Below are 56,916 nucleotides of genomic sequence, written 5' to 3' on the forward strand. Positions count from 1 at the left end.
GGGCACTCGTATCGTTGTAGGAGCGAGGCTTGCCCGCGAAGAGGCCCGTCCAGACGCTGAAAATCCAGAAGCCAGTCCCGCATTTGGCCGAACCGCTGCCTTACTGCCGACACAGATGCCTTGTTATAGTTCGGGCCTCATTTTCTGCCCGGTAAAGGATCACTGCCATGTCTCAATACACCGCCTTCAGCGTCGAACTGGCCGATAACATCGCTCATGTGCAGATCAACCGCCCGGAAAAGATCAATTCGATGAACGCCGCGTTCTGGAGCGAGATCATCGAGATTTTCCAGTGGATCGACGACACCGATGAAGTGCGGGTGGTGGTGCTCAGTGGTGCCGGCAAGCATTTTTCTTCCGGCATCGACTTGATGATGCTCGCCGGTGTGGCCAATGAATTGGGCAAGGACGTCGGCCGTAATGCACGCCTGCTGCGGCGCAAGATTCTCGCGCTGCAAGCCTCGTTCAATGCCGTCGACAACTGCCGCAAACCGGTGCTGGCGGCGGTGCAGGGTTATTGTCTGGGCGGCGCCATCGACCTGATTTCGGCCTGCGACATGCGTTACGCGGCCGAGGACGCGCAATTTTCCATCAAGGAAATCGATATCGGCATGGCGGCCGATGTTGGCACTTTGCAACGCTTGCCGCGGATCATCGGTGACGGCATGCTGCGTGAACTGGCTTACACTGGTCGCACCTTTGGCGCCGAAGAAGCGCGTAACATTGGCCTGGTCAATCGCGTCTACAGCGACACCGCCAGCCTGCTTGAAGGCGTGATGGGGATTGCCCGCGAAATCGCCGGCAAGTCGCCGATCGCTATCACCGGCACCAAAGAGATGATCAGCTACATGCGCGACCATCGCATCGACGACGGCCTCGAATACGTCGCCACCTGGAACGCCGCCATGCTGCAATCCACCGATCTGCGCGTGGCCATGGCCGCTCATATGAGCAAACAGAAACCCGAATTTCTGGATTGATTAACCATGATTTCACGCTGGACCACCGCAGTACTGGACACCGATCAACCCGGCGGCTGGGCCGTGGCGCGCAGCCCCGAAGGCTTTTTGTTCGATGACAATGGCGCGCTGTTTCCACGGGAATGGCTCAAGCGTCAGGACTTGTCGATTCTCGCCGAGCACGGCATCGGTCACCTGGATGGAGAACCGGTGTACCTGCTGGAGCTGCGCAGTCACAGCGACGTGCCGGGCTGTAACTGGAAAGGCCTGCGGGCGTTCATGCTCGAGGGCGATCACACCGTCTATAAGGTTCTGGGCTATGCCGCGCAAATCGGTACCTGGGCCCGTGAGCACCGTTTTTGCGGCAACTGCGGACAGGCGATGATCCAGATACCGCGTGAGCGGGCGATGTATTGCGAGCCATGTGATTTACGCCACTATCCGCGCATTTCACCGAGCATGATTGTGCTGGTGACCCGTGGCGATGAGGTTCTGCTGGCTCGTTCGCCGCGTTTTGTCCCTGGGGTCTACAGCACGTTGGCGGGGTTTGCCGAGCCGGGTGAGTCGGCCGAAGATTGCCTGATTCGCGAGGTTCGCGAAGAGGTGCAGATCGAGGTCAAGAACATCCAGTACATGGGCAGTCAGTGCTGGCCGTTCCCGCATTCGATGATGCTCGGTTTTCATGCCGAGTACGCCGGTGGCGAGATTGTCTGTCAGGAAGACGAGATCGAAGACGCCCAGTGGTTCAACGTGCACGAGCTGCCGCCGTTGCCGGCGTCACGCTCGATTGCCCGCTACCTGATCGACGTCTACGTGGCGCGGCGCTTAGGCCACGCTGAACCAGTGCTGCCAGGCTAGGCGCACGGTCAGGCCGAGCACCACCGTAATGAACACCGGACGAATGAATTTCGCACCGCCGCTGATGGCGGTGCGCGCGCCGAAGAAGGCGCCGACCATCACCGACAGGCCCATGCTCAGGCCGATGATCCAGTCCACTTGCCCGGAAAAGATGAACACCGACAGCGCCGCAATGTTGCTGACGAAGTTCATGCTGCGTGCCACGCCGCTGGCCTTGACCAGGTCGATGGGGTAGAGCAGCAGACTGCTGACGGTCCAGAACGCCCCCGTTCCCGGGCCCGCCACGCCGTCATAGAAGCCGAGGCTGAAGCCCTGGCTCGATTGCCACTTTTTCTTGATCGGTGCATCGCTGTCCAGCGGCGCTTTGGGTGTGCCGCCGAACAACAGATACAGACCGCAGGCGAAAACGATCACCGGCAACATCTTGTTCAGCCATTCCGCCGGCAAGTAATGAGCGACGATGGCGCCGCTGAGCGCACCAACCAACGTGCCAACGATGGCGTGCGTCCATTGCCGTGGATGGAACAGCTTGCGCCGGTAGAAGGTGAAACTGGCAGTGGCCGAGCCGAAGGTGGAACTGAGTTTGTTGGTGCCCAGCACCAGATGCGGCGGCAGGCCGGCGGTCAACAGCGCCGGGGTGGTCAACAGGCCACCGCCGCCGGCAATGGCGTCGATGAAACCGGCAATGAAAGCGACGAGAGCCAGAACGGCCAGGGTAGTGAGGTCAACGCTGAGTTCGAAAGGCATGAAAGGGGCTTATTCGGCTGGGTGCAGAAGGGGCTGCACGAAAGGCCGGTATCTTACTCATATCCAACTTTTGCGGCGACCTGTCTGGATGCTTTCGCGAGCAAGTCGGATCGCCTGAACACCCTAAAACCATTGTGGGAGCGGGCTTGCTCGCGAAGACGGACTGACATTCAACAATGATGTCGACTGACACACCGCTTTCGCGAGCAAGCCCGCACACACATTTGAGCCGTGAAGTTACAGACCCAGATCGGAGAGCCCCGGGTGATCATCCGGCCGGCGGCCCAGTGGCCAACGGAACTTGCGTTCGCTTTCCTTGATCGGCATGTCGTTGATGCAGGCGTAACGGTTGAACATCAGGCCGTTCTCGTCGAACTCCCAGTTCTCGTTGCCGTAGGAACGGAACCAGTTGCCCGAATCGTCGTGCCATTCGTAGGCGTAACGCACGGCGATGCGGTTGTCGCCATGGGCCCAGAGTTCCTTGATCAGCCGGTAGTCCAGTTCCTTGGCCCATTTGCGGGTCAGGAAAGCTTTGGCTTCTTCGCGGTTGTGGGCAAACTCGGCGCGGTTACGCCACTGAGTGTCCAGGGTGTAGGCCAGGGACACCCGTTCCGGGTCACGGGAATTCCAGCCGTCTTCGGCCAGGCGAACTTTTTCGATCGCCGATTCACGGGTAAACGGCGGCAATGGCGGACGAACTTCGGCAGTAGACATATTAAGTCTCCCTATCAAATTAACGTTCAAGCAAGTTGTCGGGCTTATTTAAAGTGTTACAGGTCCAATAACTTTCGCGCCATGCATTGCGCATTATCGGCGGCACTGTGATCACCCATCACAAGCGCTACGGTAATGGCGCCATCGATCAGGATCAGCAGCTGTCTGGCCAGCGTCTCCGGGTCTGTTGCGCCATATTCGGTACAGAGCTCGCGCACGTAGTCGAGCAGCTTCTGTTTGTGGTCTTTGGCGACCAGGCGGACCGGGTCTTGCGGGTCGCCGGTTTCGCCGCTGGTATTGATGAATGCGCAGCCGCGGAAGCCTTCGGAGGCGAACCAGGCCTTGAGCACGGTAAACAGGTCGAGCAGCCGCCCGGCCGGGGTTTGGGCCTTGCCGACTTCGCTCCGATACCAGTTCATCCAGCGCACATCGCGGCGTTGCAGGGCCGCGACGACAAGCTCCTCCTTATTGGCGAAGTAGCGGTAAATACTTTTCCTGGAGACGCCGGCGGTTTTCACCAGGAGATCCATGCCGGTGGCGGCGATGCCACTTTTGTAGATCAACTTTTCGGTGACGTCCAGAATGATGTCGCGTGTGTCGTTGCTAATGATTTCGTTCATGTGGCTAACAGTAGAATGATCGTTCTTCATGGTCAAGTAGTTATTTGTAGCACCTATGAAATTGCCTTCGCGGGCAAGCCTTGCTCCTACAGGATTTGTGTTCCAAACGACGAAAAAACGTAGGAGCGAGGCTTGCCCGCGAAGAGGTCTTTACAGACAGTAACAAGACCCAAACCCATCCATGGTGTAAGCTCTCAGGCTCTTCGGATTCGACCCTTTGCGAGCCCTATGCCGTTGCTTTTCAAACGTTCTCTGCTGCCTAAATTGCGCAGTTTTCCGCTGACCGCCGATGCCGTCACCATCCTCTCTGGCGCTGCCGAGTTCCGTCGTTGCCTGCTGGAAAAAATCGCTCAGGCGACCCGGCGCATCTACATCGTTGCGCTGTACCTGCAACAGGATGAGGCCGGCCAGGAAATCCTCGATGCGCTGCACGCGGCCAAACTGGCACGTCCGGAACTGGACGTGGTGGTGGTCGTGGACTGGCTGCGCGCCCAGCGCGGCTTGATCGGTGCCGGCAAGCAACCGGGCAACTCGGCCTGGTATCAGGAAACCACCCGCACCCACGAAAGCGAAGTGCCGGTGTACGGCGTGCCGGTGCAGACCCGCGAACTGTTCGGCGTACTGCATTTGAAAGGCTTCGTGATCGACGATTGCGTGATCTACAGCGGCGCGAGCCTGAACAACGTTTACCTGCACAAATTCGACAAGTACCGCTTCGACCGTTATCACCTGTTGCAGAACCCGGTGCTGGCCGATTCGATGCATCACTTGATTCAGCACGGCCTGATGACCTCCAAAGCGGTGCATCGCCTAGACCTGCCGAACCTGCCGACCACCCGCAGTCTGCGCCACGACATCGGCGACCTGCGCAGCCGTCTCAAGCACGCAGCGTACGACACCACGGCGGGCAGCACGGCAAAGGGCGGTTTATCGGTCAGTCCGTTGCTCGGTGTGGGCAAGAACAACCCGTTGAGTCGGGTGATCTGCGAGCTGATTGCCAGTGCGCAGCATCAACTGACCATCTGCACGCCGTACTTCAACCTGCCGCTGGCGGTGACCCGGGAAATCAATCGGGCCCTGGCTCGCGGCGTGAAGATCGACATCATCGTCGGCGACAAGACCGCCAACGATTTCTACATCCCGCCCAGCGAGCCGTTCAAGGTGATCGCGGCGCTGCCGTACCTTTACGAAATCAGCCTGCGACGTTTCGCCAAGCGTCATCAGCGCAGCATCGACAGCGGCAAGCTGAACCTGCATCTGTGGAAGGATGGCGACAACACCTATCACCTCAAGGGCATGTGGATCGATCAGCGCTATACCTTGCTGACCGGCAACAACCTCAATCCGCGGGCGTTCCGTCTCGACCTGGAAAACGCGTTGCTGATTGATGATCCGAAAGGCGAGTTGCTGGAACCGCGTAGCAAGGAGCTGGCGGAGATTTTCCGGCATACCCGCCGCATCGAGCGCTACCTGGATCTGGAAACGCTGCCGGATTACCCGGCGGGAGTGGCCAAGTTTCTCAAGCGTGTGAGTCGGGTGCGGATCGAGCGGTTGTTGTATCGGATTTTGTAAGGGTTAACACGGCGGGGCGGGTGGGGTGTCAGTGAGGACGCCTTCGCGGGCAAGCCTCGCTCCTACAGTGGAATTATGATCGACACCAAACCCTGTAGGAGCGAGGCTTGCCCGCGAAGAGGCCCGCTCAAACGCTATAAATCTCAGTTCAACCCCAATTTCCCCCGCAACATCGACAAATCCTCAGCCAGTGTATTCACCGGCCCGACCAGCGCTTTACGGTCGCTGTCCTTCACCTTGTCATATGTCTCAAAACCCCCACTGGCGGTTTTGTACTTGGCCAATGTCTTATTCACCGCGGCAAAGTTCTTGTCGACTTTGGCCATGAATGCCGCGTCTTGCTTCTCGATTTGCGGACGGAACAGGTCGACGATTTTCTTCGCGCCGTCGATGTTGCCCTGGAAATCATACAGGTCGGTGTGGCTGTAGCGATCTTCCTCGCCGGAGATCTTGGTGGCGGCCACTTCTTCAAGCAGCGCAGCGGCGCCGCCGACGACTTTTTCCGGTGGGAAGGTCAGGCCGGCGACGCGGGTTTTCAGGTCTTTCACGTCTTTGTTCAAACCGTCAGCCAGCTCGTCCAGGCCCTGGGTGCTGTTCTCTGAAAACAATGAGTATTCGATGCGATGGAAACCGGTGAAGTCTTCGGCCTTCACGCCTTTTTCGTGGTCGTCGACCCGCGAGTCGATGGACGCATCAAGGTCACTGAACAGCTCGGCAATCGGTTCGATCGACTCGTAATAGACGCGGGTCGGTGCGTAGAGCTTTTTCGCGGTGACCAAGTCGCCTTTTTTCACTGCGTCGGTGAACTGCTGAGTGTGGTTGGCCAGTTCGTCCAGTTGTTCGGTGACGTAGATCTTGTAATCAGAGATCGGCCCCACCAACTCCAGCGGCGCCGTCGCCGCGAAAGCCGAAAACGGAATGTTGAGCAAACCAAGGGTCAGCAGTAACGCGAGGGGCGACTTTTTCATGGGACGGTTCCGTAGGGGTTATGCAGTGGCTTTGGGTTGTGTGGCATTCAAAAGCGAGCGACCGATGAAGTCCTTGTCGCCGGTCACACCCGGCAGGGTGAAGAAGTACCCGCCGCCAACCGGTTTCAGGTATTCCTCCAACGGCTCGCCATTGAGTCGGGTCTGCACGGTGATGAAGCCTTTTTGCAAATCCGCCTGGTAACAGATGAACAGCAAACCCATGTCCAGCTGACCGTTTTTGTTCACGCCGTTGGAGTAGTTGAACGGTCGGCGCAGGATCAGGTTGGCCTGGGTTGCGGCGGTGCGCGGGTTGGCCAGGCGGATGTGGGCGTCGAGTTTGGTCAGCTTGCCTTCCGGGTCTTTGGCGTAATCCGGGACTTGGGTTTCATGCGCACCATCCATCGGTGCACCGGTGCTCTTGACCCTGCCGATAATGCTTTGCTGTTCTTGCAGCGGCGTGCGGTCCCAGCGTTCGACGAAGTTGCGGATGATCCGCACCGCCTGATAGCTGCCGTTGACCGCCCAGGCCGGTTCGTCGCTGCCGGGCTGGACCCAGACAATACGGTCCATGGCCTTGTCGTCGTTGGAATCAGGGTTGGCCGAGCCGTCGCGAAAACCCAGGAAGTTGCGTGCGCTTTGCGCCGGCACACCGGGTTTCGCCGGGGCTTGCGGCGGCACGCTGCCTTCCTGTTTCCAGCGCACCAGCAACAGGTCCGGCAGGTTTTTCACGATGTCGCGCAGGGCGTGGATGTTGGTGTCGGCGGTGTTGGAGCAGAACTGCAGGCTAAGGTCGCCGTGGCAGCAGTCGGCCTCCAGTGCGTCGTTGGGGAAACCGACCATGCGGACCAGCCGCTTGGGCTTGGCGCCGGCCAGACCGAAGCGCTCGTCGAACAGCGACTCGCCCACCGATACGGTGATGGTCAGGTTGTCCGGTGTGACCACCGGGCCAAGAATCCCCGAATCCAGCGGCGGCAGTTTGGGGTCGACCTGGGCCACCGGACCGCCTTGCATCAGGAACGCGATACGCTCGTTGAGCGTGCGAAACAGCCGCTCCAGGTCCGCGCGGTCGTTGGCCAGTATGTCGAACGACACCAGCATGCCGGATGTTGGGCGCGGGGTGACGATGCCGGTCTGGTGCTGGCCGTGGAAGGCGTGGCGGTCCTCGGTCTTGTCGCTGCTCGGTGCTTCGGTGACTTGCGCCGGGGTCGCGGCCATGACCGGGCAACTCAGGGCCGAACCGGCTATCGCCACACCGGCGGCTCCCATACCCATCAATACACGACGGCGTTGTGCTGAAAACTGTTCTGAGTCGTTCATCTGTCTGAGGTCTTCTGCTTACAGGCCGGAAAGGCCAAGGGCGGGATCGATTCCATCGAGTGCATCGGCCAGAACCTTGGCCTTGTCGGCGATACGTTTGCGCTGTTCGGCGCTGACAGTGTCGTAGCTGGCGTAGCCATCCTTGACCTTGAAACCGTTGAGTTCGGCGTCGAAGGCCGTGACCGCGCTGTCGATTTTCGCCAGTAGTTCAGCGGCAGATTTGCTCAGCAATGGCCGCAACAGGTCGACGACTTTGCGGGTCGCGTCGAGGTTGGCGGCGAAACCGTTCACGTCGGTGTGGCTGTAGCGTTCCTCTTCGCCGCTGCTGGCGCGTACCTCGGAGAGGCTGTTGAGGTTGCGCACCAGCATGCTCACCAGTTGCTCCGGTGGCAGCGACTGGGCCAGCAGTTGCTGTTTGAGGTTGGCGACATCGATGCTCAGGCGCTGGGCAACGGGTGTCAGGTCATCGAGGTTGCGTTGTTGGAACAGCGCGTATTCGAGGCGGTGGAAGCCGACGAAGCCCGGATCCTGCTCGCGCTTATCGAAGTAATCGGCGCGGGCGTTGATCGCGTTGTCCAGCTCTGCCAGGCGCTGGGCTGCTGGAGCCAAGCGTTGATAGGCTGCGCGAGCCGGCACATACAAGGCTTGCGCCTGGCTCAGGTCGCCGGCCTCGATCGCTTGCTCAAGGGCGGCGACGGCTTTGATCAGTGCAGTGCTCTGGCTGCTCAGGTACACGCGAAATTCCGACAGTGGGCCAATGAACGCCACCATCGATGGACGCGCCTTGGCTGCGGCATCGGAAGCGGCGGTCGGGGTGACATGCAAGGTGCCGCGCGGGTTGCTCAGCAAGCCGCAGGTGATGGCGTAGTCGCCGGGCAACAGGTTGGCGTTGATCACCTGGCTCAGGCCAGGGGCGATGTTCTCGCGCTCTTCGACCACCAGCACGCCGTCAAGAATTTCCCATTCGACGGCACGGTCCGAGCGGTTGACGATACGGAAACTGGTGCGACCGGCCGGAACCGTCAGCGCATTCGGTTCGCAGCTGTGCGGGTGAATGGTGACCAGCACTTGGTCGTGGTTGCTCTGGCGCTTGGCGGCGGCCATTTTCGAGGCGTAGTAGAACAGGCCGCCGGCGGCGATCATCACGATCACCGAACCGGCTACCGCCCAGCGCAAGGCACGCGGAGGGGAAGCCACTGGAGGAACTGGCGTTGACATGAAGGCCCTTACTGGCTGGAAACGGAAGAGGGTGTTTGCGCGGGGGCGGCCGCCGGGAGAAAAAACATCACCAGCGCCACCAACAGATAAGTCAGATATGCCCCGAGTGTGCTCACCGTCGGCGCGTCCTGGTAACCGAACATCCCGGCCAGCACTGAGCCCAGCGGGCCGTCCATCGGCAGCGTGGCGCTGAAGTCGAAGAGCACGGTTTGCAAGTGATTCCACACGCCGGCTTCATGCAGGGCTTGCACTGAGTTGGCGAGAATCCCGGCGGCCACCACCAGGATGAACAAACCGGTCCAGCGCAAGAACGCCGAGAGATTCAGGCGCAGGCTGCCGGTGTAGATCAGGAAGCCGACGATGATCGCCAGGGCCAGGCCGAGCAGGGCGCCGAGCGGTGCGGCCGGGCCTTCGCTTTGCTGGAACACGGCGAGCAGGAAGAACACCGTTTCCAGGCCTTCCCGGGCGACGGCGAAAAACACCATGGCGATCAGCGCGGTCACTTGATGCCTGGAGCCGGTCAGCGCTTGATCGAGGGAAACGTGCAGCGAATGCTTGATCGAACGCGCCACCTTGCGCATCCAGAACACCATGGAGCTGAGAATGCCGACGGCCAGTAAACCGACCACACCTTCAAACAGCTCTTGCTGCTTTTGCGGGAATTCAGCACTGACCAGTTCCAGGCCACCGCCGACCAGCAGGGCCAGCGCGGCGGCGAGGAATACGCCGACCCACACTGCCGGCATCCATTGGCCACGACCGGTCTGCTTGAGGTAACTGGCGATAATGCCAACGATCAACGCGGCTTCGATGCCTTCGCGCAGCATGATCAGAAAAGGAACGAGCATTCAGCACCGGGGAGTCATTAGATAGGGTGCTAATTTGTAACATGATGAAACTCATTCCCATATGGTAGTTATTGCTAATTGCCTGAACCTAAGCTGAACAACCCTGAAGATCCCACCATCCCGTAGGAGCGAGGCTTGCCCGCGAATCAGGCAACTCGGTCTGTCGGTGAAACCGCGTCATCGTTCTTCGTGGGCAAGCCTCGCTCCTACGGAATCGGTTTGGTGTGCGCTAATATGCCCACCACTCAAACACGAACAAGGCTCACCCCGGTCAATGTCGGAAAAAGACACCATCTCCATTCAACTGGTGCGTGAAGCGCTGCTGCAAAGTTGCGCCCCGGGCGCCGCCACCGTAGAGGTGTTGAACAAGGTCGACATCGATCCGGCGCTGCTGGACAGCACCGACGCCCGTGTCCCGGCCACCGCCTATGCGCGCCTGTGGCGTTTGCTGGCCCGGCGCGGGGACGATGAGTTTTTTGGCATGGACCCGCGCAAGCTCAAGTCCGGCAGCCTGGCGTTTCTCTGTCGCTGCTCCATGGTTCAGCCGAGCCTGGCCGCCGGGCTGACTGCGGGGCTGAGTTTTCTGTCGTTGATGCTCGAGCGCATGCCTGCGCAGCTGGTTCGTCAGCAAAGCCTGGCGGAAATCGTCCTGCTGGAGGACGACGAAGAACCGCGCCGCGCCTTCACCTATTTCACTTATTGGATGATCGTGCACGGCGTCGCCTGCTGGCTGGCGGGCCGGCGGATTCCGATCCTGGCCATTGAATTGCGCTGCCCGGAGCCGGATTTTTGCGATGACTATCGGGTGATGTTTTCCGAGAACTTGCGATTCGATCGGCCACGCACGCGGATGATTTTCTCCGCCGATTGCCTGGATTTGCCGATCAAGCGCAGCGCTGAAGAGCTCAAGCGCTTTCTGGCCCATGCGCCGGCGAACATTCTGGTCAAGTACCGCGACCCTGAGAGCCTGGCCAGCCGGATCAAGCACGATCTGCGGCAACTGCCCGCCGAGCGCTGGCCGGAAACCGAAGCGCTGGCGCAGCAACTGTGCATGTCGGCCTCAACCTTGCGCCGCCGCCTGGCCGAAGAAGGGCAGACGTATCAAGGGCTCAAGGACAGCGTGCGCAAGGAACTGGCCATCGTCTGGCTGGCCGAGCCGGCCATCAGCTTCGCTGAAATCGCCACCCGTTTGGGGTTTGCCGATGCCAGCTCGTTCTACAAGGCGTTTCGCAAGTGGTCGGGGTCCAATCCTGGGCATTATCGGAGTTTGATTCTTAACGAGGCCGACTGATCTGGATTGTGTGGTGCCTGATCTGGCGCCATCGCGGGCAAGCCCGCTCCCACAGTGATATGCGGTGACCATAAATGTCGTACACACCGCAAAACCTGTGGGAGCGGGCTTGCCCGCGATGGCGTCCGCCCAGGCGACGCATCCCTTGAACCTTGGCCAAACCAGTCACGCAACTTGATAGCTTTGACCATTGTCCCGCTCCCCGCGCAGAGCGAGTATTTCCCTGTTGATTACGGTTCCCCCAACCTAATAAAAATACAGAGGGATTCTGGCAATGCGCGATTACTTGTCTGCTACGTCAAAGTTCAATTATCAGCACACCGTCGATGCCGCGCTCACAGGGTCGTTGACAGCGCTCAACGCCTGCGTCGAGTGTTGCGACCGGCATGCCTTGCCGGGGCGCATTGCGCTGTTCTGGGAAGGCCGCGACGGTAGCAGCGCGACCTATACTTTCAGCGACTTGCAGGACAAGGCCGCGCGTTTCGCCAACTTTCTGGTGGCCCAGGGCGTGAAGAAGGGCGACAAGGTCGCAGGCCTGCTGCCCCGCAACTTCGAATTGCTGATCACCGTGTTTGCCGCCTGGCGCATCGGTGCGGTCTATCAGCCGCTGTTCACTGCCTTCGGCCCCAAAGCCATCGAACACCGTCTGAACAGCTCCGGCGCCAAAGTGGTGGTCACCGATGCGGTCAATCGCCCGAAACTGGCTGAAGTGGCCGACTGCCCGACCATCGTCACCGTCGGTGGCGCCAAGGGCCAGGGCATCGTACGCGGCGATTTCAGTTTCTGGGCGGAACTGGCCAACTATTCCCCCGAGTGCGAACCGGTATTGTTGACCGGCGAAGACCCGTTCCTGCTGATGTTCACCTCGGGCACCACCGGCCCGTCGAAAGCGCTGTCGGTGCCGCTCAAAGCCATCGTCGCCTTCCAGAGCTACACCCGTGACGCGGTGGACCTGCGCCCCGAAGACGCCTTCTGGAACGTTGCCGATCCGGGTTGGGCCTACGGCATCTATTTCGGCGTCACCGGACCGATGGCGATGGGGCATCCGATCACCTTTTACGATGGCCCGTTCACCCTCGAAAGCACCTGCCGGGTGATCAACAAATACGGGATCACCAACCTCACTGGGTCACCGACCGCCTACCGTTTGCTGATTGCCGGTGGCGATGAATTCGCCCGTTCGATCAAGGGCAAGCTGCGCATCGTCAGCAGCGCCGGCGAGCCGTTGAACCCGGAAGTGATCCGCTGGTTCGCCGACAACCTCGACGTGGTGATTCACGACCATTACGGCCAGACCGAACTGGGCATGGTGCTGTGCAATCACCATGGCCTGGAACATCCGATCCACATGGGCGCCGCCGGTTTTGCCTCGCCGGGCCACCGTATCGTGGTGCTGGATGAGGAATACAAAGAACTCGGCGTCGGCCAGCCAGGAATCCTGGCCATCGACCGCACCCAGTCGCCGATGTGCTGGTTCGGTGGTTACGAAGGCGTACCGACCAAAGCGTTCGTCGGCAATTATTACCTGAGCGGCGACACCGTCGAGTGGAACCCGGACGGCAGCATCAGCTTCGTCGGCCGCAGCGACGACGTGATTACCACCTCGGGTTACCGCGTCGGCCCGTTCGACGTGGAAAGCGCGCTGATCGAACACCCGGCGGTGGTCGAGGCGGCGGTGATCGGCAAGCCCGACCCGGAGCGCACCGAACTGGTGAAAGCCTTCGTCGTGCTCAGCCCGCAATACCGCGCCGAGCCTGCGCTGGCCGAAGAACTGCGGCAACACGTGCGCAAGCGTCTGGCGGCGCACTCGTACCCCCGTGAAATCGAATTTGTCAGCGAATTGCCGAAAACCCCAAGCGGCAAATTGCAGCGCTTTATCTTGCGCAACCAGGAAATCGCCAAGGCTCAAGAGGCCGCCGCGAAGAACGTTTCAGCTTGAATCCAAGGAAACAATGATGCAGATCGAAAACAAGGTTTTTCTCGTCACCGGCGGTGCTTCCGGCCTCGGTGCCGCCACTGCTGAAATGCTGGTGGCGGCCGGCGCCAAGGTGATGTTGGTGGACATGAATGCCGAAGCTGTTGCGGCGCAGGCTGTACGTCTCGGCGCGCAAAGCGTGGTAGCCGACATCAGCAATGAAGCGGCGGCCGAAGCGGCGGTGCAGGCGACGGTCAAAGCGTTTGGCGGCCTTAATGGCCTGGTCAATTGCGCCGGCATCGTGCGTGGCGAGAAGATCCTCGGCAAGACCGGCCCTCATGCCTTGGCCAGTTTCAGCCAGGTGATCAACGTCAACCTGATCGGCAGTTTCAATATGCTGCGCCTGGCTGCTGCGGCGATTGCCGAGACTGAAGCGGATGCAGACGGCGAGCGCGGGGTGATCATCAACACCGCATCGGTGGCGGCCTTCGATGGTCAGATTGGCCAGGCCGCGTATTCGGCGTCCAAAGGCGCGATCGCCAGCCTGACCTTGCCTGCCGCCCGTGAGCTGGCGCGCTTCGGCATCCGCGTGATGACCATCGCACCGGGCATTTTCGAAACGCCGATGATGGCCGGCATGACCCCGGAAGTACGTGATTCGCTGGCCGCTGGCGTGCCGTTTCCGCCACGCCTGGGCAAGCCGAGCGAGTACGCCGCGCTGGCCAGGCATATCATAGAAAACAGCATGCTCAACGGCGAGGTGATCCGTCTCGACGGTGCCTTGCGCATGGCCGCCAAATAAGGAGTATTTGTCATGACATTGTCCAACGATCCGATTGTTATTGTCAGCGCCGTCCGCACCCCAATGGGCGGTTTCCAGGGCGAACTGAAAAGCCTGACCGCGCCGCAACTGGGCGCTGCTGCGATTCGTGCCGCGGTCGAACGCGCCGGTATCGCCCCTGAATCCGTCGAAGAAGTGCTGTTCGGCTGCGTGCTCTCCGCCGGCCTCGGCCAGGCCCCGGCGCGGCAAGCGGCACTGGGCGCCGGGCTGGATAAATCGACCCGCTGCACGACGCTGAACAAAATGTGCGGCTCGGGCATGGAAGCGACGATCCTGGCCCACGACATGCTGATCGCCGGCAGCGCCGACGTGGTGGTCGCTGGCGGCATGGAAAGCATGTCCAACGCGCCGTACCTGCTGGACCGCGCCCGCAGCGGTTACCGCATGGGCCATGGCCAGGTGCTCGATCACATGTTCCTCGATGGTCTCGAAGACGCCTACGACAAGGGCCGCCTGATGGGCACCTTTGCCGAGGATTGCGCCGAGACCAATGGCTTCAGCCGTGAAGATCAGGACGCGTTTGCCATCGCGTCGACCACCCGCGCCCAACAGGCGATCGAGGAAGGTAGTTTTAACGCCGAGATCGTGCCGCTCACCGTGACGGTCGGCAAACAGCAAGTGCTGATCAGCCACGACGAACAACCGCCGAAAGCCAAACTGGACAAGATCGCTTCGCTGAAACCGGCGTTCCGCGAGGGCGGCACGGTGACGGCGGCCAACTCCAGTTCGATTTCCGACGGCGCGGCGGCATTGGTGCTGATGCGCCGTTCCGAAGCCGAGAAACAAGGCTTGAAACCACTGGCAGTGATTCATGGCCACGCGGCGTTCGCCGACACCCCGGGGCTGTTCCCGGTGGCACCGGTGGGCGCGATCAAGAAATTGATGAAGAAAACCGGCTGGTCGCTGGATGAAGTCGAGTTGTTCGAAGTCAACGAAGCCTTCGCCGTGGTGAGCCTGGTGACCATGACCAAGCTGGAAATCTCCCACGAGAAGATCAACGTCCACGGCGGTGCCTGTGCCTTGGGCCACCCGATTGGTGCATCCGGCGCGCGGATCCTCGTGACCTTGCTCTCGGCCCTGCGCCAGAAAGGCCTGAAACGTGGCGTAGCGGCGATCTGCATCGGCGGCGGCGAAGCAACGGCCATGGCTGTGGAATGCCTGTATTAAGGGCTGACGCCAATCCCTGTGGGAGCGGGCTTGCCTGCGATAGCGATCTGTCAGACGACATCGTTGGTGTCTGGAAAACCGCCATCGCGGGCAAGCCCGCTCCCACAGGTCCAGTGTTTCAACTGACAGGCATTTTGTACGAAGGCAAAATTTTAAGGAATTGGCATGATCCCCAACGACGAACAACTTCAGATCAGCGACGCGGCCCGGCAGTTTGCCCAGGAACGGCTGAAACCGTTCGCCGCCGAATGGGACCGCGAACATCGCTTCCCCAAGGAAGCCATCAGCGAGATGGCTGACCTGGGCTTCTTCGGCATGCTGGTGCCGGAACAGTGGGGCGGTTGTGACACCGGATACCTGGCTTACGCCATGGCCCTGGAAGAAATCGCTGCCGGCGACGGCGCCTGCTCGACCATCATGAGCGTGCACAACTCGGTGGGTTGCGTGCCGATCCTCAAGTTCGGCAACGACGACCAGAAAGAACGCTTCCTCAAGCCGCTGGCCGGCGGCGCGATGCTCGGTGCGTTTGCGCTGACCGAACCGCAAGCCGGCTCCGATGCCAGCAGCCTGAAAACTCGTGCCCGGCTGGAAGGCGATCACTACGTGCTCAACGGCTGCAAGCAGTTCATCACTTCCGGGCAAAACGCCGGGGTGGTGATTGTGTTTGCGGTGACTGACCCGAGTGCCGGCAAACGCGGGATCACCGCGCTGATCGTGCCCACCGATTCGCCGGGCTATAAAGTCGCGCGGGTCGAAGACAAGCTTGGTCAACATGCCTCCGATACCTGCCAGATCCTCTTCGAGGATGTGAAAGTGCCGGTGGCCAATCGACTGGGTGAGGAGGGCGAAGGCTACAAGATCGCCCTGGCCAACCTTGAAGGCGGGCGTGTCGGTATCGCCTCGCAATCGGTGGGCATGGCCCGCGCCGCGTTCGAAGCGGCCCGCGACTACGCCCGCGAACGCGAGAGCTTCGGCAAGCCGATCATCGAGCACCAGGCGGTAGCGTTCCGCCTGGCCGACATGGCCACCCAGATCGCCGTGGCCCGGCAGATGGTGCATTACGCGGCGGCATTGCGCGACAGCGGCAAACCGGCGCTGGTCGAAGCGTCGATGGCCAAGCTGTTCGCCTCGGAAATGGCCGAAAAGGTTTGCTCCTCGGCGTTGCAAACCCTTGGCGGTTACGGTTACCTGAACGACTTCCCGCTGGAGCGGATCTACCGCGACGTGCGGGTGTGCCAGATCTATGAAGGCACCAGCGACATTCAGCGCATGGTCATTTCGCGCAATCTTTGAGAAGGAGTCCCGTCTGTGAGCAATAAAGAGCTGAACTACGAAACGATTTTGCTGGAAACCCACGGCCGTGTCGGCCTGATCACCCTCAACCGTCCGCAAGCCTTGAACGCGTTGAATGCCCAAATCGTCAGTGAACTGAACCACGCCCTCGATGGCCTGGAAGCCGATTCGAACATCGGTTGCATCGTGCTGACCGGCTCGAAAAAAGCCTTCGCCGCCGGTGCCGACATCAAGGAAATGGCCGAGCTGACCTACCCGCAGATCTACCTCGACGACCTGTTCAGTGACAGCGATCGCGTGGCCAACCGCCGCAAGCCGATCATTGCCGCGGTCAACGGTTTCGCCTTGGGCGGTGGCTGTGAACTGGCATTGATGTGCGACTTCATCCTGGCCGGCGACAATGCAAAATTCGGCCAACCGGAAATCAACCTCGGCGTATTGCCGGGCATGGGCGGCACCCAGCGCCTGACCCGCGCCGTGGGCAAGGCCAAGGCCATGGAAATGTGCCTGAGCGGGCGCTTGATCGATGCGGTGGAAGCGGAGCGTTGCGGGATCGTGGCGCGTATCGTGCCGGCGGATGAGCTGGTGGAAGAAGCGCTGAAAGTCGCGGCGCTGATTGCGAAGAAGTCGCTGCCGATTGCGATGATGATCAAGGAAAGTGTCAACCGCGCTTTTGAAGTCAGCCTGTCGGAAGGCGTGCGTTTTGAGCGCCGGGTGTTCCATGCAGCGTTTGCCACGCAGGATCAGAAAGAAGGGATGGCGGCGTTTATTGCCAAGCGTGAGGCGGAGTTCGTCGGCAAGTAATGCGGCGTCCTCGCGGACGTCATCGCGGGCAAGCCCGCTCCCACAGGTTTCTCGAGCGTATACAAAATTTGTGAACGCCGGAAACCACTGTGGGAGCGGGCTTGCCCGCGATGCTTTTAAAGGTCACACCAGGTAGTTTTTCAACTCCCGGGCAATCACCATCCGCTGTATTTCGCTCGACCCTTCATAAATCTGCGTGATCCGCGCATCCCGGTAGTAACGCTCCACCGGGTAATCCTCCAGATACCCATACCCGCCATGAATCTGGATCGCCGACGAGCAGACCTTTTCCGCGATCTCCGAAGCAAACAGCTTGGCCTGTGAAGCCTCCGACAGGCACGGCTTGCCGGCACTGCGCAAGCGCGCGGCGTGCAGGATCAACAGGCGTGCGGCGTTCAGCCGGGTCTGCATGTCGGCCAGCATATTGGCGATGCTCTGGTGTTCGATGATCGGCTTGTCGAACTGCACCCGATCCCGCGCGTAAGCCAGCGCCGCTTCGAACGCCGCACGGGCGATGCCCAGGGCTTGCGCAGCGATGCCGATACGGCCGCCTTCGAGGTTGGAGAGGGCGATGGCCAGGCCTTTGCCGCGTTCGCCCAGCAAATTGGCTTCAGGGACGGTGCAGTTGTTCAGGGTGACGGCGCAGGTATCGGAAGCGCGGATGCCCATCTTGTGTTCACTGCGGTCGACGATGAACCCCGCTGTTTCGGTCGGCACCAGGAATGCCGAGATGCCACGCTTGCCCAACTCCGGATCAGTCACCGCGAAAACGATTGCCAGCTTCGCCCGTCTGCCGTTGCTGACGAATTGCTTGGCGCCGTTGATCACCCACTGACCGTCGCGCAGTTCGGCGCGGGTGCGCAGGTTATGGGCTTCGGAACCGGCTTGCGGTTCGGTCAGGCAGAAGCAACCGATGGCCTGGCCGCTGGCGAGGTCCGGCAGCCATTCCTGTTTTTGTTCTTCGGTGCCGTAATTGAGCACCGGTCCGCAGCCGACAGAGTTGTGGATGCTCATCAGCGCGCCGGTGGCGCCGTCACCGGCGGAAATCTCTTCCACTGCCAGCGCATAGGCCACGTAGTCGACATAGGTGCCGCCCCATTCCTCGGGCACCACCATGCCCAGCAGCCCCAGTTCCCCCATCTTCGCCACCAGACCGTCATCGATCCAGCCGGCCTTTTCCCAGGCTTGTGCGTGGGGCGCGATTTCGCCGCGGGCAAAATCCCGGGCCATGTCGCGGATCATCACTTGTTCTTCGCTCAATTCGATATCGTGCATGGCTCAGCTCCCGCTCTGGTCAAACCCGGTGAAAAAACTCGCGACGTGCTCGGCGTCCAGCGCCTGCAAGGTCGGCGGGTTCCAGCGCGGGTTCTTGTCTTTGTCGATCAGCAAGGCGCGCACGCCTTCGATCAGGTCGCCGCGTTCGAACCACTGGCGATCCAGGTGCAGTTCGAGGGCGAAGCACTGTTCCAGGCTCAGGTGCCGACCGCGCCGCAGCATTTCCAGGGTCACGCCCATGGCCAGCGGTGAACGGCTTTCCAGCAAGTCGGCGGTGGCCATGGCCCACTCATGGCTGTCGGCGACTGTCACTGCACGCAGTTGTTCCACCATACTCGGCACATCGGGCAGGGCGAAGAAGTGGTCGATGACCGGCCGCAGCGCCGCCAGCGGCGCTACCGGCAGTTGCTGCACGGCGAGTTTCGCCAGCGCGCCTTGCAGGTCCTTGAGCGGGGTGTCGTGCCATTCCAGATGGTCGAGTCGCTCGTCCAGCTCGCCCAGGCTGGCGCTCTCCAGATACCAGTCGGCCAGGCCGCAATAAAGCGCATCGGCGGCGCGGATCTGCACGCCGCTGACGCCGAGATAGATGCCCAGCTCACCGGGAATGCGCGGCAGGAAGTAACTGCCGCCGACGTCCGGGAAATAACCGATGGCCACTTCCGGCATCGCCAGGCGGCTACGCTCGGTGACCACTCGCAAGTCGGCGCCTTGCACCAGGCCCATGCCGCCGCCCAGGACAAAGCCGTCCATCAAGGCCAGGACCGGTTTGCGGTAGTGATGGATCGTGAGGTCGAGGGCGTATTCCTCGACGAAGAAATCTTCGTGCAGCGTGTCGCCGCTTTTGAAGCTGTCGTACAGCGAGCGGATATCGCCGCCGGCGCAGAAGGCTTTCTCGCCAGCACCGCGCAACACCACCGCATGCACCTGCGGATCCTGTGCCCAGGCATCGAGCTGCTGCTGCAGGCTGCGGACCATGTCCAGGGTAATGGCGTTGAGGCCGGCGGGGCGGTTGAGGGTCAGGTGACCGATGTGATTGCGAACCTCGGCCAACACTTCGTTTTGCGTGGCATCCATGGACGGTGTCCCCGGGGATGAAACCTGAGCAGTCATCACTAACTCCCTGCTTTTATTGTTCTTTATAGAGAAGCTCGCGCGCGAGCGATGCAGGATCGTAACAGTGCAAATTTGTGATGTACAACCGGGATATGTGCAGGTGCTTCCTGCATATTTGCATGGCTGTCAATGAGGAGCGAGCAGGCTCGCCCACGGCATTCTGGCAAGAGCCATCGGCATTCATCGCCTGGTCTGCAGACAAGAGGGTTTGGTCGGCAGAAACAACCGCTGACGATGCTTGGGGATTGTTGACTCAAAAGGTTGTTGATGTTCTGGGGCGCTCAAAAGCTGAAGAAAGCGTGTAAATATACGGCGGTGAGCAACGTGAGGGATAAACCAGGGTTGATTGTTTGCTGCGATAAATGACAAATATTTGGAGCGGCTTGGAATAGGCTGCGCCTTTTATATTTGTATTTTTGATACGGGATTTGTGCTGCCTCACAATCAGGTGACAGATCTAAACAGAATAATAGGTCTGCCACCTGGTTCCTCTCTTTTAGTTATTGATATCCATGCTTGCGCTTATAGTCATTAAACTCCCTTCTGAATTCATCGCCATCTCCTATACTGGCAAGCATATTTTCGGCGCGCGCTATTTCCTGCTCGGTTGTCAATCCTGGAGGGAAATGATATCGCTGGTCGGGATTGCTGTTTCTTTGGCTGCGTATATAGTCAACCGGTGAAAGGGTTGGCAGACTTGTATTTTGTTCTGCTTGACTTGGTTCTTGTGTTGGCCAATCTTCATCGCTATCTGTCAGATCCCAAAAACTGACTCGCTCTAAGTTGAATGGCATATGAGCTTCATCGATAAGTACGATTTTTTTGTCTGTCATGATAGATAACTCCATTTATAAAATGAAACAAATGGTGCGTGTTGTTCTTGTGAAAAAGACAGGCCTGAAGAGGCGCTAATCCAACTCTCCCTTGCTTTTGTTATACAGCAGAGGATAGAGCCATACGAGCAAACGAGCACCTGTTAGAAATAACAGTTTTTCAGAAGAATTAGCGATAGATCCGATAATCCAGGAGAAGGTAGGAAGCAACAACGGAAAGGACCCGAAACGAAGACGTATCAATTTTCTGTCCGTTTTTTGATAGCGCAGTTCGGGTGACAATTAAACGGCGATGTTTAATGGAAATCTCCAGACACTCTCTCAGGCTACACATCCTTGCGTCGTTGCCTACGTCTGCGCCAGAATCCGCCGGCTTGTGCGCCTTGGGCCTGGGTTTTATCGTTTCCCCGTCGCTGAAGAACAGCGATCGGGTTTGGTAGCCCGGTTACCTGTCGCATAATGCAACGTAATGCAGAGATTTTTTTCGTCTTCTGTTTTATGGCGGTCATGCGTAGGGCATCTTCGGATGCGCCGGGTTTTGCACCAGGTAACCGGTCTACCAACCTGCGTATGGCCGCCACCCTTCGTTGGTAGCGAGGGTGATGGCTCCTTAACGTATTACCTGGAGCTCCATCTATGTTCAAACCAACACCAAATCCTCCGAAAACGGACGACGTTTCCCCTTACGAATCCACCGATTCCAAAAAACTCAACGAGGCCGCCGAGCGCCCCCTCGACTTCCATTTCCCATCGAGCGCCGACATCAAAGCCGCCCCGCGAACACGCAGTGCCTTGTTTTCCGTGAACCCCGAGGCCACGACCGAAACCCTGGCGGTTTATCTGGTCGAGACATTGGCCTCGGTCGATGTGATGGTCCACCAGTTGGTGGATCATCTGGAGGGTGAATCGCGTTACGCGCTTTTGGGTATTTCGAACAGCATCATGGTGGCGGAGATCACGGCGAACCGGGTGCTGGATAAAGTAGATGGGTCCAACAAGTAGGTGCGGTTTGCCGGGGTAAGTAGTCACTGATGTCAGGATGTGCAGCGGTCTCTTTTTTGGGGCCGCTTCGCAGTCCGGCGGGAACAAGCACCTATCACTAACTCCCTGCTTTTATTGTTCTTTATAGAGAAGCTCGCGTGCGAGCGATGCAGGATCGTAACAGTGCAAATTTGTGATGTACAACGGGGATACGTGCAGGTTCTGTCTGCATTTTTACCTTAGAGCAAGATCAAAAGATCGCAGCCTGCGGCAGCGCCCCCTAGGGCGCGTAGGAGCTGCCAAAGGCTGCGATCTTTTGCTCTTTCCTTTGATCTTTAACTCCATCGCGCAATCAACGACAGGATCGGCTGTGAAAGCCCTTCGTTCAGCGCAGTTGAGCTGTCTGGACAGGGGCTTACGACACCCGTGCCGTCCTGGCAATTGGCATTCTGACGGTCCATTTCAAGCACTTGCGATCAAGCGCCTGGAATGGACTGCACCCCGACGACTGGCCCAAGCCGGTTGAAAACAACAACAAATACGGCTGCGGTGAATGCCGCATCGACTCTCTGCCCCTGTCAAAAAGTGTGGTGCGGCGCAGGCGCCAATCCGCGATAAATCCAAATAATCCGGGACCTTAGAAGATGAACATCAAATGGCTGACCTTACCGGCACTGGCTTTGCTGTGCTGCTCCACCGGTGCCAGCGCCAAGGAGTGGAAAGAGCTGCGCTTTGGCGTCAACCCCAGTTATCCGCCTTTTGAATCCACCACCGCCGATGGCGGCGTGCAAGGGTTCGGCGTGGACCTGGGCAATGCAATTTGCGCCGAGCTGAAAGTGAAGTGTGTGTGGGTCAGCAATGACTTCGACGGGTTGATTCCGGCGCTCAAGGCGGGCAAGTTCGACGCGATCGAATCGTCGATGACCGTGACCGACGCACGTAAAAAACAGATCGACTTCACTGATCGCCTGTATGCCGGGCCGACCGCCATCGTCACCCGCAAGGATTCCGGTTTGTTGCCCACCGCCGAATCGCTGCAGGGCAAGACCATCGGTTACATGCAGGGCACGATTCAGGAAACCTACGCCAAGGCCAAACTGGCGCCGGGCGGCGTGAAGTTGCGCGCTTATCAGAACCAGGATCAGGTCTACGCCGACCTGGTTTACGGGCGTCTCGATGCCTCGATCCAGGACAAGCTGCAAGCGCAGATGAGCTTCCTGACGTCGCCGCAAGGGGCGGACTTCAAGAACAGCGAAGGCATCAGCGACCCGCTGGTGCCATCGGAAATCGCCATTGGCGTGCGCAAGGACAACGAAGAACTCAAAGGCATGCTCAACGCCGCCATCAAGGCTCTGCGTGAAAAGGGCATCTACGCGCAGATCCAGCAGAAGCATTTCGGCGATCTGGACCTCTACAACAACTGATCCTCGCGCCCCGAACGCTGCGTCCTGGTAACAGGCGCAGCGCTTGCAAGCGGGCGCCTCAAGACAGGTGACTGGCGTGAATTCCTTCCTGAATCTGATCGGGGTCGATCTTTCGGCCCTGCAAGGCTATGGCCCATTGTTGCTGCATGGCACCTGGGTCACCCTAAAACTGTCGGCGCTGTCACTGCTGGTGAGCATGGCGCTGGGGCTGCTCGGCGCGGCGGCCAAGCTGTCGCCGCTGAAGCTGTTGAACCTGCCCGCGACTTTCTACACAACGCTGATTCGCGGCGTGCCGGACCTGGTGCTGATGTTGCTGATTTTCTACAGCCTGCAAGGTGGGCTGAGCAGCCTGACCGAGGCTATGGGCTGGCCATACATGGAGATCGATCCGTTTGTAGCCGGCATTGTCACCCTCGGCTTCATCTACGGCGCGTATTTCACCGAGACCTTTCGCGGGGCGATCCTCAGCGTGCCAAGCGGCCAGCAGGAAGCCGCCGCGTGCTTTGGCTTGAGCCGCTGGCAGCGTTTTCGCTTCGTGGTGTTCCCGCAGATGATGCGGTTCGCCTTGCCGAGCCTGGGCAACAACTGGCTGGTGCTGCTCAAGGCCACGGCGCTGGTGTCGATCATCGGGTTGTCGGACCTGGTCAAGGTGGCTCAGGAAGCCGGTAAAAGCACCTTCAACATGCTCGATTTCCTGCTGCTGGCAGGCGCGCTGTATCTGTTGATTACCAGTGCGTCGAACTACGTTTTGCGCGTGCTTGAGCGACGTTATAACCAGGGCGTGCGGGGGATGGCGCGATGATCGAGTTGATTGCCGAATACTGGAAACCCTTTCTGTTCAGCGACGGCTATAGCCTCACCGGATTGGCGATGACCTTGTGGCTGCTGGTGGCGAGCATCGTGATGGGGTTCTTCCTCTCGCTGCCCCTGGCGATCCTTCGAACCTCGCGCTGGGGCCTGCTGCGGTGGCCGGTTCAGCTGTTCACTTATGTGTTTCGCGGCACGCCGCTGTATATCCAGCTGCTGATTTGCTACAGCGGGATTTACGGCATCGCCGTGGTCCGCTCGCAACCGCTGCTCGAAGCGTTCTTTCGCGATGCGATGAATTGCACGTTGCTGGCGTTCACGTTCAACACCTGCGCCTATACCGTAGAGATCTTCGCCGGAGCGATTCGCAGCATTCCTTACGGCGAAATCGAGGCGGCCCATGCGTACGGCTTGAGCGGCTGGCGCCTGTATCTGCGGCTGATCCTGCCGTCGGCCTTGCGCCGGGCACTGCCGTATTACAGCAACGAAGTGATCCTGATGTTGCACGCCACATCGGTGGCGTTCACCGCAACCATTCCCGACATTCTCAAAATCGCCCGGGACGCCAATGCCGCGACGTTCATGACCTTTCAGGCTTTCGGTATTGCCGGCCTGTTGTACCTCGCGTTGTCGTTCGGTCTGGTTGGCGCGTTCCGTCTGGCGGAGAAGCGCTGGTTGAGCTTCCTCGGGCCGGCGCACTAATTCCTCTTTTCATCCAGAGCAGCGCCGAGGCCGGCGCTGCTGCAGGAGACTTATGCATGTACAAACTCACGGTTGAAAATCTGTACAAACGTTTTGGTGACAATGAAGTGCTCAAGGGCGTCTCGTTGAACGCGCGGGCCGGCGATGTGGTGAGCATGATCGGCGCCAGCGGCTCGGGTAAAAGCACCATGCTGCGCTGCATCAATTTTCTGGAGCGGGCGGACGAAGGCGCCATCGTGCTGGACGGCGAGCACATCATCACCCGCCCGGGTGCGGGTGGCATGCGCGTCGCCAACCCGGCGCAGTTGCAGCGCTTGCGCACACGCCTGGCGATGGTGTTCCAGCATTTCAATCTGTGGAGTCATCTGACCGTACTGGAAAACATCATACTGGCGCCGTGTCGGGTGCTGGGTGTCAGCCGCAAGGCCGCTGAAGACAGTGCGCGGGCGTATCTGGACAAGGTCGGTTTGCCGCAACGAGTGGCCGATCAATACCCGGCGTTTCTGTCCGGCGGCCAGCAACAGCGCGTCGCGATTGCCCGGGCGTTAGCCGTGGAGCCAGAGATTCTGTTGTTCGACGAGCCGACCTCGGCCCTCGATCCGGAACTGGTAGGCGAGGTGTTGAAGGTGATTCAGGCACTGGCCGAAGAGGGCCGGACCATGTTGATGGTGACCCACGAAATGGGTTTTGCCCGGCAAGTGTCCAGCCAGGTGTTGTTCTTGCATCAGGGCCGGGTCGAGGAGCAAGGTGATGCAACCATCCTCGACCAGCCAAAGAGTGAACGGTTACAGCAATTTCTATCGGGTCGTTTGAAGTGAGGCAAGACGTACATGGCGGATATCCGCGATATGTCGATTGTGCTTGATCGTATTGATCAGGCCATCATCGAAGTGCTGCGCCATGAAGGGCGCATCACTTATCAAAAGCTGTCCGAGCGCGTTCACCTGACCCCCAGGCCGTGCCTGGAACGGGTGCGCAAGCTCGAACAGCTCGGGGTTATCCGTGGCTACGGCGCGATTCTCGATGAAAAGAAACTGACACCGGGACTGTCACTGCTGGTGTTGGTGGCGTTGTCAAACCAGAGCGGGCGGGCGGCGCAAAAGGCGTTTGAGGCCAAGGTCCGGAATTGTCCGCAGGTACTGGAATGCCGCTTGATCAGTGGTGCATTCGACTACAGCCTGCGCATGCGTTGCCGGGACATGGAGCATTACCGGGTGCTGACGGAGGTCTGGTTCGACGACCCGGAATTGCACATTGATAAGCTGGTCAGCCATCCGGAACTGGCGATGGTCAAGACCACGATGGAATAACCCCGTAGCCCCGTAGCAGCTGCCGAGCCCGCGAGGCTGCGTTCGGCGGCGGAGCCGTCGTAAATCCGGTATACGCGGTTCTCCTGAAACACCGTATAGCCTGACTTCACGACGGCTCCGCCGCCGAACGCAGCCTCGCGGGCTCGGCAGCTGCTACAGAGACCGTGTTTACCGCCATTTTCAGGTATGACACCGCCCCCCGTAGGCATCGCCGAAGGCTGCGATTTTTTGCTTTCAAGCCCTCGCCGAATCGGCTGACCCAACCCCGTTTTTCAGCCATTTCCATCACATCGCCGGCCCTTAACAACCGGGTTTTTCCGCCGCCGAAACAGACAATGAGTGCCTCTCAACCCTCATTGAATCTGTGCCCATGCAAACCACCAATACCGTTTTGATGATTCGCCCGACACGTTTCTCGTTCAATCAGGACACGGCGGCGAACAACCGTTTCCAGCGCCCGGCCGAGGTGTCCGAGGACGTACAGCTCAAGGCCTTGCAAGAGTTCGATGGCTACGTCGCCGGGCTGCGCAGCCACGGCGTCGAAGTCCTGGTGCATAACGACCGCGATGCCCCGCATACCCCCGATTCGATCTTCCCCAACAACTGGTGGAGCAGTCATCCCGACGGCACGTTGGTGCTGTACCCGATGCAGGGCCACAACCGCCGTCTGGAGCGCGACAAAGGTGTGCTCGACTGGCTGCGGGACGAATACCGGGTCGAGCAGATGCTGGATCTATCCAGCCTGGAACAGCAGGAAGTGTTCCTCGAGGGCACCGGCAGCATGGTGCTGGATCGCGAGCAGCGGATTTGCTATGCCGGCTATTCCACCCGCACCCACGCTCGGGCGCTGGATCAATTGGTCGACCATTTGGGCTATGAGCTGTGCGCCTTCAATGCGCTGGACCGTCAGGGCGTACCGATTTATCACACCAACGTGATGATGAGTGTCGGTACTCGGCTGGCCGTTGCATGCCTGACCTCCGTCACTAACCCGGCAGAACGCCTGGCGCTGCGCTCACGGCTGGAAGACAGCGGTAAAAAAGTGATCGCCCTGGACTGGGCGCAACTGGAGTCGTTCGCCGGCAACATGCTGGAAGTCCACAACACCGCGGGCGAACCCTTGCTGGTGATGTCGCGCACCGCCTGGAAATCGCTGGATGCCGATCAGCGCCGCTTGATCGAAACCCACGTCACGCCGCTGCCGGTGAACATCGACACCATCGAACGCATCGGCGGCGGCAGCGCCCGCTGCATGTTGGCCGAAGTCTTTCTATCTAAACGTCAATCTGAACGTCAGCCGAAAGCTGCCCAGGAGCAAGTGCGATGATCGTCCGTCCCGCAACACCGGCAGATTTGCCGGCACTGTTGGCCCTGGCCCATAGCGCCGGGACCGGTTTGACCACCTTGCCGGCCGATGCGGCGCGCTTGAGTCATCGCCTGGAATGGGCGGCGAAAACCTTCGCCGGCGAAGCCGAGCGTGCGGATGCCGACTACCTGTTTGTGCTGGAGAACGACCAGCAGCAAGCGGTCGGTATTTGCGCATTGGCGGGCGCTGTCGGCCTGCGTGAGCCCTGGTACAACTATCGACTGGGCCTGTTTGTCGCCGCGTCGAAAAACCTCGGGATCAATCAGCAACTGCCGACGCTGTTCCTTGGCAACGACATGACCGGCCACTCGGAATTGTGTTCACTGTTTTTGCACGCCGATCACCGCAACGGCCTGAATGGCCGCTTGCTGTCCAAGGCGCGCTTCCTGTTTCTGGCGGAGTTTCGTCAGCACTTCGGTGACAAGGTGATCGCGGAGATGCGCGGTTATTCGGACGAAGAGGGCGTCTCTCCGTTCTGGGAAGGTCTGGGTCGGCACTTTTTCAAAATGAATTTCGCCGACGCCGACTACCTCACGGGCCTTGGCAACAAAACCTTCATCGCCGAACTGATGCCCAAGTTTCCGCTGCCGACCTGCCTGTTGCCTGAAGCGGCACGCGCGGTCATCGGCCGCGTCCACCCCAACACCGAACCGGCACTGGGGATGCTCAAGGCTGAAGGCTTCGAGCATCGGGACTACATCGATATCTTTGATGGCGGTCCGCTGATCGAATGCGCCACAGGCGACATTCGTGCGGTGCGCGACAGTCAGGTGCTGCAACTGAGCATCGGCACCCCCGGAGAACACGCAGCGACGTACCTGATTCACAACCGCCAGTTTGCCGAATGCCGGATTACTGCAGCCCCGGCGCGGGTCGCCGCTGGCACCTTGATTGTCGATGCGCAGACGGCGAAGACGTTGGGCTTGAGTGTCGATGCATCAGTGCGCGCGGTGAGCCTGGCGGTGCCGGCGCGGCAGCAGTCTGCGGCCTAGTGAATCCTGTGGCGAGATGCGATCTGTAAGTTCCCGAGCCTGCGAGGCTCGGCAACTGCTATGAGGGGCAGAGGCAGCCGGTCAGCACTTCACCGCGAAATTGCGCGTGCAGCGTCTGGGCGCAAAAAAGCAGCGCCTGTTTAGCGTCATCGTAAGCCGCTGGGTAATTTATAAAGCCATGGAGCATGCCCGGGTACTCTTTGTGCTGTACCGGCACACCGGCCTCCTTGAGCCGAGTTGCATAGGCTCGGCCTTCATCGCGCAATACGTCAAACTCTGAGGTGATGATCAACGCCGATGGCAAACCATGCAGTTTTTTGCTGCGTAGCGGGGAAAGCCTCGGATCGGCGCGGGACGTACCTGACGGCACATAGTGTTCGATGTACCACTCGAGCATTTCTGCGGTCAGCCCATACCCTTCAGCAAAATCCATGTGGGAAGGGTTTTGGGCCAGGCAGTCGAGCAAGGGATAAAGCAGCAGTTGGAACATGATCTGCGGCTTACCTTGTTCGCTGGCCCATTGGCAAATGACTGCCGCCAGTCCGCCACCTGAACCGCCGCCGGCCACCGCAATTCGTGAAGTGTCCAGCTCCAGGCTCGCCCGTTGTTCGACAACCCAGTCCGTGGCCGCGCAGCAATCTTCCACTGCGGCCGGGAACACATGTTCCGGAGGCCGGGCGTAGTCCACGGCCACCACGGTGCAGCCCGCCCACTCGCACATATGCCGGCAAAAGCCGTCGTGGGTGTCCAGATCGCCGGTGACCCAGCCGCCGCCGTGGAAAAACATCAATACGGGGAAGGGACCGGGGCCGGCGGGGGTATAGAGCCGTAGAGGCAGCCGCCGCCCATGGCTATTGATCGACAGATCGCGAACGCGGACGACCATCAACTCGCGCAGCGCAGTTCTGGCATTTTCGACGGTGGGGCCTGAATCTTGCTGAAGGGCTGTCATAGCTTGACCTTGCAGGCCGTTGCCTCGGTAGTGAGTTCGACCACATATTCCTCACTGATCAATTCGCTGACCGCCAGGCACATCAACGTCGGCGGGTGCCCCTTGAAAAACTTCTTGTGCGCTCTGGCGATATCCGGCCAGAACTCCATGCTGGTGGTGTAGATGCGAATCCCGATAATACTTCGCCGATCTACGCCTAGCTGTTTAATGGAGTTTTCAATGATCTCCAGGCAACGCCGAGTCTGCTTATACGCGTTACCCGGTTTGAAGGGCTTGCCCTTTTTATCGAACGCTACGGTGCCGCCCATCAAAATCCGTTCACCCACCCGTATTGCCCTGCAGTAGCCGGCAATTTTCTCCCACGGCGCTTGCGAAAAAACACGTTGGATTTTCATTGCTCAACTCCTTTGCCCAGATCGATGGGCAGTGTTTTCAGCCCACGAAATTGCAGATTGTTGGTACGCCAGATGGCCGGCCGGCCTTCAATCAGTTTCAAATCGGGAAAACGCTTGAACAGCGAAGTGAAAACAATCTCGGCTTCCAGGCGGAATAGCGCTGTGCCCATGCAAAAGTGCGGACCCACACCAAACGCCAGGTGATGGTTGGGCTGGCGGTGAATATCGAAGTGGTCGGGGTCAGGAAACCTTGCAGGATCTCGATTGGCGGAGGCGCGCATCAGGTAAACCAAATCGCCTTGCTTCATCGTGACACCGTCGATCGTGACGTCTTCCTTGAGCACCCGATGACTGAATGAGCCAGCCGAATCGAAGCGCAGCATCTCTTCGATAGCCGGTTTCATCAGGTCCAGGTCTTCCCTGAGGCTGTTCAGTTGTCCGGGATGCTGAAGCAAGTGCAGCAAACCGATGCACAGCTGATCTGCGCTGGTGGTGTAGCCTGCCACCAGGATGAAAACGATCTGTGCCAGCACTTGATCTGTACTCGAATCGTTGTCAGCACAGGCCTCAAGCACCCGACTGACCAGATCGTCGTTGGGCTGTTCTCGACGCTGCTTGATGACCTCAGCGAAATAGCCGTACATCTCTTCAACGCCTTTCAGCGCTTGCTCAGGACCAAATTCCGGATCGAGGCTGCCGACCAGGAAAATCAGAATGCAATCTGTCCAGCGCCTGAGCTTCAGCGCGTCCTCGCGAGGGATGCCATAGAGATGGGCGAGGATAAGTGCCGGAACACGGTTGAACAGTTTGTCCATCAAATCCGTTTGTGTTTCGAGTGTGGAAAATTCTCTGTCGGTAATCTCCTGAATAATTTGTCGCAAGGCGTCAATGTTGCGCGGGGTGAACGCTTTGCCCAGCAGATGGCGACTGTCCTTGTGGGGTTGATCATCCTGTGAGTACATCCATTCGGACGCGAGTTTGACGAACCTTGCCAGTTGCGCGCGTTTTTCACGCGGCACTTGGGCATCGACCAGTTGTTGCATGCGGTTTGAGGAATAGCGTTTGGTGTCTGCTTGCGCAGCGAACACGTCGCTATACCGGGTCAAAAACCAGGCGTTGAAGTGAGGGCACCAATACACCGGTTGATTCTCACGCAGCCAGGCATAGGCGGGGTAGGGATCGCGGACAGTCTCGCGATGGGTAAAGTCGAGCAGCGGTTGACTGTCCATATTCATTGCTCCTCATACAAGGCGGCGGTGAATTGCTTGATGTAGTCCGGCTTGTCGATTGGTGCGCTGCGCAGTAGTTCCTCAGGCGGTTCCAGCAACGTGGCCAACTGCGCAAGCCGGTCTTCAGTGGCGTGGCTGTTCAACTTGGCGCTGTCGGTTGTCAGCCCACCTTCGTTCAGCCCCCATACAGACAGTTTGATAAGGTCATCAAGAATGTCCGGCGAAATCAGCTGATTGCGTTCCACTTCACCGATGATCAGGTCGAGAGCCCGGGCGTGAGTCAGGGCCAGCGCTTGGGCATGGGAGACTTCACTTGGCTTGATGCATCGCTCGACAATCGTCTTTTCAACAACCTGAGCTATGTTCCTGGCAGGCCGCGAGGCAAACCGCGGACGGGTCACGGCATCCTTCGCTACTTGATAGGCCATGACACTGTTGTCACCGGCGAAGGTAATACTGATTTCGCAATCTGTGGTTAACGTGACGATCAGGTTGTGATGGTGAAAACCCTGAGACCCGCAAAGCTCCCGGCACATGCGCATGACGTCCAGCCCGATCCAGGTGCCGACGCTTTTGGCAATGGCCGCGAGGATATGCAGCTCTTTGCGCTTGTCAGGCTGCCCCCACAGCGCCTCGAAGTGCGACAGAATCGACTGTTCCAACAATTTCAGTGCGAGGGCCTTCAGTTGTTCGACATACAGTCGTTGCCGGATCAGCGACTTGGCCAGCAGTGGTTCGCTGCCTGCTTCGGTTTTGACCAGTCGATGACAGGCAAAACGGTACGCCAAATGAGCACATAGCCCTGCGCCGCCACGAGCCGCGGACAGCAAAAAAACGCGCTCCTGAATGAACGTTTCCATGGCACAGGTCGCACGCCTTTCTTTGGCAACGTCGCTGGTAAATTGCCCTTGATCGGTGAACCGGGCGTGGCGATGCATCATTGCCTCCAGCGGCAGCTTCATTTCGCAGAAACGAATGCCGGCCACTTGATTGGCGTGGATCCCGCCTTTCGGATCGCAGGCCATGACCTTGACGCCGGTCCGCAGCGGACCATTTTCCTGGTCGCGGATCGGTACTCGGAACCAATGCAATCCCTCATCCTTGCCATCGACAGTCAAGCGCGCCAGCACCATGGCTACCTGTGCTGCGTACAGCGCATTGCCGATCCAGAATTTACTGGCAGCCGGCGAGGGCGTGTGCAGGATCAGGCACTGGTTCACCCGGTCGTGGGTGACGGTGGTTTGCAGATTGCGCACATCGGAGCCGCTGCTGATCTCGGTGCAGCAGAAGGCGTACACCTTGTTCATCTCAATGATTTCCGGCCGATATTGCGCAACTTGCTCTGCACTGCCCTGAGCGAACAACGCGTTGCCGGCAATCATGTGGTCGACGATCGCGGCGTACATCGCGTAGTCAAAGGCGCCGATGATGCCGAGGTAATGACACATCTGTCGGAAGTCTGACTGGCGGGCCTGACCGAGCCATATATCGTTGGAGATCAGGCCTGCCTCGACGATTTGGCGCATGCGATAGATGGTTAAATCCATGTAGTTGCGCAAAGTCAGATGATGCCGGGTCCGAGCGTCGAACTCGGGTTCTAGCAGCATTTTCAGCACTGGGTCGTTCATGAAATATCCCTCTCTCGGATTTCGAAAAAACGGTTTCGAAACCACCAGAGCCAGAGGGCCGGCGGAGCAGAGAACAACAGAATCGCGCGAGTACCCGGAGCATTCGCGAACAGCGATGCTCGCGAAGAGTTACGCGTTGTTTTCCTGCGGAGGTGCGGTTCTGTCAAAGCGCGAAGGCAGCGTCGCCACTCACCAACAGTGAGTGTTTCTCCATAGCCAGACTTCCTGTGTCATCGCTACTGGACTTTACGGCGAGCCAGAATTCGTAGTGAAAGGCAGACATCTCTGTGCGGTACCCGTTTGACTCTAGCCGCAGATGCCCAGCTGGCAAGCTAACGGCTCGACCATTGGTCGCCGTGTCGGGCTATGTGCAACGAGACAAGACCTCGCCGATACTGCGCCGCTTCGCATGCAACTCACTGGCATGAATCAACTGCTCGAGGTCTTCAGGAGTGACATCGTAGAAGGCCTCCATGTCGGCGAGTGCCCGTCGCAGATCTTCGGCGGTGATCGCCTGGCTGTCGGGCGCGGGCATGAGGGGGGCCGGTTCGGCGGGACGCTTGGGGTAACGAATGCGCGTCAGGTTGTTGTACGCCAACGCGCTGAGCAGCATCGTCGAGCCGCTGAGCATCACCGGGCCGAGGGCTTTCCAGTCCAGGGCGATGGTCGCCGGGTCGGCCAGTACCAACAGCAGTGCCAGTGCCCCCGCCGGTGGGTGCAGGCAACGCAGCCAGCACATCAGAATCAGCGCCATGCCCGCGGCGAGGCACGCGCTGCCAAGCGTTCGGCCCAGCACGTGAGCGACCAGCAGCGCGACCACCCCGGCGCTCAAGTAACCGCCGAGTATCGACCAGGGTTGCGCCAGCGCGCCGGAAGACACCGCAAACAGCAGCACCGCCGAGGCACCCAGCGGTCCGATCAGGTGCTGCGCGACTTCGATGCCGAATACCTGGGAGCAGACCCAGACGCTGAACATCGTCCCCATGGCCATGCCGATGGCGGCACGGCTCCATTCGGAGGGGCGGGTGTTGACGGCGGCGGGGAACCAGCGAGCGAGCATGACGAACATCGATCCTTTGATAAAAACCAGGGCAAAAAAAAGGCTTGTCCGGATACCCGGAAAGCCCTTGAAGTGGTTCCAACTATTGGGGGAGGAACGGCGCACAGTGTGCCGATCATTGCTGATGCTGACAAATTCATATTAACGCAGTTTCAATGCATTATTTTTGCAGTATCGCGACGCGTCGACCACTCATGAAACAGAGAAAACCGCCCATCGCCGTCAACGCGCTCAGGGCATAGAACATGGTGGGCGCGGGCGTGTGCATCAGCAGGAAGCCGCAGATCACCGGGCTCAGTGCGCCGCCGAGGGCCGCAAGATTCTGCGCGCCGTAGTAACTGCCGCGCAGTTCTTCCGGGGCCAGGGTGTCGACGAAGAGGAATTCGGCCGGGTAAATGATCATTTCGCCGAGGGTGAAAATGAACATTGCGATGCACCAGCTCACCAGGCTGTCGGCCAGGCTGAAACCGATCAAGCCGAGGATGAACAGGCTGCTGCCGCCGACAATCCAGTAACGCAATTGTTCGCGTTTGAGAAACCGGCCGATCTGGTATTGCAGCAGGATCACGCTGATGGCGTTGCAGGCGAGCAGGGCAGCCATGGTTTCCAGCGCGCGTTTGGAATCATGGGTCACCAGCAGGTATTGCGACAGGTACAAGGTAAAACGCCCGTGGACCACGGTGCTGAGCAGGCAGCCGCAGGTGAACATGATCAGCGTGCGGTCGTTTTTCAGGGTGACCAGGGTCTTGAGAAAGTTTTGCGGCTGACCGATGGCGGGTACCTGGGCCGGGTCTTTGGGAATCCCGCTCATCAGGAAAATGCTGAAGAACGCGATGCCGCCGGCGATCAGGAACGGGGCAATCGGGTACACGCCGGCGATCACCACGCCGAGCATCGGGCCGGTGGCGTAGCCGATGTTGGTCAGGGTGTAGCGCAGCGAAAAAGCCTTGGCGCGTTGGCCCATGGGCAGGTTGTCGCTGAGAATCGCCTTGGACCCGATCAGAAACAGCGCCGAGGCGGTTTCGGTGATCACCAGGGTCGCGGTGGTCAGGTAGAGGTTTTCGGCAAAGGTCAGCAGCACGAAGCCGATGGCGCTGGAGAGCATGGCCAGGATCAACAGCCGCCGTTTTTCCAGGCGATCAATGATGTAACCACCATAGAGCGCGAGCAGGGTGGCGATGAACACCGCAATGCCGAGCAACAAGCCGACGTCTTGCTGGTTGAGGCCGAGCTTGGTGCTCAGGAACAGCGTGAGCAACGGACTGGTGATGGCGCGGCTGACGACAATGGTCAGCGAGCAGATCATCAGCCGGCGGATAACGAGGGAGTAAGTGGCCACGATGGGGCAAATGTCCTTATTCAGATTCTGTGGTGCTTGGCGTGATACCGGGTTGCTGCCATTCGCGGGCAAGCCTCGCTCCTACACGGTTTGCGAGTCGACACCAAACCTGGAGCGAGCGGGCGGCGATCCGACTTGCCCGCGAAGAGATCGGACCAGGCAACACAAGACTCAACTCAGCCACCGATCAAGCGCCCTAACCGATTCCAGCTCTTCCAGCCGCCACAACTGCTCCAGCAGCTCTTTTGCCTGCTGGCGCGGCATCACCCGCCCGGCCAGGCTGAAGAATTTCTCCTCCAGCGCCGCATCACTCAGCGGATTGCCCGGCGCGCCCAACGGCACCTCAACGCACAGGCTTGCTTGCCGACCGTCCACGGTCCGCACGCTGACGACAGGCTCGCCATCCTCGGACAGTTGCGGGTCGACTTCAAGGCGAATACGCGACATCCAGTGCACAATCCGCGGGTGGCGGCGCTGTTCATCGTCGTAGGCTTCCAATCGGCAATGCCCATGGAGCAACCGGGCCGCTAGGGCATAACGCAGGCTCATCTGCGCCGCTGGCAACGTGCTGACGTCCTGAGCGCCACACATGTCCTGAAGGAATCCGCACAGCGACACCTGAATATCCTCGACCTGATCGACGCTGATCTGCAATTGACCGAGCAACAGGCCCAATGCATCGATCGCCGAATGGGTCCCTCGGCAGGCCGCATAAGGCTTGATCGAGCAGCGGGCGAGTTTCCAGACCCGGCCCAGTTCAGCGTCCAACGCCTCGGGCACGGCGGTGTCCGCCGCGAGGGTCTTGAGGAAACCGCCCCAGACATCATCGAACAGTTTTGTCGGCCCGGTGATGCCTTGTTGAGCAAACCGCGCAGCCAGCAATCCACCTTCGGCGGCGCGTCCGCTGTGGAGTCTTTTGCTTTGCGAGCCGTCATGAATAAACGCCCACAAACCACCGCTGAAACTGCCGGCGATGCCCAGTGCCGACAAGGTTTGTTGTGCATCCAGCCCCAGAATCCGTGCACTGGCCGCCGCCGCGCCAAACACTCCGCACGTCGCCGTGGAGTGCCAGCCGGCGCCGTTATGGGCCGAGTAACTGCCGCAGGCTTCGAGCACCCGACGGCCGATTTCGTAGCCGATCACCACTGCTGTGATCAGTTCACGGCCGTCCACGGACGCTTCAGAAACCGATAACTCTGACATCGACAACGCCGCCATCACCGCTGGCAGCACCACCGCGCCGGAATGGTCGCAGCCGCCGGTGTCGTCCAGCTCCAGGGCATGCGCGGCGATACCGTTGAGCATGGCGGCTTGCGCCGCGCCGACTCGCTGACCAGCGCCCCAGACCAGCGTGCTGCCGGCTTCACCCTTGAACACCTGACGCGCCTGTTTCGCCACATCGCTGCCAGCCCCGGCCAGGGCTGCGCCGAAGGTGTCGAGAATGTGCCGCTTGGCTTGCTCCACCAATGCGGCGGGTAAATCTTCGAAGCGCGTATCGACGCAAAACTGCGCCAACCGGGCCATTCGCATAACCCCATCCTGATCGTTCATACGCCATAGTTCCGATAATGGCGTTCGTATACAGCCGCCGGATGATCCTCGGTCACCGGCGCCGCCGACTCTGCCCACCATTGGGCAACCTCGGCACCGGTGGCAATCCATACATCGTCATGCTGGCGGATGCTTTGCAGCAATTCACGCAACACGCCAATCCGCCCTGGCGTGGCGATGATTTCCGGGTGCAGCCGCAGCACATAACACAGCCCGAACCGGTGGAACCCGGCGAAGTCCATTTGCAGGTTCCCCAGCGTGTGGCTGTAAGAGGCGATGCGCGATTGCGCCGGCGGCACCGCCGGGCTGAGATTGAAGGCGAAGTAGGGTTCGTCCTCCAGTTCGTAGTGCAACGGCAACTCGATCACCTCGGGAGCCGTCGGGTGGGCGAAGGGTAAATCATCGCCGCGCCATGACGAGGACCAACGGATACCGTGCTCGCGCAACGCCTCGATGAAGCCCGGTGCGCCATTGCCGGCCGGGATGCGAAAGCCTGTCGGACGCTGGCCGGTCAACGCGTTCAAGGCCGCGCAGCCCTTGGCGATTTCGGCGCTTTGCTCGGCCAGGGTCAGGTTGTCGTAGTGCTGATGGCGATAGCCGGCGCAGGCAATCTCGTGCCCACCGGCCTGGATCGCCCGGAGGTGTTGCGGGTTTTCCTCGGCGACGATGCCGGGCACGAACCAGCTGCTGGAAACCCCCAGCTCTTCGAACAACCCAAGCAAACGCTCGACCCCGCGCTGGGTGCCGTAGCGCCACACCGACAAGGTCTTGTCGCGCCCGGCGACTTCCGGCGCCTGGGTAAGGATGCCGTGGATATCGTTGTAATCGACGGTCAGCACCACGGCGCAGCGATTGCCGTTGGGCCAGACAATGGAATCAGCCATGGTGATGCTCCTTCAGCCACCAGTGGGCGACATCGCGGCAGGTGGCGAACCACACGTCATCGCGTTGGCGCATGTGTTCGAAGAGCTTTTCCAGGAGCAGGATGCGCCCAGGTTTGCCGGTGATCTTGGGGTGGAACAGGGTGGTCAGGCACAGCCCTTCAGCCATGGCGCCATCGAACTCGCGGCACCAGTTATCGAGGGTCAGTTCGTAGCTGGCGGTTCGGTCCAGCCCGCAAGGGAAGTCCGGTGCGCGGGTGTAGGCGAGGGAGGCGTAGTCGTCCATTTCCCAGCGGCCGGGGATTTCCACCAGTGGTGTATCGAAGCCCGGCACCTTGACCAGGTAGGGCCGATCATCGCCGCGCATGCTGCTGGAATAGGTCACGCCGGCTTCCACCAGCATGGCCGGCGTTTCGGCCCGCCAGTCGCCCGATGGCGTGCGGAAACCTTCAGCGCGGATGTTCAGGTACTTCCAGAACACCTCGCGGGATTTGTGCATCACGTCCTTCTGCTGCTCCAGCGTCAGGGCGTAAAAAGATTCGTGTTTGTAGCCGTGATAGGCGACTTCATGCCCGCGCTCGACAATCGCCTGGCACTGTTTCGGCCAGTTCTCCACGACCCAGGCCGGGACGAAAAACGTGGTCGGGATGCGGAACTCATCCAGCAGATCGAGAATCCGCGGCAGCGCCCGATAGGGGCCGTAACCGCCGAAACCGAAATACTCGGGCTTGCGCCAGATCGAGCCGTTGAGCATGGCATCGCCAGTGGGGCCATCGAGGTCGAAGGCCAGGGCGAGGCAGGCCTGGTGCTGGTCGGGCCAGGTGGGTTGCAGCGAGGAGGACATCGTGGCGCTCCCTTCATCCATAGATAAAACACAGACCCTGTAGGAGCGAAGCTTGCTCGCGAAAGCGGTGTGTCATTCAACGTCAAAGTTGACTGGCAGGGCCTCTTCGCGGGCAAGCCTCGCTCCTACAGGGCAAGCATTACTTGCCGGCGTTAATGGTCACGGTCTTGATCGCGCCCAGTTCCAGGTCCCATTTCTTCAGGATCGCCTGGTAGCTGCCGTCATCGATCATGCTTTGCAACGCGACTTTCACCGCTTCGCTCAGCTCAGTTTTTTTCTTGCTCACACCCATGCCCGAGAACTGCTTGGAGATCGGCAGGCCCACGGTTTTGTACATGTCCTTTTCCTGGGTCTTGAGGTACGGCAGGGTTTCGCTGCCTTGCATGGCCGCGTCGATACGGCTCTGACGCAGTTGCGCACGGGCGTCGGCCGAGCCTTCGGTGCCGATCACGTTGATCGCGGGTTTGCCGGCGGCTTCGCAGTTTTCCTTGCTCCACGCGGCGATTTCCGCCGGGAAGGTGGTACGGCGGCTGGTGCCGACTTTCTTGCCGCACAAGTCGACGATCTCGTTGGTGTCCTTGTTTTTCTGCAAGGTGTAGAACTGCGGACCGCTGGTGAAGTAGTCGACAAAAGTCACGCTGGCCTGACGCTCGGCGGTGTCGGTCATGCCCGAGAGCACCATGTCTACGCGATCGGTCGTGAGCGCGTTGATCATTTGCTCGAAGCCGGTTTCCTGCCATTTGATCTTCACGCCCAGACGTTCGGCCAGGGCGTTGCCCAGGTCATAGTCAAGGCCTGTAAGGGTGTTGGTGGCCGGGTCCTTGAAATCCATCGGCGGATAGTTCGGCATGATCGCTACCACGATCTCGCCCTTGTCCTTGATGCTGGCCGGCAACTCGGCAGCGAAGGCGAAACCGGATGCCAGGACGCTGGCAAGTACTGCTGGGATGACTAGGTTCTTCATGGTCGTTCTCTTATGAGTGTTGTTAGGCGGCTCTTGTTTTCCAAGCACGGCCCTTAGGTTCGAACGGCAGAAATGAAGCTTTGGGTGCGTGGGTTTTGCGGACTTATTAGTATTTCTTCGGGGCTTCCAGCCTCCACGATCTGCCCGCCGTCCATGAACACCATGCGGTTGGAAACCTCGCGAGCGAAGCCCAGTTCATGGGTGACGACGATCATGGTCATGCCGGTTTGCGCCAGATCGCGCATCACCGACAGCACCTCTCCGACCAGTTCCGGGTCGAGTGCCGAAGTGGGTTCATCGAACAGCATCAGCTTGGGGCGCATGGCCAATGCACGGGCAATGGCGACACGTTGTTGCTGCCCACCCGACAATTCGATCGGGTAGCTGTTGCGCTTGTCGGCCAGGCCGACGCGAGCGAGCAGTTCCACGGCTTCTTCGTGCGCCTCTTTGGGCGAACGCTTGAGTACCTGGCACGGCCCTTCGATGATGTTTTGCAGCACAGTCATGTGCGGGAACAGGTTGAAACGCTGGAACACCATGCCGGTGGCCAGGCGCTGACGGGCGATCTGCGACTCGTTGAGCTCGTGCAGTTTGTTGCCGACGATCCGGTAACCCACCAGTTCGCCGTCGACCCACAGGCCGCCCTTGTCGATTTTTTCCAGCTGATTGACGCAGCGCAGCAGGGTGCTTTTGCCGGAGCCGGACGGGCCGATGATGCACAGCACTTCGCCTTGCTCGACTTCGATGTTGATGTCCTTGAGCGCGTGGAAATGGTCGTAATACTTGTTCAGGCTCACGGCCTTGACGATGCTTCTCATATTGGGCTCCTCAAGAACGCTTGCCGGCGCCGCGAGCGAAACGACGCTCCAGACGGCTTTGACCGAAGGACAGGACGGTGACGGTGGCCAGGTACCAGATACCGGCGACGATCAGCAGCTCCATCACGCGGGCGTTGGCGTAGTAGATGTTCTGCGCGTTGTAGAGCAGTTCCGAGTACTGGATGACGCTCGCCAGGGAGGTCATTTTCACCATGCCGATGAATTCGTTACCGACCGGCGGAATGATGATCCGCATGGCCTGGGGCAGGATGATCCGGCGCAGCGCTTGCAAGCGCGGCATGCCGATCGACTTGGCGGCTTCGTACTGGCCGGTGTCCACCGACAACAGGCCGGCACGCACCACTTCGGCGGTATAGGCGCCCTGGTTGATGCTCAGGCCGAGGAGGGCGGCTACGAAGGGCGTCATCAGGCTCACGGTGTCCATTTCGAACAGGCCGGGGATGCCGATGGTGGGGAAGATCAGCGCCAGGTTGAACCACAGCAACAGCTGCAGGATCAGCGGCGTGCCACGGAACAGCCAGGTGTAGGTCAGCGCCACATAGCGCAGGATCGGGTTGGCCGACATGCGCATGATTGCCGTGATCACCCCGAAGACAATGCCCAGCGCCATCGCCAGCACCGCCATGACGATGGTGTTGAGCAAGCCCCACATGATCGCTTGCGACGTGAGGAATTGGCCGATGTACGACCATTCGATCTTGCCTTCGGCGAAGGCCCGTACCAGGCCAATAATCGCAATGACGATGACGCTGGCGAAGAAAATCCGCCCGTAGTAACGCCGTGGCACGTGTTGGTACTGGGTGATATCGAACTGGTTTTCCGCCAGTTTGCGCTCCGCCTGGAGTCGTTCTGCCTGTGTCTGGCTCATGTTGGTTCTCCGTGTTCTGGTCTTGATCCCTGTAGGAGCGATGCTTGCTCGCGAAAGCGGTGGGTCAGTGCAATCAGTTTTGACTGACACACCGCTTTCGCGAGCAAGCTTCGCTCCTACAGGTTTTGCGCTCTAATTCAGAGACGGAAGCCCTGATAGTTCTCGGTCCACGCTTGCTGCGCGACAAGGGCGGTTTTCAGTCGGCCGATCTGTTCGCGCACCTGTTGCGGTGCGGTGCCACCCCAGCCACTGCGGGCGGTAATAGCCGCTTCGAGGGTCAGGCTCTCGCGCACCTCAGGCGTCAGGCGCGGATCGATCTCGGCCAGCAGCGCCGGCGAGGCTTCCCACAGTTCGATGTCATGTTTCTCACAGGCCTGGACCAATGCGCCGGTGATTTCATGCGCTTCCTTGAACGGCACGCCGCGCACCGCCAACCAGTCGGCGACTTCGGTGGCGAGGGTGAAACCCAGCGGTGCCTGACGGCGCAGTTCTTCGACATTGACCTTCATGGTCGCGACCATCCCGGCCATGGCCGGCAGCACCAGCAGCAGAGTGTCGACGCTGTCGAGCACGCCGTTCTTGTCTTCGCTCAAGTCACGGTTGTAGGACAGCGGCAGGGATTTGAGCGTCGACAGCAGGCCGGTCAGGTTGCCGATCAAGCGGCCAGCCTTTCCCCGGGCCAGTTCGGCGATGTCCGGGTTTTTCTTCTGCGGCATGATCGAACTGCCGGTGGCGTAGGCATCGTCCAGTGCGACCCAGCGAAATTGCCGCGACGACCACAGGCAGAATTCTTCGGCGAGGCGGGAAATGTTGATCCCTAGCATGCTGGCGATAAACAGGAATTCGGCGACGTGATCGCGGCTGGCCACGGCGTCGATGGAGTTTTCGCACACGCCGCTGTAGCCCATTTCCTTGGCTGACTGCTGGGGCAGGCGAGCGATGGCGGAACCGGCCATGGCCGCTGCACCCAGTGGCGACAGCGAGGTGCGCGCGTCCCAGTCCACCAGGCGCTGCACATCGCGCAGCATCGATTGGGCGTGGGCCAGCAAGTGGTGAGCGAACACGATCGGCTGGGCTTGTTGCAAGTGAGTGAAACCCGGGCAGATGCTCTCGACGTGTTGCTCGGCCTGTTCCACCAGCGCTTGCTGCAAGGCCAGTACTTCAACGGTCAAGGTACGGACGTGATCACGCAGGAACAGCCGCAGGTCGTTGGCGGTCTGGTCGTTGCGCGAACGGCCGGCGCGCAGCTTGCCGCCCAGTGCGCCGAGGCGTTCGGTCAGCAGGCGCTCGATGAAGGTGTGCACGTCTTCGTCGTCCAGGGTCGGCGCGATGCTGCCGGCACGGAAGTCATCACCGATGCCCTGCAGCGCGTCGAGCATGGTCTGGGTTTCCTGCTCGCTCAGAAGGCCGGAGCGCTGCAACTCCCGGGCATGGGCCTTGGAACCGGCGAGGTCATATGGTGTAAGGCGAAAGTAGCGCTCGGGGCAACGGGACAGCGCCGCCAGAGCTTCAGACGGGCCGCTCTTGAAACGGGCACCCCAGAGACGGTCGGTGGTTTGAGACATTGTTGTTTTCCTCGTCGTTGCTCGGAAGTTAATAGTTAATCTGGTGTGATGCCGAAGAGCTTCGCGGGCAAGCCTCGCTCCTACAGGTCGAAAAAAATTCAACCGGGCGTTAGGTCAAAGCAGTGTTCAAGAGGGCAGTTGCTAAAGGGCGAGAGCTGATCGAAGTGTCAGATTTTAATAGTTCGAAATCAGTGAGTTGGCACTGATCGGCGGGATTTATTAACGGTTGCCAAGCCTTGTTTTCTGTGTTCATTATTATTAGTCGGCACTGTTTTTGTTGTTGGACACAGATTGTTGAATAGGGCACCAGAGGTAAATAAGCATTATGGAAACCCCACTTTCCAATTCCGGAAACCCGCCGCCAAAAACGCTGCAAAGGGCACCGCTGGCCCTCAGCGGTCTGGACTTCAAACTGCTCAAAGTATTCAAGGCGGTGGTCGAGGCTGGCGGTTTCAGTGCGGCGCAGAATGAGCTGAATGTGGGCCTGGCGGCCATCAGCAAGCAGATCTCCGACCTTGAGATTCGTATCGGCATGCGCCTGTGTACCCGGGGACGGGAAGGGTTTCACCTGACCGAAGAAGGGCGTCTGGTGTATCAGGCGTCGATCGACTTATTTACCTCGGTCGATAACTTTCGTGATCGGCTTAGTTCGGCGCAGAATGAACTTATTGGCGACCTTGGGGTGGGCGTCATTGACAATACAATCACGGACTCCAATTCTCCGTTAGTTGCGGCGCTTAGAAGAATAAATGAAGAGTCGCCGAAAGTAAGATTTCAACTTCAGGCGTCGCAGTTGGATGAAGTGGAAAGAGGCGTAGTTGAGGGGCGGTTAGTGGCTGGAATCGTGCCGGTTTATCAGAAAAGAGAAGAGTTCGATTACTTCCCGCTTTATGAAGAGCGCTCGTACGTGTATTGCGCCGTCGGTCATCCACTGTTCTCGGTGCCGGAGGCGGATATGGGCGGCAATGTGCTGCAGGATTACGAGTGCATCAACCACCGTTACGCAATCCATCGGGACAAACTGAATTTTGCCCGCTACGACAGCTTTTCCGCCTCGGCGACTCAAGTGGAAGCCGTGGCGCTGCTGGTCAAGACGGGCCGTTTCGTCGGTTTTCTGCCCGAGCATTACGCGGCAAACCTGGTGGCTCAGGGACAGTTTCGGGCGGTACGTCCGGACCTGATCAACATCGTCACGCCGTTCAACCTGATCCTGCGTCACAACACTGTGCGCAGTCCGTTGGTGAAGGCATTTGCCCAGGCGCTGGGGGTGGATTTGAAGGCGCCGGTTTAACCTCAAACGCAGGCGTTCAAGTGTGGTTAACAGTAACTAACGGACAATACATGGATACGCAGGAGCTACTGCAGGCTGCGATCTTTGATCTTGCTCTTCAGCAACATCGAAACCATCAAAAGATCGCAACCTGCGGCAGTTCCTACAAGGGAGGCGTGTGCAGCAATACGAAATCGTTTTTATCGAAACGTCCGCTCAATACCGGTGGCTGGGCACCCAGCGGAGTGCCTTGCAAGGCGTTGTAGTCGTTTCGGTCCATCATCAGCCAGGCCGGCCCCGAGAGGGCTTCCAGCTCCTGAATCGATTCGGTGAACACCGGTTGAAAGTCCTGCTCGATATTGACCATGAACTTGATCGCCTTGGCGTCTTTGCCCATGCCGTGCAGCACCAACGGCGCCGGAGCTTTTTGAATCTCTGTGAACGTGGCTCGGCTGAAGGCTTGCGTATCGTAAAGCTGACGTTCGACCGGTTCATATACCAGGATATAAACCGACCACAGCGCGAGGACTGCGCAACAGGCCAGCACCTCGGCTCGCCAGCGAGCGCGAAACCAAGCCGCCAGCGTGATGACTTGCAGAGCCGCAAGCACGATCAATACCGGCACAAAGGCAGGAGGTTGTGCTGGCAGACGCCGCTGAATGATCAGCAATGCGACAATCAACACTCCCGGTATCACCAACCACAGCCCCTGCATCAGACCCCGCAACCAGCCGAACACTCGACCCTGCGCCACCTGAAACGGGTATGCCGCGATGATCGCTGCCATGGGCAACATCGGCAGCAGGTAACGGGCCTTTTTCGCCTGGGGAATCGATAAGCCAATCATCACAATCAACCCGGCCGCCGTGCAGTATTGCAACAAGCGCAATGCCGGACCTGCCTGCCGTGGATTCGTCAGCCAGACCGCGGCCAATACCAGCAGTGCCAATGGATAAGCGAGCGCATAGTTGCCAAACGAAGCGGTGAAGTAATACAGCGAACCACTGACGCCTTCACTGCCGTCCATGCGCCCCATGAACTGCATGCGCACCACGTCATGCATGAAGGCCGTTCCACCACTGGCTTCGGCCAGCCACAGCAGCGCGCCGACGCACACCACCAACAACACCGCCGCCAACAGGCCAAAACCGAACAACCGTGACCAATGGCGATTGAGCAGGTAGTAGCTGCACAGCATACCGGTGGGGATCACCAGCCCGATCGGCCCGCGAATCCCGAAGCCCAACAGCAGCAGCACAAAAATCAGCGGCCACCGACGGGGCATCGCGAAATGATCGGCGGCGTACCCAAGGTAGAACACCGAAAAGGCGACAGCCGCCAGCATCAGGTCCTGGGACACGGCACGGGTTTCAGTGACAAATGTACTGGTGAGCAACATCAACGCGATGCTCAGCAGCGCCCAGCGTGTGGAGCAGGGCGCGACCAACCGGTACATCAACGTGACGATCACCGCAGCGCCGATGGCAGTCGGCAACCACGCGGTGAGGCTATTGACCTGACCGAACGGCAGGGACAACAGCCAGATAAACACCGTAGACAGCGCCGAGTAATCGGCATAGGGCTGGCCATAGGTGGTCGGGAAAAACGACGGCCCGTGGCGCAGCATCTCCTGGGCGAACAGCACGAACCGCGAATCGAAACCGATTGCTGTTTGCTGATAGACCCCCGCGATGAACAGCATGAACGTCAGCAGCCCGAACCCTAAGGACTGCCGACGAATGCCGGGTGATACCGTACTCACGCGACGACTGAGGCCGCTGGCCATTGTTGAAGGGGAATCGGCAATTTGCGGGATTCACCTCGGCCCATCGGGAAATACAGGAAGCCGCTGCGGGCCAGGCGCTCGGCGTCGTACAGGTTACGTCCGTCGAAAATCACCGGTGCATTCAGGCGTTGCTGGATCAGGTCGAAGTCCGGCGCCTTGAACTGCTGCCATTCGGTGCAGATGATCAACGCGTCGGCGCCCGCAAGGACTGATTCCGGCGTGCCCATGAGCATCAGCTTCGGTTCGTCAGGATAAAGCTGTTGGGTTTCCTGCATGGCTTCCGGGTCGAACGCCCGTACATTGGCCCCCGCAGCCCACAGCGACTCCAGTAGCACCCGGCTCGGCGCATCGCGCATGTCATCGGTGTTGGGCTTGAAGGCCAGGCCCCAAACGGCGAAGGTCTTGTCGCGCAAATCACCCTTGTAGAACGCGTTGATGCGTTCGAACAGTTTGTGTTTCTGCCGCTCGTTGATGGCCTCCACAGCTTGCAGCAGGTCGCTGTTGCAATGGGCTTCTTCGGCACTGTGGATCAGAGCGCGCATGTCCTTGGGGAAACACGAGCCGCCGTAACCGCAGCCGGGATAGATGAAGTGGTAACCGATGCGCGAATCGGCACCGATGCCCAGCCGTACCGATTCGATATCGGCACCCAGGTGTTCGGCCAGTTCGGCGATCTGGTTGATGAAGCTGATTTTGGTCGCCAGCATGCAGTTGGCGGCGTATTTGGTCAGCTCGGCGCTGCGCAGGTCCATGAACATGACGCGGTCATGGTTGCGGTTGAACGGTGCATACAGGTCGCGCATCACCTCGCGCACTTCATCGCCTTCACAGCCGATGATGATGCGGTCCGGACGGCGGCAATCGGCCACGGCCGAACCTTCTTTCAAAAACTCCGGGTTGGAAACGATATCGAACTGCAACTGACGGCCGGCCTTGAGCAGGTACTCGTCGATATGAGCGCGCAGCGTATCGCCGGTGCCCACCGGCACCGTGGATTTTTCCACCAGAATCACCGGCTGTTCACGATGGCGCGCCACTGCTTCGCCCACGGACAACACGTATTGCAGATCCGCCGAACCATCCTCCCGGGACGGCGTGCCGACGGCGATGAACAGCACCTGGCCATGTTGCACCGCGAATTTTTCGTCCGAGGTGAACTGCAGCCGCTTGGCGTCCAGGCTTTCACGCACCAGGCTGGCCAGCCCCGGCTCGAAGATGCTGACGTGGCCTTGTTGCAGCAACGCAACTTTTTTCTCGTCAATGTCCATACACACTACATCGTGGCCGACTTCGGCCAGGACGGCGGCTTGCACCAGACCAACGTAACCGCTACCAAATACACTGATTTTCATGATGCACTCCTAAGTTCGGGCGCGCGAGCAGGTCGAGAATTAATAGTGATAACACCGAGGATGACCAGCGCCACTCCCAGGGTTTTTGAAAGACTGAAGGATTCGTTGAACAGCGGCAGGCTGGCGGCCAGCACATACACCAGCGCGTAGCTGATGCTCAGCAGCGAATAGGCACGACCCAGGGGCACATCCCGCAGGGCGGCGAGCCAGGTGAGCATCGACACGGCATAGGCGAGGATGGCGGCCAGCACGACAATCACCGCGGACACATCGACGCTGCCGCTGCTCAAGGCCGCCAACCATTGTTCGGGATGCGGCAAGCGAGTCATGCTCCAGCGCATGCCCAGCTGCGCAGCGGTGCCCAGCACCACGCTGCCCATGGCGAAGGCGATTCCGCGACGCAGGCTCATGCGTGTTGCCCCAGCAGCGCCACGCCACCAATCACCAGCGCCACGCCCAGCCAGTGACGGCGGTCGATGACTTCGTGAAAGACGAAACGGGCGACCAGTGTAATCAGCACGAAATTCAGGCTGAGCATGGGATAGGCGATACCGACTTCGAGGCGCTGCAACACCAGCAGCCAGACCAGCAAACCCAGCCCCAGGGAGGCGAGCGCCAGCCACAGCCACGGCGAGCGCAGTTTTTCGCCCCAGCCAGAGGCCTTGCCGCGCCAGCTTTCCACGGCGTACTTCTGGGCGATCTGGCCCAGGCAGGTCAGCAGGCACGCAGCCAGTAGCAGCAACAGACTCATGACGCATCCTGAGGGAAGATCAGAATCACCAGATTGCCTTGTTCGTAACGTTTGCCATCCTTGGGCAGCAGTTCGATTTCTTGCAGTTCATCATCCCCTTTGACTCGCATTACAACACCGACCGAACCACTCTGGCGCGCTTCGCGCATCCACTGCTGCACGTGCTCGAGATCGACCCGCTGCTGCATTGCATCGGGATCAGGGTAGGCGAGGCCATATTTCAATTCGCCAATCGTGTTGTACAACGCTACCTCAGGGCGCTTCAAGCGCCAGGCCAGGGCCGAGGCAGCGCCCAGGTCGTTGCTCAACAGCTTGTCGGTTTGCGCCAGTTCCGGGGCGTGCTGGAGGATGAACTGGTCGGGCATCTTGTTCGCCACCACCGAATCCGGCATGCCGGCCGGCAGCACGCCGATCAGCAGCAAACTGCCGAAGGCCGGTGCCGCCCAGCATTGCAAGGGACGGAAGGCCTGCAACAGGTTGGCCATGATCCAGCCGATCAGCCCGATGAACACCAATACCAGGTTGTGCAGTTCGTGGGTGTACAGCGGTTTTTTCAGTTGCAGGTAGACCAGTGCGATCAGGACGACCAGGCCCAGCGTCATGTTCAGCAGGCCATTGATCCCCAGTACCCGGCCCTGCTCCAGCTTCAGTCGGTCCGCCAGGGCATTGCCCAGCAGCAACGCCAGAGGCAGCAGGCAGGGCATGATGTAGGTCGGCAGCTTGCCGTTGCTCAGGCTGAAAAACAGCAAGGGCATCAGCAACCACAGCAGCAGGAAAGCGATGTTGGACTGACGCCGGGTCTGCCAGGCCTGTTTCAGCGCCGACGGCAGCAACGCCGCCCATGGCAGACTGAACGCAACCAGCAGCGGCAGGTAGAACCACCATGGCGCATCGTGTTGAGCGTCATCCCCGGCGAAGCGGCGAATGTGTTCGTGCCAGAAGAAGAACCGCCAGTAATCGGGTTCCTGCGCGTGCACCGCCAAGGCCCACGGCAGACTCACCGCAATGGCCACGGCAATCGCCACCGGGCCGTAAGTCAGCAATTCCCGCCAGCGTTTCTGCCAGAGCACCCAGGGCAGGGCGATCAACACCGGCAGCGCCCAGGCGAGGAAGCCCTTGGTCATGAAACCCATGCCACAAGCCAGCCCCAGCACCGTCCAGCCGAGCAGACGCTGGCCACGGCTGTCGCTATCCAGCGCAAACCACAAAGCCACCAGGCTTAGATTGACCCAGAAGGTGAATTGCGGATCGAGGTTGGCGTAGCCGGCTTGCCCGGCAACGATCGTAAAGCTCATGTACAACAACGCGCAGGCAAAACTCTTGCGCGGCTCGTTCCACAGCCGATGAGCGATCAGATAACACAGCAACATGCTCAGCCCGGTGCTCAGCACCGAGGCAATGCGCACACCAAACAGGTTATCGCCAAACAGCGCCTGGCCAATGGCGATCATCCAGTAGCCCGCGATGGGCTTTTCGAAGTAACGCAGGCTCAAGAAGTGCGGCGACACCCAGTTACCGCTCAGGAGCATGTCCTGGCTGATCTGGGCATATCGGGTTTCATCGGGAATCCATAAGCCGTGAGAGCCCAGCGGCAACAAGTACGCCAGCAACAGAACACCCAGTAACAACGGCAATGTCCAAGGTTTGCTCATGCGCCCTGGACCCCTAGCCATCCTTCACGCCCTTCAAGGGTGCCGCGTACAACCCGGCCCTTGGGCAAGATGACAGGGGTTTCGGGGAGCAACTTGCCCAAGGGTTGGAAATGAATATCACGTTGGCGAGCATCGGCCAGTAGCTGGCGAAAATCGTTGGCCATCAGAATCCCTTCTACTTCGGCATGAATAGTGTAGACATTGAGTTTTTGCGGGGAGAACCGCTCGAGAATAAAAGTGTTGAAGTCTTTGGCTGCAATGGTCGGACCGACCACCTCGTCGAAGGTCGGCAGGTCCACCGGAATTTGCGGTGCGCCCAGACTACCATCGGCCAGCATCGGCTGGAACAGGCTCTGGCCTCGACAATCGCTGTTGTAGCGAAAGCCGAAACCTTGCTTGGCCTCGATCACACGCTCGTCCGCCCGCCAACCGGCGGACGCCGAGCATTCGACCTTTTGCCCAAGGATGTCACTGAGGCTGTCGACGCCACGGCGGATTTGCTCGATCAATTGCGCCTGGCTCCAGCGTCCGGCATTAGCCTGCCAGCCGTGGTGATCCCAGGCGTGAAGGCCGACTTCATGCCCGGCCGCCTGGGCCTGACGCATCAAGTGCCCGAGGTCGCGACCGATCGGTTTGCCCGGCCACGCAGTGCCGGCCAACAAAATATCCCAGCCATACAGGCCGGCAGCGTTGGAACGAAGCATCTTCCAGAGAAACTGCGGACGGATAAGGCGCCACAAGTGGCGCCCCATGTTGTCTGGCCCGACGCTGAAGAAAAACGTCGCCTTGACCTGTGCTTCATCGAGCATTTCGAGTAACCGCGGCACCCCTTCACGGGTGCCTCGGTAGGTGTCGACATCGATTCGAAGGCCTGCCTGCATCAACGTTTTTTGTCCGCGATTTCGAGCATGGCCTCGCGCAGGAAGAAGTCCAGCGTGTTGCCGATGGTTTCCTTCATCTCCACGGTCGGTGCCCAGTCAAGCAGACGCTTGGCGTTGGCGATGCTCGGTTTGCGGTGAGACACGTCTTGATAGCCAGTGCCGTAGAAGGCCTTGCTTTCGATATCGCGGAAACCGGCGAATGGCGGGAAGTTATCGCGCAACGGGTGAGCCTCGAACTGACGCAGCAGTTCTTCGCCCAACTGACGAATGCTGGCTTCGTTGTCCGGGTTGCCGATGTTGATGATCTGGCCGTTGCAGACATCGTTGTCGTTGTCGATGATCCGCGCCAGGGCTTCGACGCCATCGGCGATGTCGGTGAAGCAGCGTTTTTGCTCGCCACCGTCGAACAGGCGGATCGGCGTGCCTTCCACCAGGTTCAGGATCAGCTGGGTGATGGCCCGGGAACTGCCGATGCGTGCCGAGTCCAGACGGTCCAGGCGTGGTCCCATCCAGTTGAAAGGGCGGAACAGGGTGAAGTTCAAGCCTTTCTGGCCATAGGCCCAGATCACTCGGTCAAGCAGCTGCTTGGAGATCGAGTAGATCCAGCGCTGCTTGTTGATCGGCCCAACCACCAGGTTGGAGCTGTCTTCGTCGAAATTGGCGTCCTGGCACATGCCATAGACTTCGGAGGTCGACGGGAAGATCACGCGCTTGTTGTATTTGACGCAGTAGCGAACCAGTTTCAGGTTCTCTTCGAAATCCAGCTCGAACACACGCAGTGGATTGCGGGTGTATTCGATCGGCGTGGCGATCGCCACCAGCGGCAGAACCACGTCGCATTTCTTGATGTGGTATTCGATCCATTCCGAGTGGATGCTGATATCGCCTTCGACGAAGTGGAAACGCGGATGACTGCGCAGGCGCTCGATGGCATCCGAGCCGATGTCCAGGCCGTACACTTCATAACGCTCGTCACGCAGCAGGCGCTCGGACAGGTGATTACCGATAAAGCCGTTGACGCCGAGGATCAGCACTCGGGTGCGACGCGGTGCACGGCCCGATTCGGCGCCACGCAGCACGGAGCCATCGACCAGACCCAGCTCGTTGGCCAGTTGTGGGCCGCTCAGGTAAAGGCCATTTTCGTTGCGCTGGCCGGCGTTGATCACCAGCGAGTCTTCGCCACAGGCAATTCGCAGCGGATCGACGCTGATGACCCGGCCAGGTGCCTGGCCTTCGTTGCCCTTGACGACGTCCGCGCTCCAGACAATCAACTTGTGCTCGCCCACGGCGCAGAAAGCACCCGGGTAAGGCTGGGTCACGGCGCGGACCAGATTGAACAATTCTTCGGCCGGCTTGCTCCAGACCAGTTTGCCGTCCGCCGGGGTGCGACGACCAAACACTGTGGCTTTGGATTCGTCCTGCGGGGTTTCGCTGATTTTGCCTTGAAGCAGAGCTGGCAGGGTGTCGCGCAGCAGCTCGCTGGCGGCCTGGCGCAATTTTCCGTGCAGGGTCAGCGCCGTGTCGGTGCGCTCGATTGCCACCCGTTGTTGGGTGATGATGGCGCCGGCATCGGCACGTTTGACCATGCGGTGCAGGGTCACGCCGGTTTCGGTTTCACCGTTGACCAGTACCCAGTTGGCCGGTGCGCGCCCACGGTAACGAGGCAGCAACGAACCATGCAGGTTGAAGGCGCCTTTGCTGGCTGTCGCCAACAGGGGTTCGCTCAGCAGATTGCGGTAGTAGAACGAAAACAGGTAATCGGGGTTGAGCTTGCTGATGCGCTCGATCCACAGCGGGTGGTTGGCGTCTTCCGGGGCGTGCACCGGGATGCCTTGGCGGGCGCACAGTTGCGCAACCGAGCCATAGAATGCATTTTCCTTCGGGTCGTCGGGATGGGTGAACACCGCTGCAATCTCGAAACCGCTGGCAAGCAACGTTTCAATGCCGGCGCAGCCAATATCGTGATACGCGAAGACAACAGCTTTTGCACTCATGAGAGAACCTGATCTGAAGAAGTGGAAGTGAGACCGTCAACGGTGACAACGGGGACAGGAGCAGAGGGGGTGCTACGTAAAACCTTTTCGATGAAGAACCGTGGACGTGCCCGGACGTCGCTGTACATGCGGCCCAGGTACTCGCCCAACAGGCCCATGCCGATGAATTGCCCACCGGTGAAAACGAATAGCACGGCAAACAGGACGAACGTACCGCCGCCCGCCCAGCCAGCGCCGAAAACCATGCGCAGCACAATCAGCGCGATGGCGAACAGCACGCCCAGGCCAGCCATGCCGAAGCCGACGATGCTCAGTAATCGCAGGGGCGTGGTCGTCATGCAGGTGATCAGATCGAACATCAGATTGATCAGGCGCATCGGGCTGTACTTGGATTCGCCATGTTCGCGTTCGGCGTGGGTCACCAGAATTTCCGTGGTGTGCCGGGCGAAGCTGTTGGCCAGGATCGGGATGAAAGTGCTGCGTTCGCGACAGGCGAGCATGGCGTCGACGATGGTCCGGCGGTAGGCACGCAGCATGCAGCCGTAATCGGTCATGGCAACGCCAGTGGAACGCTGAACGGCGAGATTGATGAGCTTCGACGGCCAGCGACGCAAGGCCGAGTCCTGACGGTTGTTGCGTACCGTGGCGACTACGTCATAGCCCAGTTCGGCCTGAGCCACCAGCCGCGGGATTTCTTCCGGCGGATTTTGCAGGTCGGCATCGAGGGTGATCACCACATCGCCCTTGCACTGTTCGAACCCGGCCATGATTGCCGCATGCTGGCCGTAGTTGCGGTTGAGAATGACCGCCACCACCGGGCTGTGATCACGACAGGCAGCTTCCTCGAGGATTTGCGCCGAGTTGTCGCGGCTGCCGTCATCGACCAATACAATTTCGTAGTCATGGTGCAGTTGCTGGCACGCTGCTTCGGTTCGCCTGAGCAACTCGGGCAGACTGTCTTCCTCGTTATAGACTGGGATGACGATTGATACACAACGGATCGGATAAGGTTTCACAGGCTTGCATCCAGTGTTTTTTCAATGGCGCCGACGACACGATCGACATCATCGGTGGTCATGTCGGGGAACAACGGGATCGAACACAGCCGCGCTGAGTTCCATTCAGTGTTGGGCAGGTAGATGTTGGGGAACCGCTGGCGATAGTAAGTGTGCAGGTGGGTTGCGATGAAGTGAATACCGGTTCCGATGTTCTGTTCCTGCAACGCTTTCATGAACGCCTCGCGGTCCAGGCCGCAACGTTCAGCGTCGATGCGCAGGATGAACAGGTGCCAGGCGTGTTGTTGTGCATGCGACGGAATGGCCAGCGGTTCTACAGGGAGACCTTCGAGGCGTTGCAGGTAGGTCTGCGCCAGCTCCGTGCGCTTGGCATTGATCGCGTCCAGGCGTTCCAGCTGTACCAGGGCGATGGCGGCATTGATGTCGGCCAGGTTGTACTTGAAGCCGGGTTCGATCACCTGGGCCTGGGGCTTGCGGCCGTGGGTGAGGCGGTCGTAGGCGTCGACGCCCAGGCCATGAAACTTGAGCATGCGTACCCGATTGGCCAGGGCTTCATCGTCGCTGACGAACATCGCGCCCTCGGCGCAGGTCATGTTCTTGATCGCGTGGAACGAGAAGATCGCGGTGCCTTGGGCGCCGACATGCCGACCTTTATAGAAAGTGCCCGCCGCGTGAGCCGCGTCTTCGATGACGGGGATACCATGTTTGTCGGCCAGAGCGTAGAGCGGATCGAGGTCGAATGCCGCGCCGGCGTAATGCACCGGAATGATTGCCTTGGTGCGAGGCGTGATCGCCGCTTCGATGCTCGCCACGTCACACATCAATGTGTCGCGGTCAACGTCGACGAAAACCGGCGTCGCACCGAGCAGGCAGATCATGTTGGCGGTCGACACCCAGGTCTGCGACGGTGTAATGACTTCGTCACCGGGACCGATACCCAAGGCCAACAAAGTAATGTGCATGCCACCGGTGGCCGAGGACAATGCGACGGCATGCCGGCAGCCGACATAGTTGGCGAAGTGTTCTTCCAGTTGCTGGTTTTTCGGCCCGGTAGTGATCCAGCCAGAGCGCAGTACTTGCTCTACCGCAGCAATTTCTTCGTCGCCGATACTCGGGCGAGAGAAGGGGAGAAACGCCTGACTCATGGGCACCTCGGAACTGAAAAAAATTAGACTATCAGGCTTGAATGTTGGATCCAACATCAGCGTAGACGCTAAAACAAAAGCGGCATCAAGCAGTTGCCAGTAATTTGTGACAAATTACATCGGTTGACTTTACTTGTCATGCCCGGCGGATTGGACGCCATCAAGACGCCATCTCCGGTCCGTTGAGGGTAAGCGCGATTTTGTGAAAGGAACATGAAAAACCGGTAGGTGATTCGTTTTATTTCAAGCCCATACAGGCACTGTTCAGGCTTCTACCGGCTCATCGCATTTTTTGTGGGGAAAGGCGTACAGAAGTGTCCGCCTTGATGGACTTGCACTGCACTGCTTAGTTGTTTTTTTGAATTGTTATATTCAGGGCGATTTCGTTTCTCGCCCATTACCGAGTCATAAGCTTAAGGTTCGCTCAGTACATGAGCATGGCCGATGGTCGACACATGAACTTCGCTGCCAGCGGGTGGCGCGTGCATGCCGGAACTGCGCACCAGTAATGAACGCCCCGGACGCTCATCAGCGCTCAACGTCTGCAATTCAACGGTCAACGTGCAGGTATTACCACCGAAATCGCATTCGGTGACCACTCCACGACAGCCGTCCGAATGCGCGAGGCCGAGGGGCGCGCTGATCAGCTGGAGTTGCTCGGGGCGCAGCATGATTTGCGCTGATTTGTTGTTTCTGTGGTTGTTGACTGGAATACGACCCAGATCACAGTGGGCCCAACCCGCTTCAATTCTGGCCGGCATGACCACGGCATCCCCCAGAAACAGGGCGGTTTGTTCATCGGCAGGATAGCGGTAAAGGTCCAGCGGATGTCCGGATTGTACTAGCCGGCCCTGACGCATCACCGCCAACTGATCGGCGAATGACAACGCTTCACTTTGGTCGTGTGTCACCAGAATGGTCGTGACGCCGGCGTCAGCCAGAAGCCGTGCGACCAATTTGCGCATGGCGGCGCGCAAACCGGTATCGAGCGCCGAGAACGGCTCGTCCAGCAACATCAGCCGTGGTTGTTGCGCCAGGGCCCGGGCCAGCGCGACACGCTGTTGCTGGCCGCCGGAGAGTTCATGCGGCCAACGATTGGCCATGTTCGAATCCAGTGCCACGCTGTCCATCAACTCGGCGATGCGTTCCTGTCTGGCCACGCCTTTGGCCGCAAGCCCGAAACCGATGTTGGCGGCTACGGTCATGTGCGGGAACAGTGCACCATCCTGCGGAACATAGCCGATCAAGCGTTGATGCGCGGGAACCTCGCGGGTGCCGTCGACCAGCATCTGACCATTGAGCGCAAGGCTGCCAGAGTCCGGAAATTCGAAACCGGCGATCATTCGCAGCAAGGTGGTCTTGCCCGAACCGGACGGGCCGACGATAACCGTACGGCTTCCCGTCGGCACCGACAGGCTGATGTTCTCCAGGGCTCGCTGAGAACCGTAGGACTTGCAGATCGAGTGGAGTTCAAGAGCGTTCATCGGCCAGCCGTGCGTTTGGATTGGTGGTAAAGAAGTCCGGTTAACGGAAGCGACAGCAGAATCATGAGCAAGGCATAGGGCGCAGCGGCGGCATAGTCGATTTCACTGGTCATTGCCCAGAAACCGGTAGCCAGGGTGCGCGTGCCATTGGGGGCGAGCAGCAGGGTAGCGGTCAACTCGTTGGTGACTGCCAGAAACACCAGCGCAGCACCAGCGGCGGCACCGGGTGCGGCCAGACGCAGAGTAATCAGCCACAATGCCCGACCGGGCGACCGGCCGAGGCTGCGCGCCATGTTTTCCAGCTCCACCGGCGCCTGGGCGATGCCCGCGCGCAAACTCACCAGGGCGCGGGGCAAAAACATCAGTAAATACGCTAGCAGTACCGTGATGGTGGTCTGGTAAATCGGCCGGGCAAAATGAATCGTCAGGGTCACCAATGCCAGCGCAACGACAATCCCCGGCAACGCGCTGGTAATGTAGTTGCAGCTTTCCAGCACACGTTGCAACGGGCCCGGTGAGCGAATCGACAGCCAGGCGATCGGGATGGCCGCGCATGTGGTAATGAGCGCGCCGGCGGCCCCGAGCATCAGCGTCTGCTCCAGCGCCGGCAACAATTCGCCCAGGTTCCAGACTTGCGTGCCACCGGCGATCAGCCACTTGCCAAGGGTGATCAACGGCACACCGAGTGCCAGCACGCAGGTCATGCCTTGCAGCGTGAGCGCGAGCAGGGTGGTGCGCCCATTCAAGCGCACGGTCCTTTGTTCGCGCGCGCTTCCCGACCCGACCCGGGCGTAGCGCGCCGTGCCGCGAGCAGCCGACTCGGCCGTCAGCATGGCCAGGCAGCAGAGCGCGAGGACGCCGGCCAGCATATTGGCGGCAGGCCCGTTGAAGGTGGACTTGAACTGATCGAAGATCGCCGTGGTGAAGGTGTCGAAGCGAATCATCGCGTACAGGCCATACTCGGCCAGCAGGTGCAGCCCCACCAGCAAGGCACCGCCGCAGATGGCCAGGCGCAATTGCGGCAGCACCACGCGAAAGAACACCGCCCAGGGCTTGAGTCCCAACGATTCGGAGACATCTTCGATGGCCGGATCGAGCCGGCGCAAAGTCGCCGCTATCGGCAGGTAAAGAAACGGGAAATAGGCGATGACCGACACCAGAACGCCGGCAAACAGCCCATGAATCGGTGGCACCAGACTGACCCACGCATAGCTGTGCACGAATGCCGGCACCGCCAGCGGCGCCGTCGCCAGCAGCGACCACCAGCGCCGCCCCGGCAAGTTGGTGCGTTCCGTCAACCAGGCCAGCGCCAGCCCTAGTGCGATGCACAAGGGAATGGTGAATAACACCAGCAGCACGGTGTTGATCAGCAACTCGCCGACGCGTGGGCGCCATACCAGCGTCACAAGCGTCACCCAGCCGGTTTGCACCGATACGCCGATGACGAAAGCAATCGGCAGTAACGCCAGTAACGACACCAGCACCGACAGACTAATCACCCAGGCGCCGCCGCGCCCTGCGAAGACGCCGCGAGA

The 56,916-nt window shown here is 59.7% G+C and carries 52 protein-coding genes (1 of these 52 only partly in view); 18 read left to right on the forward strand and 34 right to left on the reverse strand.

Going from position 1 to position 56,916, the window contains the following annotated elements; all coding sequences use genetic code 11:
- Positions 1 to 167: 167 nt before the first annotated feature.
- Entirely contained in the window at positions 168 to 980 is an 813-nt protein-coding gene (locus tag AC30D7_RS23380) for a crotonase/enoyl-CoA hydratase family protein (RefSeq protein ID WP_477815061.1), read from the forward strand.
- A gap of 6 nt (positions 981 to 986) precedes the next feature.
- Entirely contained in the window at positions 987 to 1,817 is an 831-nt protein-coding gene (nudC, locus tag AC30D7_RS23385; protein WP_490135653.1) for an NAD(+) diphosphatase, read from the forward strand.
- On the opposite strand, the gene AC30D7_RS23390 is transcribed toward nudC, so the two are convergent.
- The 3 genes from AC30D7_RS23390 to AC30D7_RS23400 all read right to left on the reverse strand — a co-directional run bounded on the left by AC30D7_RS23390 (position 1,785) and on the right by AC30D7_RS23400 (position 3,898).
- A complete protein-coding gene (locus AC30D7_RS23390) occupies positions 1,785 to 2,564 on the reverse strand; it encodes a TSUP family transporter (RefSeq protein WP_490135654.1) in 780 nt (259 codons plus the stop codon). The genes nudC and AC30D7_RS23390 overlap by 33 nt on opposite strands.
- A 237-nt stretch (positions 2,565 to 2,801) precedes the next feature.
- Entirely contained in the window at positions 2,802 to 3,278 is a 477-nt protein-coding gene (locus tag AC30D7_RS23395) for a nuclear transport factor 2 family protein (RefSeq protein ID WP_490135655.1), read from the reverse strand.
- Positions 3,279 to 3,334: 56 nt separating this feature from the next.
- Positions 3,335 to 3,898, reverse strand: coding sequence for a TetR/AcrR family transcriptional regulator (locus tag AC30D7_RS23400; protein WP_490135720.1), 564 nt, complete (start codon positions 3,896 to 3,898; stop codon positions 3,335 to 3,337).
- Positions 3,899 to 4,126: 228 nt separating this feature from the next.
- Between AC30D7_RS23400 and pssA the strand changes: the two genes are divergently transcribed.
- Positions 4,127 to 5,470: a CDP-diacylglycerol--serine O-phosphatidyltransferase gene (gene pssA / locus AC30D7_RS23405; protein ID WP_490135656.1), complete on the forward strand. Its 1,344-nt coding sequence runs from the start codon at positions 4,127 to 4,129 to the stop codon at positions 5,468 to 5,470.
- A gap of 143 nt (positions 5,471 to 5,613) precedes the next feature.
- Here the strand turns inward: pssA and efeO (AC30D7_RS23410) are convergent, their stop codons facing one another.
- The 4 genes from efeO (AC30D7_RS23410) to efeU are packed head-to-tail and all read right to left on the reverse strand — an operon-like array spanning position 5,614 to position 9,821.
- A complete protein-coding gene (efeO, locus tag AC30D7_RS23410; protein WP_490135657.1) occupies positions 5,614 to 6,438 on the reverse strand; it encodes an iron uptake system protein EfeO in 825 nt (274 codons plus the stop codon).
- 18 nt (positions 6,439 to 6,456) lie between these two features.
- Complete coding sequence (gene efeB / locus AC30D7_RS23415; RefSeq protein ID WP_490135658.1) at positions 6,457 to 7,755, reverse strand: iron uptake transporter deferrochelatase/peroxidase subunit; 1,299 nt, start codon at positions 7,753 to 7,755, stop codon at positions 6,457 to 6,459.
- An 18-nt stretch (positions 7,756 to 7,773) separates the two neighbouring features.
- Positions 7,774 to 8,973, reverse strand: coding sequence for an iron uptake system protein EfeO (gene efeO / locus AC30D7_RS23420; protein ID WP_490135659.1), 1,200 nt, complete (start codon positions 8,971 to 8,973; stop codon positions 7,774 to 7,776).
- Between the two features lie 8 nt (positions 8,974 to 8,981).
- Positions 8,982 to 9,821, reverse strand: a complete 840-nt coding sequence (efeU, locus tag AC30D7_RS23425) for an iron uptake transporter permease EfeU (protein WP_490135660.1) — start codon at positions 9,819 to 9,821, stop codon at positions 8,982 to 8,984.
- A gap of 274 nt (positions 9,822 to 10,095) precedes the next feature.
- Here efeU and AC30D7_RS23430 point away from each other — a divergent pair, with 274 nt between their 5' ends.
- From AC30D7_RS23430 to AC30D7_RS23455, 6 genes are all read left to right on the forward strand, one after another.
- Positions 10,096 to 11,112, forward strand: coding sequence for an AraC family transcriptional regulator (locus AC30D7_RS23430; protein ID WP_490135661.1), 1,017 nt, complete (start codon positions 10,096 to 10,098; stop codon positions 11,110 to 11,112).
- Positions 11,113 to 11,386: 274 nt separating this feature from the next.
- The gene (locus AC30D7_RS23435) at positions 11,387 to 13,051 is read left to right on the forward strand and encodes an AMP-binding protein (protein WP_490135662.1); all 1,665 of its coding nucleotides are present in this window, start codon (positions 11,387 to 11,389) and stop codon (positions 13,049 to 13,051) included.
- Between the two features lie 16 nt (positions 13,052 to 13,067).
- Entirely contained in the window at positions 13,068 to 13,829 is a 762-nt protein-coding gene (locus AC30D7_RS23440; RefSeq protein ID WP_064617776.1) for an SDR family NAD(P)-dependent oxidoreductase, read from the forward strand.
- 12 nt (positions 13,830 to 13,841) lie between these two features.
- Entirely contained in the window at positions 13,842 to 15,035 is a 1,194-nt protein-coding gene (locus AC30D7_RS23445; RefSeq protein WP_018929130.1) for an acetyl-CoA C-acyltransferase, read from the forward strand.
- Between the two features lie 165 nt (positions 15,036 to 15,200).
- A complete protein-coding gene (locus AC30D7_RS23450) occupies positions 15,201 to 16,328 on the forward strand; it encodes an acyl-CoA dehydrogenase (protein ID WP_019649660.1) in 1,128 nt (375 codons plus the stop codon).
- A gap of 30 nt (positions 16,329 to 16,358) precedes the next feature.
- A complete protein-coding gene (locus AC30D7_RS23455; RefSeq protein WP_490135721.1) occupies positions 16,359 to 17,132 on the forward strand; it encodes an enoyl-CoA hydratase in 774 nt (257 codons plus the stop codon).
- A gap of 123 nt (positions 17,133 to 17,255) precedes the next feature.
- Here the strand turns inward: AC30D7_RS23455 and AC30D7_RS23460 are convergent, their stop codons facing one another.
- The 3 genes from AC30D7_RS23460 to AC30D7_RS23470 all read right to left on the reverse strand — a co-directional run bounded on the left by AC30D7_RS23460 (position 17,256) and on the right by AC30D7_RS23470 (position 20,353).
- Positions 17,256 to 18,407 (reverse strand): acyl-CoA dehydrogenase family protein, encoded by a 1,152-nt coding sequence (locus tag AC30D7_RS23460; protein WP_490135663.1) that lies wholly within the window; start codon positions 18,405 to 18,407, stop codon positions 17,256 to 17,258.
- A gap of 3 nt (positions 18,408 to 18,410) precedes the next feature.
- The gene (locus AC30D7_RS23465) at positions 18,411 to 19,517 is read right to left on the reverse strand and encodes an enoyl-CoA hydratase/isomerase family protein (RefSeq protein WP_026286645.1); all 1,107 of its coding nucleotides are present in this window, start codon (positions 19,515 to 19,517) and stop codon (positions 18,411 to 18,413) included.
- A 503-nt stretch (positions 19,518 to 20,020) separates the two neighbouring features.
- Positions 20,021 to 20,353 carry a hypothetical protein gene (locus AC30D7_RS23470; RefSeq protein WP_490135664.1) on the reverse strand — a complete coding sequence of 111 codons (333 nt, stop codon included), beginning with the start codon at positions 20,351 to 20,353 and terminating at the stop codon, positions 20,021 to 20,023.
- A 636-nt stretch (positions 20,354 to 20,989) separates the two neighbouring features.
- Here AC30D7_RS23470 and AC30D7_RS23475 point away from each other — a divergent pair.
- The 8 genes from AC30D7_RS23475 to astA all read left to right on the forward strand — a co-directional run bounded on the left by AC30D7_RS23475 (position 20,990) and on the right by astA (position 27,935).
- Entirely contained in the window at positions 20,990 to 21,355 is a 366-nt protein-coding gene (locus AC30D7_RS23475; RefSeq protein WP_490135665.1) for a DUF6124 family protein, read from the forward strand.
- Between the two features lie 623 nt (positions 21,356 to 21,978).
- Positions 21,979 to 22,758, forward strand: a complete 780-nt coding sequence (locus tag AC30D7_RS23480) for a transporter substrate-binding domain-containing protein (protein ID WP_490135666.1) — start codon at positions 21,979 to 21,981, stop codon at positions 22,756 to 22,758.
- A gap of 76 nt (positions 22,759 to 22,834) precedes the next feature.
- The gene (locus AC30D7_RS23485; RefSeq protein ID WP_490135667.1) at positions 22,835 to 23,560 is read left to right on the forward strand and encodes an ABC transporter permease; all 726 of its coding nucleotides are present in this window, start codon (positions 22,835 to 22,837) and stop codon (positions 23,558 to 23,560) included.
- Positions 23,557 to 24,267 (forward strand): ABC transporter permease, encoded by a 711-nt coding sequence (locus AC30D7_RS23490; RefSeq protein ID WP_490135668.1) that lies wholly within the window; start codon positions 23,557 to 23,559, stop codon positions 24,265 to 24,267. The genes AC30D7_RS23485 and AC30D7_RS23490 overlap by 4 nt, the downstream gene beginning before the upstream one ends.
- A 56-nt stretch (positions 24,268 to 24,323) precedes the next feature.
- Positions 24,324 to 25,085, forward strand: a complete 762-nt coding sequence (locus AC30D7_RS23495) for an ABC transporter ATP-binding protein (protein ID WP_490135669.1) — start codon at positions 24,324 to 24,326, stop codon at positions 25,083 to 25,085.
- A 12-nt stretch (positions 25,086 to 25,097) separates the two neighbouring features.
- Positions 25,098 to 25,577, forward strand: a complete 480-nt coding sequence (locus AC30D7_RS23500) for an Lrp/AsnC family transcriptional regulator (protein WP_490135670.1) — start codon at positions 25,098 to 25,100, stop codon at positions 25,575 to 25,577.
- A 370-nt stretch (positions 25,578 to 25,947) separates the two neighbouring features.
- Entirely contained in the window at positions 25,948 to 26,904 is a 957-nt protein-coding gene (gene ctlX / locus AC30D7_RS23505; RefSeq protein WP_490135671.1) for a citrulline utilization hydrolase CtlX, read from the forward strand.
- On the forward strand, positions 26,901 to 27,935 hold the full coding sequence (gene astA / locus AC30D7_RS23510; protein WP_490135672.1) for an arginine N-succinyltransferase: 1,035 nt from the start codon (positions 26,901 to 26,903) through the stop codon (positions 27,933 to 27,935). Before ctlX ends, astA begins: the two co-directional genes overlap by 4 nt.
- 58 nt (positions 27,936 to 27,993) lie before the next feature.
- Here the strand turns inward: astA and AC30D7_RS23515 are convergent, their stop codons facing one another.
- The 13 genes from AC30D7_RS23515 to argH all read right to left on the reverse strand — a co-directional run bounded on the left by AC30D7_RS23515 (position 27,994) and on the right by argH (position 42,050).
- The gene (locus tag AC30D7_RS23515) at positions 27,994 to 28,887 is read right to left on the reverse strand and encodes an alpha/beta hydrolase (RefSeq protein WP_490135673.1); all 894 of its coding nucleotides are present in this window, start codon (positions 28,885 to 28,887) and stop codon (positions 27,994 to 27,996) included.
- A complete protein-coding gene (locus AC30D7_RS23520) occupies positions 28,884 to 29,282 on the reverse strand; it encodes a RidA family protein (protein WP_490135674.1) in 399 nt (132 codons plus the stop codon). Before AC30D7_RS23520 ends, AC30D7_RS23515 begins: the two co-directional genes overlap by 4 nt.
- The gene (locus AC30D7_RS23525) at positions 29,279 to 30,511 is read right to left on the reverse strand and encodes a cytochrome P450 (protein WP_490135675.1); all 1,233 of its coding nucleotides are present in this window, start codon (positions 30,509 to 30,511) and stop codon (positions 29,279 to 29,281) included. The genes AC30D7_RS23520 and AC30D7_RS23525 overlap by 4 nt, the downstream gene beginning before the upstream one ends.
- A 2-nt stretch (positions 30,512 to 30,513) precedes the next feature.
- A complete protein-coding gene (locus AC30D7_RS23530; RefSeq protein ID WP_490135676.1) occupies positions 30,514 to 32,139 on the reverse strand; it encodes an acyl-CoA dehydrogenase family protein in 1,626 nt (541 codons plus the stop codon).
- A 364-nt stretch (positions 32,140 to 32,503) separates the two neighbouring features.
- Complete coding sequence (locus tag AC30D7_RS23535; RefSeq protein WP_490135677.1) at positions 32,504 to 33,199, reverse strand: HPP family protein; 696 nt, start codon at positions 33,197 to 33,199, stop codon at positions 32,504 to 32,506.
- Between the two features lie 160 nt (positions 33,200 to 33,359).
- The gene (locus AC30D7_RS23540) at positions 33,360 to 34,538 is read right to left on the reverse strand and encodes an MFS transporter (RefSeq protein WP_018929136.1); all 1,179 of its coding nucleotides are present in this window, start codon (positions 34,536 to 34,538) and stop codon (positions 33,360 to 33,362) included.
- Between the two features lie 171 nt (positions 34,539 to 34,709).
- Positions 34,710 to 36,068, reverse strand: a complete 1,359-nt coding sequence (locus tag AC30D7_RS23545; protein ID WP_490135722.1) for an MmgE/PrpD family protein — start codon at positions 36,066 to 36,068, stop codon at positions 34,710 to 34,712.
- 17 nt (positions 36,069 to 36,085) lie between these two features.
- A complete protein-coding gene (locus AC30D7_RS23550; RefSeq protein ID WP_490135678.1) occupies positions 36,086 to 36,973 on the reverse strand; it encodes a polysaccharide deacetylase family protein in 888 nt (295 codons plus the stop codon).
- Positions 36,966 to 37,814, reverse strand: coding sequence for a polysaccharide deacetylase family protein (locus tag AC30D7_RS23555; RefSeq protein ID WP_490135679.1), 849 nt, complete (start codon positions 37,812 to 37,814; stop codon positions 36,966 to 36,968). The genes AC30D7_RS23550 and AC30D7_RS23555 overlap by 8 nt, the downstream gene beginning before the upstream one ends.
- Positions 37,815 to 37,953: 139 nt before the next feature.
- Positions 37,954 to 38,778 carry an ABC transporter substrate-binding protein gene (locus AC30D7_RS23560; protein WP_490135680.1) on the reverse strand — a complete coding sequence of 275 codons (825 nt, stop codon included), beginning with the start codon at positions 38,776 to 38,778 and terminating at the stop codon, positions 37,954 to 37,956.
- A gap of 53 nt (positions 38,779 to 38,831) precedes the next feature.
- Positions 38,832 to 39,596, reverse strand: coding sequence for an amino acid ABC transporter ATP-binding protein (locus AC30D7_RS23565; RefSeq protein ID WP_018929141.1), 765 nt, complete (start codon positions 39,594 to 39,596; stop codon positions 38,832 to 38,834).
- 10 nt (positions 39,597 to 39,606) lie between these two features.
- Entirely contained in the window at positions 39,607 to 40,485 is an 879-nt protein-coding gene (locus AC30D7_RS23570; RefSeq protein WP_018929142.1) for an amino acid ABC transporter permease, read from the reverse strand.
- Positions 40,486 to 40,622: 137 nt separating this feature from the next.
- Positions 40,623 to 42,050 carry an argininosuccinate lyase gene (gene argH, locus AC30D7_RS23575; RefSeq protein ID WP_490135681.1) on the reverse strand — a complete coding sequence of 476 codons (1,428 nt, stop codon included), beginning with the start codon at positions 42,048 to 42,050 and terminating at the stop codon, positions 40,623 to 40,625.
- A gap of 325 nt (positions 42,051 to 42,375) precedes the next feature.
- Between argH and AC30D7_RS23580 the strand changes: the two genes are divergently transcribed.
- Complete coding sequence (locus AC30D7_RS23580; RefSeq protein WP_490135682.1) at positions 42,376 to 43,341, forward strand: LysR family transcriptional regulator; 966 nt, start codon at positions 42,376 to 42,378, stop codon at positions 43,339 to 43,341.
- Positions 43,342 to 43,483: 142 nt separating this feature from the next.
- On the opposite strand, the gene AC30D7_RS23585 is transcribed toward AC30D7_RS23580, so the two are convergent.
- From AC30D7_RS23585 to AC30D7_RS23635, 11 genes are all read right to left on the reverse strand, one after another.
- Entirely contained in the window at positions 43,484 to 45,106 is a 1,623-nt protein-coding gene (locus AC30D7_RS23585; protein ID WP_490135683.1) for an ArnT family glycosyltransferase, read from the reverse strand.
- Positions 45,079 to 46,458, reverse strand: a complete 1,380-nt coding sequence (locus AC30D7_RS23590) for a UDP-glucose dehydrogenase family protein (RefSeq protein ID WP_490135684.1) — start codon at positions 46,456 to 46,458, stop codon at positions 45,079 to 45,081. Before AC30D7_RS23590 ends, AC30D7_RS23585 begins: the two co-directional genes overlap by 28 nt.
- Entirely contained in the window at positions 46,455 to 46,868 is a 414-nt protein-coding gene (gene arnF, locus AC30D7_RS23595; RefSeq protein ID WP_490135685.1) for a 4-amino-4-deoxy-L-arabinose-phosphoundecaprenol flippase subunit ArnF, read from the reverse strand. Before arnF ends, AC30D7_RS23590 begins: the two co-directional genes overlap by 4 nt.
- On the reverse strand, positions 46,865 to 47,209 hold the full coding sequence (gene arnE / locus AC30D7_RS23600) for a 4-amino-4-deoxy-L-arabinose-phosphoundecaprenol flippase subunit ArnE (RefSeq protein ID WP_490135686.1): 345 nt from the start codon (positions 47,207 to 47,209) through the stop codon (positions 46,865 to 46,867). Before arnE ends, arnF begins: the two co-directional genes overlap by 4 nt.
- A complete protein-coding gene (gene arnT, locus AC30D7_RS23605; protein ID WP_490135687.1) occupies positions 47,206 to 48,861 on the reverse strand; it encodes a lipid IV(A) 4-amino-4-deoxy-L-arabinosyltransferase in 1,656 nt (551 codons plus the stop codon). The genes arnE and arnT overlap by 4 nt, the downstream gene beginning before the upstream one ends.
- The gene (arnD, locus tag AC30D7_RS23610; RefSeq protein WP_490135688.1) at positions 48,858 to 49,742 is read right to left on the reverse strand and encodes a 4-deoxy-4-formamido-L-arabinose-phosphoundecaprenol deformylase; all 885 of its coding nucleotides are present in this window, start codon (positions 49,740 to 49,742) and stop codon (positions 48,858 to 48,860) included. Before arnD ends, arnT begins: the two co-directional genes overlap by 4 nt.
- Positions 49,742 to 51,736, reverse strand: coding sequence for a bifunctional UDP-4-amino-4-deoxy-L-arabinose formyltransferase/UDP-glucuronic acid oxidase ArnA (gene arnA / locus AC30D7_RS23615; protein ID WP_490135689.1), 1,995 nt, complete (start codon positions 51,734 to 51,736; stop codon positions 49,742 to 49,744). Before arnA ends, arnD begins: the two co-directional genes overlap by 1 nt.
- Positions 51,733 to 52,752, reverse strand: coding sequence for an undecaprenyl-phosphate 4-deoxy-4-formamido-L-arabinose transferase (gene arnC / locus AC30D7_RS23620; protein WP_490135690.1), 1,020 nt, complete (start codon positions 52,750 to 52,752; stop codon positions 51,733 to 51,735). The genes arnA and arnC overlap by 4 nt, the downstream gene beginning before the upstream one ends.
- Positions 52,749 to 53,897 carry a UDP-4-amino-4-deoxy-L-arabinose aminotransferase gene (gene arnB / locus AC30D7_RS23625; protein WP_490135691.1) on the reverse strand — a complete coding sequence of 383 codons (1,149 nt, stop codon included), beginning with the start codon at positions 53,895 to 53,897 and terminating at the stop codon, positions 52,749 to 52,751. Before arnB ends, arnC begins: the two co-directional genes overlap by 4 nt.
- A gap of 413 nt (positions 53,898 to 54,310) precedes the next feature.
- Complete coding sequence (locus tag AC30D7_RS23630; protein ID WP_490135692.1) at positions 54,311 to 55,381, reverse strand: ABC transporter ATP-binding protein; 1,071 nt, start codon at positions 55,379 to 55,381, stop codon at positions 54,311 to 54,313.
- A protein-coding gene (locus AC30D7_RS23635) for an ABC transporter permease (protein WP_490135723.1) crosses the window boundary here: on the reverse strand, positions 55,378 to 56,916 show its 3' portion. 60 nt of this gene lie beyond the right edge of the window; the window shows 1,539 of its 1,599 coding nt (coding positions 61-1,599); its start codon lies off the right edge, out of view — the gene reads right to left on this strand; it ends in the stop codon at positions 55,378 to 55,380. The genes AC30D7_RS23630 and AC30D7_RS23635 overlap by 4 nt, the downstream gene beginning before the upstream one ends.

The sequence above is a fragment of the Pseudomonas sp. DF5 genome, from assembly GCF_058148225.1.

Excerpts from the sequence above, each read along its gene's own strand:
- AC30D7_RS23380 (WP_477815061.1), top strand. The coding sequence starts at position 168 with ATGTCTCAATACACCGCCTTCAGCGTCGAACTGGCCGATAACATCGCT.
- nudC (WP_490135653.1), top strand. The coding sequence starts at position 987 with ATGATTTCACGCTGGACCACCGCAGTACTGGACACCGATCAACCCGGC.
- AC30D7_RS23390 (WP_490135654.1), bottom strand. The coding sequence starts at position 2,564 with ATGCCTTTCGAACTCAGCGTTGACCTCACTACCCTGGCCGTTCTGGCT.
- AC30D7_RS23395 (WP_490135655.1), bottom strand. The coding sequence starts at position 3,278 with ATGTCTACTGCCGAAGTTCGTCCGCCATTGCCGCCGTTTACCCGTGAA.
- AC30D7_RS23400 (WP_490135720.1), bottom strand. The coding sequence starts at position 3,898 with ATGAACGAAATCATTAGCAACGACACACGCGACATCATTCTGGACGTC.
- pssA (WP_490135656.1), top strand. The coding sequence starts at position 4,127 with ATGCCGTTGCTTTTCAAACGTTCTCTGCTGCCTAAATTGCGCAGTTTT.
- efeO (WP_490135657.1), bottom strand. The coding sequence starts at position 6,438 with ATGAAAAAGTCGCCCCTCGCGTTACTGCTGACCCTTGGTTTGCTCAAC.
- efeB (WP_490135658.1), bottom strand. The coding sequence starts at position 7,755 with ATGAACGACTCAGAACAGTTTTCAGCACAACGCCGTCGTGTATTGATG.
- efeO (WP_490135659.1), bottom strand. The coding sequence starts at position 8,973 with ATGTCAACGCCAGTTCCTCCAGTGGCTTCCCCTCCGCGTGCCTTGCGC.
- efeU (WP_490135660.1), bottom strand. The coding sequence starts at position 9,821 with ATGCTCGTTCCTTTTCTGATCATGCTGCGCGAAGGCATCGAAGCCGCG.
- AC30D7_RS23430 (WP_490135661.1), top strand. The coding sequence starts at position 10,096 with ATGTCGGAAAAAGACACCATCTCCATTCAACTGGTGCGTGAAGCGCTG.
- AC30D7_RS23435 (WP_490135662.1), top strand. The coding sequence starts at position 11,387 with ATGCGCGATTACTTGTCTGCTACGTCAAAGTTCAATTATCAGCACACC.
- AC30D7_RS23440 (WP_064617776.1), top strand. The coding sequence starts at position 13,068 with ATGCAGATCGAAAACAAGGTTTTTCTCGTCACCGGCGGTGCTTCCGGC.
- AC30D7_RS23445 (WP_018929130.1), top strand. The coding sequence starts at position 13,842 with ATGACATTGTCCAACGATCCGATTGTTATTGTCAGCGCCGTCCGCACC.
- AC30D7_RS23450 (WP_019649660.1), top strand. The coding sequence starts at position 15,201 with ATGATCCCCAACGACGAACAACTTCAGATCAGCGACGCGGCCCGGCAG.
- AC30D7_RS23460 (WP_490135663.1), bottom strand. The coding sequence starts at position 18,407 with ATGCACGATATCGAATTGAGCGAAGAACAAGTGATGATCCGCGACATG.
- AC30D7_RS23465 (WP_026286645.1), bottom strand. The coding sequence starts at position 19,517 with ATGACTGCTCAGGTTTCATCCCCGGGGACACCGTCCATGGATGCCACG.
- AC30D7_RS23470 (WP_490135664.1), bottom strand. The coding sequence starts at position 20,353 with ATGACAGACAAAAAAATCGTACTTATCGATGAAGCTCATATGCCATTC.
- AC30D7_RS23475 (WP_490135665.1), top strand. The coding sequence starts at position 20,990 with ATGTTCAAACCAACACCAAATCCTCCGAAAACGGACGACGTTTCCCCT.
- AC30D7_RS23480 (WP_490135666.1), top strand. The coding sequence starts at position 21,979 with ATGAACATCAAATGGCTGACCTTACCGGCACTGGCTTTGCTGTGCTGC.
- AC30D7_RS23490 (WP_490135668.1), top strand. The coding sequence starts at position 23,557 with ATGATCGAGTTGATTGCCGAATACTGGAAACCCTTTCTGTTCAGCGAC.
- AC30D7_RS23495 (WP_490135669.1), top strand. The coding sequence starts at position 24,324 with ATGTACAAACTCACGGTTGAAAATCTGTACAAACGTTTTGGTGACAAT.
- AC30D7_RS23500 (WP_490135670.1), top strand. The coding sequence starts at position 25,098 with ATGGCGGATATCCGCGATATGTCGATTGTGCTTGATCGTATTGATCAG.
- ctlX (WP_490135671.1), top strand. The coding sequence starts at position 25,948 with ATGCAAACCACCAATACCGTTTTGATGATTCGCCCGACACGTTTCTCG.
- astA (WP_490135672.1), top strand. The coding sequence starts at position 26,901 with ATGATCGTCCGTCCCGCAACACCGGCAGATTTGCCGGCACTGTTGGCC.
- AC30D7_RS23515 (WP_490135673.1), bottom strand. The coding sequence starts at position 28,887 with ATGACAGCCCTTCAGCAAGATTCAGGCCCCACCGTCGAAAATGCCAGA.
- AC30D7_RS23520 (WP_490135674.1), bottom strand. The coding sequence starts at position 29,282 with ATGAAAATCCAACGTGTTTTTTCGCAAGCGCCGTGGGAGAAAATTGCC.
- AC30D7_RS23525 (WP_490135675.1), bottom strand. The coding sequence starts at position 30,511 with ATGGACAGTCAACCGCTGCTCGACTTTACCCATCGCGAGACTGTCCGC.
- AC30D7_RS23530 (WP_490135676.1), bottom strand. The coding sequence starts at position 32,139 with ATGAACGACCCAGTGCTGAAAATGCTGCTAGAACCCGAGTTCGACGCT.
- AC30D7_RS23535 (WP_490135677.1), bottom strand. The coding sequence starts at position 33,199 with ATGCTCGCTCGCTGGTTCCCCGCCGCCGTCAACACCCGCCCCTCCGAA.
- AC30D7_RS23545 (WP_490135722.1), bottom strand. The coding sequence starts at position 36,068 with ATGCGAATGGCCCGGTTGGCGCAGTTTTGCGTCGATACGCGCTTCGAA.
- AC30D7_RS23550 (WP_490135678.1), bottom strand. The coding sequence starts at position 36,973 with ATGGCTGATTCCATTGTCTGGCCCAACGGCAATCGCTGCGCCGTGGTG.
- AC30D7_RS23555 (WP_490135679.1), bottom strand. The coding sequence starts at position 37,814 with ATGTCCTCCTCGCTGCAACCCACCTGGCCCGACCAGCACCAGGCCTGC.
- AC30D7_RS23560 (WP_490135680.1), bottom strand. The coding sequence starts at position 38,778 with ATGAAGAACCTAGTCATCCCAGCAGTACTTGCCAGCGTCCTGGCATCC.
- AC30D7_RS23565 (WP_018929141.1), bottom strand. The coding sequence starts at position 39,596 with ATGAGAAGCATCGTCAAGGCCGTGAGCCTGAACAAGTATTACGACCAT.
- AC30D7_RS23570 (WP_018929142.1), bottom strand. The coding sequence starts at position 40,485 with ATGAGCCAGACACAGGCAGAACGACTCCAGGCGGAGCGCAAACTGGCG.
- argH (WP_490135681.1), bottom strand. The coding sequence starts at position 42,050 with ATGTCTCAAACCACCGACCGTCTCTGGGGTGCCCGTTTCAAGAGCGGC.
- AC30D7_RS23580 (WP_490135682.1), top strand. The coding sequence starts at position 42,376 with ATGGAAACCCCACTTTCCAATTCCGGAAACCCGCCGCCAAAAACGCTG.
- AC30D7_RS23585 (WP_490135683.1), bottom strand. The coding sequence starts at position 45,106 with ATGGCCAGCGGCCTCAGTCGTCGCGTGAGTACGGTATCACCCGGCATT.
- AC30D7_RS23590 (WP_490135684.1), bottom strand. The coding sequence starts at position 46,458 with ATGAAAATCAGTGTATTTGGTAGCGGTTACGTTGGTCTGGTGCAAGCC.
- arnF (WP_490135685.1), bottom strand. The coding sequence starts at position 46,868 with ATGAGCCTGCGTCGCGGAATCGCCTTCGCCATGGGCAGCGTGGTGCTG.
- arnE (WP_490135686.1), bottom strand. The coding sequence starts at position 47,209 with ATGAGTCTGTTGCTGCTACTGGCTGCGTGCCTGCTGACCTGCCTGGGC.
- arnT (WP_490135687.1), bottom strand. The coding sequence starts at position 48,861 with ATGAGCAAACCTTGGACATTGCCGTTGTTACTGGGTGTTCTGTTGCTG.
- arnD (WP_490135688.1), bottom strand. The coding sequence starts at position 49,742 with ATGCAGGCAGGCCTTCGAATCGATGTCGACACCTACCGAGGCACCCGT.
- arnA (WP_490135689.1), bottom strand. The coding sequence starts at position 51,736 with ATGAGTGCAAAAGCTGTTGTCTTCGCGTATCACGATATTGGCTGCGCC.
- arnB (WP_490135691.1), bottom strand. The coding sequence starts at position 53,897 with ATGAGTCAGGCGTTTCTCCCCTTCTCTCGCCCGAGTATCGGCGACGAA.
- AC30D7_RS23630 (WP_490135692.1), bottom strand. The coding sequence starts at position 55,381 with ATGAACGCTCTTGAACTCCACTCGATCTGCAAGTCCTACGGTTCTCAG.